General features: G+C 45.2%; 51 protein-coding genes (2 of these 51 running past the window's edge). 25 read left to right on the forward strand and 26 right to left on the reverse strand.

What is annotated here, in order from left to right:
* The 3 genes from ACYVD4_RS10995 to fmt form a co-directional block, all read right to left on the reverse strand.
* Positions 1–484, reverse strand: partial view of a dihydrofolate reductase gene (locus tag ACYVD4_RS10995; RefSeq protein WP_460945424.1) — the 5' portion only. It extends 11 nt beyond the left edge of the window; the window shows 484 of its 495 coding nt (coding positions 1–484); its start codon is at positions 482–484; its stop codon lies beyond the left edge, outside the window.
* 87 nt (positions 485–571) lie between these two features.
* Positions 572–1558, reverse strand: coding sequence for a polysaccharide deacetylase family protein (locus tag ACYVD4_RS11000; RefSeq protein ID WP_460945426.1), 987 nt, complete (start codon positions 1556–1558; stop codon positions 572–574).
* Between the two features lie 93 nt (positions 1559–1651).
* Positions 1652–2575 (reverse strand): methionyl-tRNA formyltransferase, encoded by a 924-nt coding sequence (gene fmt / locus ACYVD4_RS11005; RefSeq protein WP_460945428.1) that lies wholly within the window; start codon positions 2573–2575, stop codon positions 1652–1654.
* 311 nt (positions 2576–2886) lie between these two features.
* On the opposite strand from fmt, the gene greA reads away from it, so the two are divergent.
* Positions 2887–3360 (forward strand): transcription elongation factor GreA, encoded by a 474-nt coding sequence (greA, locus tag ACYVD4_RS11010; protein WP_460945430.1) that lies wholly within the window; start codon positions 2887–2889, stop codon positions 3358–3360.
* Positions 3361–3460: 100 nt separating this feature from the next.
* Positions 3461–3853, forward strand: coding sequence for an HIT family protein (locus ACYVD4_RS11015; RefSeq protein WP_460945431.1), 393 nt, complete (start codon positions 3461–3463; stop codon positions 3851–3853).
* Between the two features lie 75 nt (positions 3854–3928).
* On the opposite strand, the gene ACYVD4_RS11020 is transcribed toward ACYVD4_RS11015, so the two are convergent.
* The gene (locus ACYVD4_RS11020) at positions 3929–4948 is read right to left on the reverse strand and encodes a bestrophin family protein (RefSeq protein WP_460945433.1); all 1020 of its coding nucleotides are present in this window, start codon (positions 4946–4948) and stop codon (positions 3929–3931) included.
* 63 nt (positions 4949–5011) lie between these two features.
* A complete protein-coding gene (gene accC, locus ACYVD4_RS11025) occupies positions 5012–6505 on the reverse strand; it encodes an acetyl-CoA carboxylase biotin carboxylase subunit (protein ID WP_460945435.1) in 1494 nt (497 codons plus the stop codon).
* A 213-nt stretch (positions 6506–6718) separates the two neighbouring features.
* On the opposite strand from accC, the gene ACYVD4_RS11030 reads away from it, so the two are divergent.
* Positions 6719–8023, forward strand: coding sequence for an aminotransferase class I/II-fold pyridoxal phosphate-dependent enzyme (locus tag ACYVD4_RS11030; protein WP_460945437.1), 1305 nt, complete (start codon positions 6719–6721; stop codon positions 8021–8023).
* 145 nt (positions 8024–8168) lie between these two features.
* Positions 8169–8348, forward strand: a complete 180-nt coding sequence (locus ACYVD4_RS11035; protein ID WP_460945439.1) for a histone H1 — start codon at positions 8169–8171, stop codon at positions 8346–8348.
* A gap of 104 nt (positions 8349–8452) precedes the next feature.
* On the opposite strand, the gene ACYVD4_RS11040 is transcribed toward ACYVD4_RS11035, so the two are convergent.
* Positions 8453–8860 (reverse strand): MaoC family dehydratase, encoded by a 408-nt coding sequence (locus ACYVD4_RS11040; protein WP_460946209.1) that lies wholly within the window; start codon positions 8858–8860, stop codon positions 8453–8455.
* A gap of 152 nt (positions 8861–9012) precedes the next feature.
* Between ACYVD4_RS11040 and ACYVD4_RS11045 the strand changes: the two genes are divergently transcribed.
* Complete coding sequence (locus tag ACYVD4_RS11045) at positions 9013–10230, forward strand: acyltransferase family protein (RefSeq protein ID WP_460945441.1); 1218 nt, start codon at positions 9013–9015, stop codon at positions 10228–10230.
* Between the two features lie 60 nt (positions 10231–10290).
* Here ACYVD4_RS11045 and ACYVD4_RS11050 read toward each other — a convergent pair whose 3' ends face one another.
* The gene (locus ACYVD4_RS11050) at positions 10291–10743 is read right to left on the reverse strand and encodes a YybH family protein (protein WP_460945443.1); all 453 of its coding nucleotides are present in this window, start codon (positions 10741–10743) and stop codon (positions 10291–10293) included.
* Positions 10744–11160: 417 nt separating this feature from the next.
* On the opposite strand from ACYVD4_RS11050, the gene ACYVD4_RS11055 reads away from it, so the two are divergent.
* Both ACYVD4_RS11055 and ACYVD4_RS11060 read left to right on the forward strand, forming a co-directional pair.
* A complete protein-coding gene (locus tag ACYVD4_RS11055) occupies positions 11161–12039 on the forward strand; it encodes a diacylglycerol/lipid kinase family protein (RefSeq protein ID WP_460945445.1) in 879 nt (292 codons plus the stop codon).
* Positions 12040–12048: 9 nt separating this feature from the next.
* Positions 12049–12636, forward strand: coding sequence for a hypothetical protein (locus ACYVD4_RS11060; RefSeq protein ID WP_460945447.1), 588 nt, complete (start codon positions 12049–12051; stop codon positions 12634–12636).
* Positions 12637–12838: 202 nt separating this feature from the next.
* On the opposite strand, the gene ACYVD4_RS11065 is transcribed toward ACYVD4_RS11060, so the two are convergent.
* The 4 genes from ACYVD4_RS11065 to ACYVD4_RS11080 all read right to left on the reverse strand — a co-directional run bounded on the left by ACYVD4_RS11065 (position 12839) and on the right by ACYVD4_RS11080 (position 15406).
* A complete protein-coding gene (locus ACYVD4_RS11065; protein ID WP_460945449.1) occupies positions 12839–13270 on the reverse strand; it encodes a DUF6326 family protein in 432 nt (143 codons plus the stop codon).
* Between the two features lie 9 nt (positions 13271–13279).
* Positions 13280–13903 carry a hypothetical protein gene (locus ACYVD4_RS11070; protein WP_460945451.1) on the reverse strand — a complete coding sequence of 208 codons (624 nt, stop codon included), beginning with the start codon at positions 13901–13903 and terminating at the stop codon, positions 13280–13282.
* A gap of 217 nt (positions 13904–14120) precedes the next feature.
* The gene (locus ACYVD4_RS11075) at positions 14121–14744 is read right to left on the reverse strand and encodes a hypothetical protein (RefSeq protein WP_460945453.1); all 624 of its coding nucleotides are present in this window, start codon (positions 14742–14744) and stop codon (positions 14121–14123) included.
* An 80-nt stretch (positions 14745–14824) separates the two neighbouring features.
* Positions 14825–15406, reverse strand: coding sequence for a Crp/Fnr family transcriptional regulator (locus ACYVD4_RS11080; protein ID WP_460945455.1), 582 nt, complete (start codon positions 15404–15406; stop codon positions 14825–14827).
* A gap of 635 nt (positions 15407–16041) precedes the next feature.
* On the opposite strand from ACYVD4_RS11080, the gene argG reads away from it, so the two are divergent.
* The 5 genes from argG (at position 16042) to ACYVD4_RS11105 (ending at position 21059) form a co-directional block, all read left to right on the forward strand.
* Positions 16042–17232, forward strand: coding sequence for an argininosuccinate synthase (argG, locus tag ACYVD4_RS11085; protein ID WP_460945457.1), 1191 nt, complete (start codon positions 16042–16044; stop codon positions 17230–17232).
* Positions 17229–18425 (forward strand): glycosyltransferase family 9 protein, encoded by a 1197-nt coding sequence (locus ACYVD4_RS11090; protein WP_460945459.1) that lies wholly within the window; start codon positions 17229–17231, stop codon positions 18423–18425. The genes argG and ACYVD4_RS11090 overlap by 4 nt, the downstream gene beginning before the upstream one ends.
* Before the next feature lie 115 nt (positions 18426–18540).
* Positions 18541–19524 carry an N-acetyl-gamma-glutamyl-phosphate reductase gene (argC, locus tag ACYVD4_RS11095; protein WP_460945461.1) on the forward strand — a complete coding sequence of 328 codons (984 nt, stop codon included), beginning with the start codon at positions 18541–18543 and terminating at the stop codon, positions 19522–19524.
* A gap of 66 nt (positions 19525–19590) precedes the next feature.
* A complete protein-coding gene (locus tag ACYVD4_RS11100; RefSeq protein ID WP_460945463.1) occupies positions 19591–20100 on the forward strand; it encodes a GNAT family N-acetyltransferase in 510 nt (169 codons plus the stop codon).
* Between the two features lie 38 nt (positions 20101–20138).
* Complete coding sequence (locus ACYVD4_RS11105; protein ID WP_460945465.1) at positions 20139–21059, forward strand: hypothetical protein; 921 nt, start codon at positions 20139–20141, stop codon at positions 21057–21059.
* A 13-nt stretch (positions 21060–21072) separates the two neighbouring features.
* Here the strand turns inward: ACYVD4_RS11105 and ACYVD4_RS11110 are convergent, their stop codons facing one another.
* The 4 genes from ACYVD4_RS11110 to ACYVD4_RS11125 all read right to left on the reverse strand — a co-directional run bounded on the left by ACYVD4_RS11110 (position 21073) and on the right by ACYVD4_RS11125 (position 26110).
* Complete coding sequence (locus ACYVD4_RS11110) at positions 21073–22344, reverse strand: replication-associated recombination protein A (RefSeq protein ID WP_460945467.1); 1272 nt, start codon at positions 22342–22344, stop codon at positions 21073–21075.
* A 140-nt stretch (positions 22345–22484) separates the two neighbouring features.
* A complete protein-coding gene (locus ACYVD4_RS11115; protein ID WP_190885223.1) occupies positions 22485–23084 on the reverse strand; it encodes an RNA polymerase sigma factor in 600 nt (199 codons plus the stop codon).
* 103 nt (positions 23085–23187) lie between these two features.
* Positions 23188–24900 carry an adenine deaminase gene (gene ade / locus ACYVD4_RS11120; protein ID WP_460945470.1) on the reverse strand — a complete coding sequence of 571 codons (1713 nt, stop codon included), beginning with the start codon at positions 24898–24900 and terminating at the stop codon, positions 23188–23190.
* 4 nt (positions 24901–24904) lie between these two features.
* Positions 24905–26110 carry an acyltransferase family protein gene (locus ACYVD4_RS11125; protein WP_460945472.1) on the reverse strand — a complete coding sequence of 402 codons (1206 nt, stop codon included), beginning with the start codon at positions 26108–26110 and terminating at the stop codon, positions 24905–24907.
* Positions 26111–26241: 131 nt separating this feature from the next.
* Between ACYVD4_RS11125 and ACYVD4_RS11130 the strand changes: the two genes are divergently transcribed.
* Together ACYVD4_RS11130 and ACYVD4_RS11135 are read left to right on the forward strand one after the other, a co-directional pair.
* The gene (locus ACYVD4_RS11130) at positions 26242–27918 is read left to right on the forward strand and encodes a UxaA family hydrolase (protein ID WP_460945474.1); all 1677 of its coding nucleotides are present in this window, start codon (positions 26242–26244) and stop codon (positions 27916–27918) included.
* Positions 27919–27996: 78 nt separating this feature from the next.
* Positions 27997–28770, forward strand: a complete 774-nt coding sequence (locus ACYVD4_RS11135) for an SDR family NAD(P)-dependent oxidoreductase (protein WP_460945476.1) — start codon at positions 27997–27999, stop codon at positions 28768–28770.
* 75 nt (positions 28771–28845) lie between these two features.
* Here the strand turns inward: ACYVD4_RS11135 and ACYVD4_RS11140 are convergent, their stop codons facing one another.
* Positions 28846–31806: an Ig-like domain-containing protein gene (locus tag ACYVD4_RS11140; protein ID WP_460945478.1), complete on the reverse strand. Its 2961-nt coding sequence runs from the start codon at positions 31804–31806 to the stop codon at positions 28846–28848.
* Positions 31807–32078: 272 nt separating this feature from the next.
* Between ACYVD4_RS11140 and ACYVD4_RS11145 the strand changes: the two genes are divergently transcribed.
* From ACYVD4_RS11145 to ACYVD4_RS11155, 3 genes are all read left to right on the forward strand, one after another.
* Complete coding sequence (locus ACYVD4_RS11145; RefSeq protein WP_460945480.1) at positions 32079–32933, forward strand: fumarylacetoacetate hydrolase family protein; 855 nt, start codon at positions 32079–32081, stop codon at positions 32931–32933.
* Positions 32934–33089: 156 nt separating this feature from the next.
* A complete protein-coding gene (locus tag ACYVD4_RS11150) occupies positions 33090–33914 on the forward strand; it encodes an amidohydrolase family protein (protein ID WP_460945482.1) in 825 nt (274 codons plus the stop codon).
* A 99-nt stretch (positions 33915–34013) separates the two neighbouring features.
* Entirely contained in the window at positions 34014–35477 is a 1464-nt protein-coding gene (locus ACYVD4_RS11155; protein ID WP_460945484.1) for a gluconokinase, read from the forward strand.
* 168 nt (positions 35478–35645) lie between these two features.
* Here ACYVD4_RS11155 and ACYVD4_RS11160 read toward each other — a convergent pair whose 3' ends face one another.
* Genes ACYVD4_RS11160 through aat form a run of 3 tightly spaced genes read right to left on the reverse strand, consistent with a single transcriptional unit; the run spans position 35646 to position 38613 of the window.
* Positions 35646–36896, reverse strand: coding sequence for a glutamate-5-semialdehyde dehydrogenase (locus ACYVD4_RS11160; RefSeq protein WP_460945486.1), 1251 nt, complete (start codon positions 36894–36896; stop codon positions 35646–35648).
* Between the two features lie 2 nt (positions 36897–36898).
* Entirely contained in the window at positions 36899–37933 is a 1035-nt protein-coding gene (proB, locus tag ACYVD4_RS11165; protein WP_460945488.1) for a glutamate 5-kinase, read from the reverse strand.
* A 56-nt stretch (positions 37934–37989) separates the two neighbouring features.
* Complete coding sequence (gene aat, locus ACYVD4_RS11170; protein WP_460945490.1) at positions 37990–38613, reverse strand: leucyl/phenylalanyl-tRNA--protein transferase; 624 nt, start codon at positions 38611–38613, stop codon at positions 37990–37992.
* A gap of 238 nt (positions 38614–38851) precedes the next feature.
* Between aat and ACYVD4_RS11175 the strand changes: the two genes are divergently transcribed.
* The 5 genes from ACYVD4_RS11175 (at position 38852) to ACYVD4_RS11195 (ending at position 46526) form a co-directional block, all read left to right on the forward strand.
* Positions 38852–40840: a transglutaminase domain-containing protein gene (locus tag ACYVD4_RS11175; RefSeq protein ID WP_460945492.1), complete on the forward strand. Its 1989-nt coding sequence runs from the start codon at positions 38852–38854 to the stop codon at positions 40838–40840.
* Positions 40840–42750, forward strand: a complete 1911-nt coding sequence (locus ACYVD4_RS11180) for a DUF3857 domain-containing protein (protein WP_460945494.1) — start codon at positions 40840–40842, stop codon at positions 42748–42750. The genes ACYVD4_RS11175 and ACYVD4_RS11180 overlap by 1 nt, the downstream gene beginning before the upstream one ends.
* A 52-nt stretch (positions 42751–42802) precedes the next feature.
* A complete protein-coding gene (locus ACYVD4_RS11185; protein WP_460945495.1) occupies positions 42803–43420 on the forward strand; it encodes a hypothetical protein in 618 nt (205 codons plus the stop codon).
* A gap of 149 nt (positions 43421–43569) precedes the next feature.
* On the forward strand, positions 43570–44592 hold the full coding sequence (locus ACYVD4_RS11190) for a DUF6807 domain-containing protein (protein WP_460945497.1): 1023 nt from the start codon (positions 43570–43572) through the stop codon (positions 44590–44592).
* Between the two features lie 368 nt (positions 44593–44960).
* Positions 44961–46526 (forward strand): hypothetical protein, encoded by a 1566-nt coding sequence (locus ACYVD4_RS11195; RefSeq protein WP_460945499.1) that lies wholly within the window; start codon positions 44961–44963, stop codon positions 46524–46526.
* A 72-nt stretch (positions 46527–46598) separates the two neighbouring features.
* Here the strand turns inward: ACYVD4_RS11195 and ACYVD4_RS11200 are convergent, their stop codons facing one another.
* A complete protein-coding gene (locus ACYVD4_RS11200; protein ID WP_460945501.1) occupies positions 46599–46994 on the reverse strand; it encodes a hypothetical protein in 396 nt (131 codons plus the stop codon).
* Positions 46995–47278: 284 nt separating this feature from the next.
* Between ACYVD4_RS11200 and ACYVD4_RS11205 the strand changes: the two genes are divergently transcribed.
* Positions 47279–47971, forward strand: coding sequence for a type 1 glutamine amidotransferase domain-containing protein (locus tag ACYVD4_RS11205; protein WP_460945503.1), 693 nt, complete (start codon positions 47279–47281; stop codon positions 47969–47971).
* A 42-nt stretch (positions 47972–48013) separates the two neighbouring features.
* On the opposite strand, the gene rfbC is transcribed toward ACYVD4_RS11205, so the two are convergent.
* The gene (gene rfbC / locus ACYVD4_RS11210) at positions 48014–48559 is read right to left on the reverse strand and encodes a dTDP-4-dehydrorhamnose 3,5-epimerase (protein WP_460945505.1); all 546 of its coding nucleotides are present in this window, start codon (positions 48557–48559) and stop codon (positions 48014–48016) included.
* Between the two features lie 112 nt (positions 48560–48671).
* Between rfbC and pyrF the strand changes: the two genes are divergently transcribed.
* Together pyrF and ACYVD4_RS11220 are read left to right on the forward strand one after the other, a co-directional pair.
* On the forward strand, positions 48672–49568 hold the full coding sequence (gene pyrF / locus ACYVD4_RS11215) for an orotidine-5'-phosphate decarboxylase (protein WP_460946211.1): 897 nt from the start codon (positions 48672–48674) through the stop codon (positions 49566–49568).
* 74 nt (positions 49569–49642) lie between these two features.
* Complete coding sequence (locus tag ACYVD4_RS11220; RefSeq protein WP_460945507.1) at positions 49643–50947, forward strand: DUF2851 family protein; 1305 nt, start codon at positions 49643–49645, stop codon at positions 50945–50947.
* A gap of 51 nt (positions 50948–50998) precedes the next feature.
* Here the strand turns inward: ACYVD4_RS11220 and ACYVD4_RS11225 are convergent, their stop codons facing one another.
* The 5 genes from ACYVD4_RS11225 to ACYVD4_RS11245 form a co-directional block, all read right to left on the reverse strand.
* Complete coding sequence (locus ACYVD4_RS11225) at positions 50999–52324, reverse strand: Gfo/Idh/MocA family protein (RefSeq protein WP_460945509.1); 1326 nt, start codon at positions 52322–52324, stop codon at positions 50999–51001.
* A gap of 79 nt (positions 52325–52403) precedes the next feature.
* The gene (locus ACYVD4_RS11230) at positions 52404–53147 is read right to left on the reverse strand and encodes a 3-keto-disaccharide hydrolase (RefSeq protein ID WP_460945511.1); all 744 of its coding nucleotides are present in this window, start codon (positions 53145–53147) and stop codon (positions 52404–52406) included.
* A 90-nt stretch (positions 53148–53237) separates the two neighbouring features.
* Positions 53238–54173, reverse strand: coding sequence for a sugar phosphate isomerase/epimerase family protein (locus ACYVD4_RS11235; RefSeq protein WP_460945513.1), 936 nt, complete (start codon positions 54171–54173; stop codon positions 53238–53240).
* Positions 54174–54308: 135 nt separating this feature from the next.
* Positions 54309–56009, reverse strand: coding sequence for a RagB/SusD family nutrient uptake outer membrane protein (locus tag ACYVD4_RS11240; RefSeq protein WP_460945515.1), 1701 nt, complete (start codon positions 56007–56009; stop codon positions 54309–54311).
* A 96-nt stretch (positions 56010–56105) separates the two neighbouring features.
* A protein-coding gene (locus ACYVD4_RS11245; protein WP_460945517.1) for a SusC/RagA family TonB-linked outer membrane protein crosses the window boundary here: on the reverse strand, positions 56106–57671 show its 3' end. It continues 1587 nt past the right edge of the window; only the last 1566 of its 3153 coding nucleotides appear in the window; its start codon lies off the right edge, out of view; it ends in the stop codon at positions 56106–56108.

Consider the following 57671-nt stretch of genomic DNA (forward strand, 5'->3'; position numbering starts at 1 on the left):
GTTCATACTTAACAAAATCAAAGGAAACGGCATGCCGTTCGTCGGCTTCGTGAGAGATTCGCTCCACTTCCTTCCACTCATTTTTGTCGAATTTCGGAAAATACGCATCGCCTTCGTAAGCCTGATGAATTTCGGTCAGATATAACGTAGTGGCGATGGGCAGGGCCATCGCGTAGATTTCTGCGCCACCAATCACAAAAATCTCGTTTTGATTGATTTGCGTCGCTACGTCCAGCGCGTCATCCAGCGTATGCACAATAGTTACCCCCTCAGTCGTAAAATCTGAATTGCGGGTCAGAACGATGTTAGTACGATTCTTCAGAGGTTTGCCTAACGATTCCAGCGATTTACGACCCATAATAATCGGGTGATGGCTGGTTTTATGTTTGAAAAACGCGAAATCGTCGGGCAGGTGCCAGGGCAACTCGTTATTACGTCCGATAACGCCGTTTTCGGCTACCGCAGAAATGAGACTAATTTTCATAAATTAATTTTCAATGAGTGAATGACAGAATGAGTGAAAGAGCGGCTGCCGGATGGTATTTGCTCTTTCGCTCTTTCATTCTTTCACTCATTTATTTTTACGTCTTTCCATCAACTCGCGCCAGGTGGTGATGATGATGCCTTCTTTATCAATATACGCTTTGAGGGCGGGGTCCATCATACCAAGCATATCGCCTTTGCGGCTTTGGCCCGTACTGCTAACCAGATCGAACTGGGGCGTAGGTGCGGTGCAATGCATGATAATATAGGTTATACCCGGCTGTGTTGACTTTAACAGTTCGATGTACTTTTCTGTTTTGAATTTTTGCAAGGCTTCGTCCGATGCACCGGCGGGTAAATTTTGGCTGGTAATACTGCCGTCCAGATCGTCGAGTACGGGCAAACCGGCGTCCCACAACTGCTTACCAACTTGCTTAATCATATCCTGCATATTGGCCGCCAGCCGGTTGGTTTTCGTAATCAACGTAGCATGACCACCCGGAAACAGAATCGGGACCTTTTCTTGCATAGCCACTTTAACGTAGCGGGGCAAAAACTTCGGCTCAAACAACGTACCCATGTGCGAATCCATGTGCGTCGGTTGCAATCCAAATGCCCGATATTGAGCTAGTTGAGCACGTATTTCTGCTTCAATTTCGTCGGCCGATGCGTGTTCGACCACCTGTGCTACGGCTGGCCAGAAATTGCCCTGCTCGTCGTATAATCCGGGTGCTTTTTCCTTCCCGACAAGCGGATGCCAGCGGTAGTTTTTCCACTCCGATGTTAACGTCAGGTGAACGCCCACATCCAGCGTTGGTTTCTTCTTGAGATAATCGAAAAAATGAGGTACCCAGCCGCATGGCATCATTACGCTGGCCGAGCTGGCAATGCCTTTGTCGAACGCATTGATCGTGCCCATATTCGACTCATAGCTCATGCCCGCATCATCGACATGGAAAATGACAACTTTCCTGCCCTTCGGGAAACCTAATTTCTCGGCGTAGGTTTCGGTTTGCGCGTACGTATTAATGTAGGTTAAAGCGATAAATAATAAGCTGATAAAGAGTCGTTTCATAAGGTAAGGAGAGAGGATGGAATGAATAATGGACAATTGATAATGAATGCGCAAATTATGATTCGTTATACATTGTCCATTATTCATTATCAATTATAATTTATTCCCGCGCAAAAACTCTTCGGCAGTCATGCGACGTTTGCCTTCGGCCTGAAGCGAATCAATTTGGAGCCAACCATCGGCGCTACGTATCAGAATCAGTTTTTTGTTATCGGTGTATGCGCTGCCGGGGTCAGCGGCAAAAGGCGATTCGTTGGCCAACGTAGCACCGAATATTTTGAAGGGTTTACCATTGATCAGCGTCCAGGCGCTTGGATAGGGTGATAAGCCCCGCACGAAATTTCGGATCGATAAAGCCGGTTGATTCCAGTCAATTTCGGTGGTTTCGCGGCTCAGCTTAGGCGCTGATCGGATGTGTTCCGGATTGGTTTGGGGAGTGCGTGGGTAATCGCCATCTTCAATGGCACGTACCGTTTTTACCACCAGATTGGCTCCGCGTTCCATCAGCCGATCATGAAGTAAACCAGCGTTATCGTCGGGATAGATAGGTTCGGTATCCTGAAAAATCAGTTGACCCGTATCGATTTCTTTTTCGATGAAGAACGTAGTGACACCCGTTTCAGTCTCGCCGTTGATAATGGCCCAGTTAATGGGAGCGGCCCCCCGATAGTTCGGTAACAACGACGCATGAAGATTTAACGTACCAACAGTAGGCATCGACCAGACCAATTCGGGTAGCATCCGAAAGGCAACGACCACCTGCAAATCGGCCTTATAATTGGCCAATTGTTCCAGAAAAGCCGGGTCACGAAGTTTTTCGGGCTGGAGCACCGGTAAGTTAGCGGCTTCGGCTGCTTTTTTTACCGCCGAAGGAGTTAGCTGCAAACCCCGCCCCGAAGGACGATCGGGAGCCGTAACAACGGCTACTACGTTGCAGCCAGCTCCCAGCAAACGTTGCAGGCTGGTAACGGCAAAATCGGGGGTACCCATGAAGATAATACGAAGTGGCTGCTGCATGAACCGATAAATTAGATTTTAGCACGTAGATAAATTACGTATTGATATAGCCGGGAAGTCTTTCTATTTTTGTCGTACGAATACGCTCTGGTCCACGTATTCCGTTCAAAAAAGAACCGCCATTTGCTGGCTTTGCCTATGCGACGAGTTATTGATCATATACGAAAACCCCTCGCTTCGAGAATTCGACGGCAACACTGACGCAACTGCAAAGAAAATCAATTTGCTTGCAGAACGGTCGGTGTACCGTTCTTTTTGTTTTTAAGAGCGACCCCAATCATAGAGAATCACAGAGTTAAGTTAATGTAGTTATGGGAAAAATTTCATATTATACCGAAGAAGGCCTTAATCGACTAAAGGCTGAGCTGAATGAGCTAAAAACCAAAGGCCGGGCTAATATTGCTCACCAGATTGCTGAAGCCCGCGATAAAGGGGACTTGAGCGAAAATGCAGAATATGATGCAGCTAAAGATGCTCAGGGATTGCATGAGTTAAAAATATCGAAACTGGAAGACGTAGTGGCAAATGCGCGTATTCTGGACGAATCAACGATCGATGTATCACAAATATCCGTACTGTCGAAAGTAAAAATAAAGAATAAGAAAAACGGTGCTGAAATGAACTATACGCTCGTTTCGGAAGAAGAAGCGGATCTGAAAACAGGCCGGATTTCGGTTAGTTCGCCTATCGGAAAAGGTCTGCTAGGCAAACGCGTTGGCGAAACCGCCGAAATCAAAGTACCTGCGGGCGTGCTGGAATTTGAAGTAATCGAAATCTCCCGATAATTATTTAGTAGTAGGAGTGAGGTGCGAGTATTAGGAGAAAATGGACATTAACCACTTCTGGTACTCGCTTCTCACTCCTACTACTTTTAAAAACATAGTTATGGCTTCCATTTTCTCTCGCATTGTGGCTGGTGAAATTCCGGCGCATAAACTAGCTGAAACCGACGATTATCTGGCTTTTCTGGACGTAATGCCCACAACAATGGGACATACGCTCGTTATTCCGAAAAAAGAAGTCGATTATATTTTCGATCTCGATGATGAGCTATATGCTGGATTGATGGCATTTGCCAAAAAAATTGCACCCGCTATTGAAAAAGCAATTCCCTGTAAGCGTATCGGCGTAGCAGTTATTGGGCTGGAAGTGCCACATACACACATTCACCTGATTCCGCTCAACTCAATGGGCGATATGGATTTCAGTCACAAGATTAAGCCTACTCAGGAAGAACTGGCCGCAACAGCTGAGAAAATCCGTAATTTTTTACAGTAGCTGTTTGTTATACTACGTAGCAAAATGGGCATCGAAAAATAATTTCGATGCCCATTTTGCTACGTTAAAGATTATCTACGTCAGAATATTATTGACGGGTTGGATCGCTGATGGAATGTCTGATTGGTCGAGCATTTCGCGCAGATCGATTTCGATGCCACGACTCATGGCTGTAATAGGTACGTCATTTGCTCCGCCTTCAAACGGATTTTCAGTGCTTTCGCCCACACGTTCCATTGCATTGAACACCCACGATACCAATACGCTGAATGGAATGGTGAGCCAGATGAAATGTTCGCCCATTTTGGCAAATTCTTGCAAAAGCCCAAAAGGAACCAGTATCACAAATAAGCGGATAAAGAACAGATTGATACTGGCAAACTGGCGCGGATAGGGAAAGTTTTTAATACGTTCACATTTGCCCTGCTGGTCGTATAAATCTTTCAGTATGCCCGCCATTTCTACATACCGAAAATCGCTGAGTAAACCTTGTGCTGCCAATTCGCTCAACTGTTTCGATTGCAGACTGATCAGATGAACCGCGCGATTTTTCTTGCTTAATACGTATTCAGCTTCCAGTGACGATAAAAGTGGCTTCAGCTCTTCCGCTAAATCTCCTCCGTGTTCGGCCACCGTATAAAACTGACGATATTCTGCATTATAAGGTTTGGTCAGATTTTCCCAAGTACGTGCTTCCCGAAGTTGAAACCGCATGGCAGTTAGCCAGGCAACATGGCGTAAAATGAGTTGTTCGCTAATCTGATGCAATTCCTGCGAACTCACGGTTATATCGGCAGTACGGCTATTAATAAAATCCTTAGCCATAATACCCCAGGTTCGGCTAAGGTTTACAATGCCGCCATAAATCTGCCGAGCTTCCCAAAGGCGGCTATACGTAGCGTTGTTTTTGAAACCAACAATAAAAGCGGCTGCTGTGCCAATCATAGCAATGGGCACCCACGGAATACCCAGCCATTTCCAGCCAACAACCTGATAAAGAACGGTTGGAACAACGGCCAAGGCAAAAAGCCAATAAATATCCCGTCGGGTCCAGAGAATAAATTCTTTTAAACTGTACTTTCTTCCTGAATGCATATGTAATAGGTGAATGGTTACTTAAAACATAGGCAAAGTACAGTTAAATACGTTTGTGGCCAATTATGACAAACGGTTGGCTTTCCATTGACTCTTTCGTGCTGTTGACGTAGCAACTCCCGGCGATTTTGATTTGGCTGTATTAAGCAAATACGCTGCCAAAACTGTCGCTAATTCTTTTTCTGCCGCATCTGTTTCTGGAATGAGCCTATCAGGCGTAAAATACGTACCAACAAAACCCGTATCGAACTGGCCAGAGCGGAAAGCCTGATGCTCCATCACAAACCGACAGAATCCTAACGTAGTCTGTACGCCCGAAATCTGGTATTCGTCAATGGCACGTATCATTTTTTGAATCGCTTCTTCCCGACTGTCGCCATACGTAATGAGTTTGGCAATCATCGGATCGTAATAGATAGGAATGGCCATTCCCTGTTCGAAACCTTCATCAACACGTACGCCGTTGCCTTGCGGACGAACATACGTATCGAGTGTACCAACGTCGGGCAGGAAATTGTTGGCCGGATCTTCGGCATACACCCGAATTTCGACTGCGTGGCCTTTTATCTGTAAATCTTCCTGCTTAATGGTGAGTGGCTTGCCTTCGGCGATGTAAATCATCTGCTTCACCAGATCGACGCCCGTAATCTGTTCCGTAACAGGATGTTCGACCTGAAGCCGCGTATTCATTTCCAGAAAATAAAAGTCGAGTTTGTCATTCACGATGAACTCAACCGTACCAGCTCCGTAATAACCACAAGCGCGTGCTACGTCGACAGCGGCCCGGCCCATAGCTTCACGAATTTCGGGCGTTAAAATAGCCGATGGCGCTTCTTCGACTACTTTCTGATGCCGACGCTGTACTGAACATTCGCGCTCGAAAAGGTGAATGATATTGCCATGCTGATCGCCCAGAACCTGGATTTCGATATGTCGTGGTGATGTAACGTATTTCTCAATAAACACCGAACCATCGCCAAAAGCTGATACTGCTTCACTGACAGCCCGATCCATTTGCTCATCGAAATCGGTTTCCTGCTCCACAATTCGCATGCCTTTTCCGCCACCGCCCGCACTGGCTTTGATCAGAATTGGATAACCGATTTGGGCAGAAATTGCTTTAGCTTCAGTTCGGTCTGTAATGGCAGCGGGCGTACCGGGCACCATCGGAATATTGTAATTAGCAACAGCAGCTTTAGCGGCTAGTTTACTGCCCATTACCTCAATGCTTTCGGGCGATGGTCCGATGAAAATCAATCCGGCTTCGCGCACCTGTCGGGCAAAACTGGCATTTTCAGACAGAAAACCATAGCCGGGATGAATAGCATCGACTTGTAATTTTCGGCAAACATCGATTATTACATCGGCTTTCAGATATGATTCTGACGAAGGTGCCGGACCAACACAAACCGCTTCATCGGCGTAGCGAACGTGTAGAGCATTGCGGTCGGCTTCGGAATAAATGGCAACGGTACGTATGCCCATTTCGCGGGCGGTCCGCATTACACGTAAGGCAATTTCGCCCCGGTTGGCAACGAGAATTTTCTTTATGGTCATCGGGTAATTGTTGATAGTCAGGAATGGGCAGGGGTTATCAGAAACGGTTGATTATTTCTGTTTATGACATTCTCAGATCATTTAACACCAATAATACTAAATGATTATCGAATTGAATTTTAAGGGTTGTGTTTGCGCTACCAAAAGTTAACCGTATTTTTGCACTTAACGTGTAAAAAAACAAGGCTTTTGCCTGATAAACACCAATAAAAAGTGGATTTATTTGAGAAACTACGTAACAACCTAGGTCCTATCGGCTCGCCAGCGCGTGAATTCAACGGCCACCATTATTTCGCATTCCCAAAACTGGAAGGGGAGCTTGGTCCGCGTATGCGCTTCCGGGGGAAAGAAGTGTTGAACTGGAGTCTGAATAATTACCTTGGTTTGGGTAATCATCCCGAAATACGGAAGGCTGATGCCGATGCTGCTCAACAATGGGGACTGGCTTATCCGATGGGTGCCCGCATGATGTCGGGAAATAGTGACCTCCACGAAAAATTTGAAAAAGAACTGGCCGAGTTTGTTGGTAAAGAAGATTCGTTTCTGCTAAACTATGGTTATCAGGGCGTTATGTCGGCTATTGAAGCAGTAGTTGACCACCGCGATGTTATCGTTTATGACGCTGAGTGCCATGCCTGCCTCATCGACGGTATCCGTCTGCATAAGGCAAAAATGGGCGAATACTACAAATTCAACCACAACGACATTGCCAGTTTAGAAAAGAACCTGCAACGGGCAACCAAAAAAGCAGCCGAAAAAGGTGGTAGCATTCTGGTTATTACCGAAGGCGTTTTTGGTATGTCGGGAAAAGTCGGTAGCCTTGATGAGATTGTGGCGTTAAAAGAAAAGTACGAATTCCGGTTGCTGGTCGATGACGCACACGGTTTTGGTACGATGGGTGCTACAGGCGCTGGCGTTGGCGAAATGCTCGGTTGTCAGGACGGTATCGATCTGTATTTCTCTACGTTTGCCAAGTCGATGGCAGCTATCGGTGCATTTATTGCCGGTGACCACGATATTATTATGTACCTCAAGTACAATATGCGGTCGCAGACGTATGCGAAAGCCCTGCCAATGCCCTACGTAGTAGGTGGTCTGAAGCGGCTTGATATGATTCGCAACTCGTCGGCTTTCCGTGATAAGCTTTGGGAAAATGTTCGGGCTTTGCAAAGCGGTTTGCGGGAACGTGGTTTCGATATTGGCGATACGCAATCACCAGTAACGCCGGTTTTCCTTCACAATCTGGATGGCGGAGTAGCTGAAGTTGCTACGTTGACAAAAGATCTGCGCGAGAATATGGGGGTCTTCTGCTCAATTGTTGTATACCCCGTAGTACCGAAAGGAACCATCATGCTACGTATCATTCCTACGGCTGCCCACAACCTCGAAGACGTTGAGTATACACTCAATGCTTTTTCGTTAGTAGGCGAAAGATTGTCGAAAGGTTACTATCGTCAAAATATGGCTCCAGTAGCCGAAAAAGCGATAGAAATATCAGCCGAAGCATCCGCAGAATAGACTTTTAGTAGAAAAGTTGCATTTTTCTACTATTTTTTTGGCTTAGCTATTGCGCTGTATGAGAGAATGACTAAATTTCAGCCGAAAACCGCGTTTTTAGCGGAATTTGGGCATTTTTCACAAACTTAAACCCATACGTATCGCTATGGCACGCTTCGATGAAGTAAAGAATTTGGTTTTATCGCTGGAAGGTGATTTCGAGAAATTCTACGAAAAAAACAACCAGGCTGCTGGTACCCGCGTTCGGAAAGGAATGCAGGATCTAAAAACACTGGCACAGACGATTCGTTCGGAAGTTCAAAATTCCAAGAACACAAAAGAATAAGCCAAATCGTCAAGGCTAAATACTAAAACTCCCTCGCAGAAATTGCTGCTGAGGGAGTTTTTAGTTATGGGGTTGTAGAGACAAGGCATGCCTTGTCTCTACAACTATATCTTCTCCCGGTGCATTAACGTAGCAATACCTCGTGTTGTCACCTTGCCGGTTTGTACATCCCGTAATTCGCCCAGAATTTGTGCCGTATGTTTAGCCGCATCAATCGACTGAACAGTGAACGTAGCTTCGTAATCGGTATCGACAAACATGGGCCGAAGAAACTCCAGCGTCTGACCTAGATAGACAGAGCCATAGCCCGGAAATTCGGTGCCAAGAACTTTGGTGAATATACTAGCCCCAAGCATTCCGTGAATAATTGGCCGTTTAAAAGGTGTCTGAGCCGCAAATTCAGCGTCTAGATGAAGCGGATTGTTGTCGCCCGTAACTTGCGCAAAAGCTACTACGTCGGCCTGAGAAAACCGAAAAGCGTATTTGTGAACGGCATTAAGTCCAAATTCCATAAACCAACGAATAATGGATAATTTAAAAATGTATACTGAATAATAGTGCCGAAGTTCGATATAGAAATCCATTTCCCATTGTTTAAAAGGTATTATTCATTCGACATTCTGCATTATACATTTTTCATTACTCCGTACCTTCGTAACTGATTATGTTTAGAGAACTACTTTCGCTCGATACGTCGGCAACGAAACGTGTATTTGGTTTAGATGTAATGCGGGCTATTGCAATTTTGCTGGTTGTTGACTCGCACGCTACCATTGCCCTCAAAGAATATTACAGTGGTATGTTTATTCATCACCTGTTGCCCGATGGTGTCGAATTGTTTTTCGTACTTAGCGGCTTTCTGATTGGCGGAATCCTGATTCGTACGTATGAGAAAAAAGGCCATTTCGACGGTTCGATCCTGCTGAATTTCTGGACACGCCGATGGTTCCGAACGCTGCCCAACTATTATCTGGTGCTAACCGGGCTAATTATGTTTGCCGTACTACGTGCGCTACGTAGCGGTTTGCCCGTAGCATTACCCAGCAAAGGAACGTTGGTGAAATACTATTTTTTCGTACAGAATTTCGCTACGTACATTCCTGATTTTTTCCCCGAAACGTGGAGCCTTGCCATTGAAGAGTGGTCATACATTACATTGCCCTTGTTGTTGTGGCTCATACACGTAGCGCTGTCAAATCGTATGTCGCGGCAACGTATTATCCTGACCGCCATTCTGGTTATTGTTTTTGGTACGAATCTGTACCGGCTGATTCTTGCCATGCAAGTGCCGCTTTCGGAAGGCGAGTTAGGGTTTCGGGGTATCGTAGCTACGCGCCTTGATGCGATCTCGTACGGCGTTCTGGCAGCTTATGCGAAGCACTATTTTGGAACAACATGGGCAAATCCGGTGTTACGTCGCCGTTTGTTTTTTATGGGCTTGGCGCTGACTGTTCTGGCGGCTTTTACAGCGTCTATCTTTATTCTGTCGTTCTACTATCAAATTGGGATTGGGCAGGCTTACGTGTTCTATAAACGTACATTTTATTTCCCGTTTATTGGCCTGAGTATGGCGTTGATGGTTCCATATCTGGATGGCTGGCGAACCGCTACGGGTATATGGGCAAGATTTGGGATTGGAAAGGCCATAACCCACGTTAGCTTGATTTCGTATTCGATGTATCTGCTCAATTTAACGCCAGTTATGCAGCACATTGTCGAACGGATTCCTACCAGTTCTATAACGGTAGCCTGGCTGAAAGTAGGACTTTTCTGGGCACTGGTACTTTTCCTATCGACACTACTTTACAAATATTTCGAGAAACCAGCTACCGAACTTCGCGAACGAATGTCGGCCAAAGAACCGACGCAACTGGTGAGTTAATATTGAGTGATTGAATAAAAATGCTAGCGTAAGCCTATTCAATCACTCAATCATTCAATATTAACTAGAGTGGTCACTAACGATGACCCAGCGGTTTTTGATTTTGCGCCAGAGAAGCGTGAAATGACCTTCTGCATCACCGATTTTCGGGCGTGTGAGGTGAAACTTCCCAATTACGTATGCTACGTTAGGTGAGTGAAAATCTAATTGTAGAATGTCGAATTTGAGCGTTCCCATTGCGTCGCGGCTAGGGTACCTTTTTTTGTAGTTGGCTAACGTAGCCTGATAGCCATACGTAATACCGGCCTTGCCAACGAACGTCAGCGAATCGGAAGGCCAATAGCCAACCATAAACTTATCTACTTTACCCGCATTCCAGTCTTCGGTCTGGCGTTTCAGAATCTGAAGAATAGCCCGCCGGTCGCGATTGGCCTGCTCAACAGTAGTCGATGTTTGAGCGAAAGTTGGCTGAATCAACAGGCCCAGCAGTACAACAAAAAAATATCGATTCATAGGTGCTTTTTTTATAGAGCGAAAATACGGATTCGCCCGGCAAAACAAAGCTGAGAAGGCAACACTAGCTGGATTGTAGGGAGGGTAAATTTTTTTTTGACAGAATTAACAGGATCTATTGAGTATGATATTGGCAAAAATAATTCTGTTAATCCTGTCAAAAAAACAGTTTATCGTATCCTTGAATGAAACTGATCCTAAGCCTGATTGAGAGGACTTAAGGATGTGATTCTAGCGAAACACGTATCTTTACCGTATAAAAGCCGTAGCTGTACTATGAAAAAGATTCTAAAATTCTATAACGACTATAAGCCGTATATTTTCTCCGACGGCTGGTACTACGTCTTCATTGTCGTTTTTATTCTTCTAATGTTCATTTTTTTCTCCTGATCTCAAACAGGAATATCGTAAATCATAGTGGCGAATCGTTCGGCCGTTCTGGCCATCATCAATCCAAATTCCGGCACTACGTCGGCCGAGCAGAAAGAAGTGCTACGTGACGCTTTTCTACGACAGGCCGAAGCACTTTATTTCGATGCCGAAGTGATTCAGACGACGCACCCCGGCCATGCCACTGAAATTGCCAGACGGGCTGTGGAGCAAGGAGTAAATCGGGTGCTGGCTATTGGCGGAGACGGAACCATAAACGAAACTGCTCACGGACTGCGCAAGTCTGCTACGTCGTTGGGCATTGTGCCAATCGGTTCGGGTAATGGATTGGCTCGCCATCTGAAAGTACCCCTTAATCCGCTCAAAGCGGTTGAGCGAGCGCTGAAAGGTCAGCCTGTTGTGATTGATAGTGGCGAAATAAATGAGTATCCGTTTTTTTGTACGGCAGGTATGGGTTTCGAAGCCTACGTAGCACATGCTTTTGCCAAAGAACCCGTACGCGGTTTGCCCACCTACATACGTACCGCTTTTCGATCATTCTGGAGTTATAAGCCCCAGCGTTTCAGCATAGAAGAGCAGGAGAAAGAACTTTTCTCGATGACGTTTGCCAATGCCGGTCAGTTTGGAAATAATGCCTGGATGGCACCAACTGCCAATATTTCAGACGGGCGGCTCGACCAATGCGAGGTACGTCCATTTCCGGCCCAGGCTGCCGGAATGCTGGCCTGGCGTTTATTCAACAAAACGCTAAATCAATCGACGTACTGGCGCGGTCGTTCCATTACAAAAGCAACCGTTGAGGTAGAAGGGCCTTTACTGATTCATGCCGATGGTGAACCGCTAACCTTGCCTACCGGAAAAGCCGATATACGCATTTTGCCCGCAAGTTTGTTAGTACTACTATAGTTTATTGGTATGCCAGCTCGTAAAGAATCTGCTCGAAAAGTCATTATTTCACTTGATACGTATCTGAGTATTCTGGCTGTTATATCCAGTTTTTGCGCCATTGGTATTACGTTTTATCAGGCTTATCTACAGCGGACGCAACAATACGCGTCGGTAATGCCCATTATGGATAGTTTTCTAAACGAAGAAGGTGGGAAGGGTGGCTGGAAGTTAGCTTTTGTGTTTATCAATAATGGGGTAGGTCCAGCCATTATTCAGCGAACTCAAATTACGTACAATGGGAAAAACTATGATAATTTGAGAGAGATTGCTGAAAGTATTGTGAGTGAAAAACTAGTGGCTAAGGAAGTTAAACCTGAAGACGTTAGAAATTACATCTTGATCAAAAGCGACCTCTGGCCAAAACGAGTAATAGCACCCGGCCAAAGCGTAGAATTGTGCAATATTGATCATAAATACGTAGCACGCTGGCTTGATGAAGCTATTGGGCGAAAAGAAATTCGGGTGAAAATTATATACGAATCAATTTATGGCGAACAATGGCGGTTTGATACTACTCCAGAACGTATTGAATTGAGAAATGAAAAAATTGAGTAGATATTAGCCCATCAACAAGTAGCATTTTTACTTTTTAAATTAAAAAAATAAAAATGCTACTTGTTGAAATTTCAACTGAAAATTAAAAACTATGGAGAATTGAACTATTAAAATTGATGGATATAATAGAAAAAAATTCTGCCCCGTTTTTTCTCCAAACCGTGTTGATCGCTGGTGTCTTTTCTACTTGTTTAAGTCAATTTTATGTTTCAACACGAGGCCAATTCCATGCATAACGGATGATTATACAAAGAAGAACGACTTCTACAACAGCACCAAACGCCATGTGTATCCAATCCTCGCCGGCCAAATTAAACAATGTATAAGGAATATATACCGTGGCAATAATGATATTTGCCCAACGATTCACTTTAGCAGGCAGAGCAACAGAAAGGAAAATCATAAGTGCTGGAATTGTAATTGAAACAAGTGCCAACAGAAGAAATCCTTGCGTAATTTCGAATATAAAGACACGCCCTTTCAGAATATCTTCTATCTTTCCCGGCATGTATAAGGTAAAATAATCAACATAGATATAGAGAAACATAAAACTCGTCCACAGCGTAGTAAGCTTTAGCTTAAAATTGACTCTAGTGTCTTGAAGCAAATTTTGCGGTGTTTGTTGAGTAGTCATAATTACTAACTAAAAATTATACCCGAAATGTAAACCTGGTTCAGGCGTGTATTTTGACCATTTGTCATCTTTTACCTTAAAACCATCAGGCATTTTAGTGTGATAAGGGCGGCCAGCAATACCAAGTGATGGCTGTATAAAAAACTTATCTTTAAAGAGTTTAATGTGATAGCCAACTCGATAAGAGTTGAATATATGGAAACCATTATTCACCTCATTGCCAGTATTATTCACAAATCTTTGCCACATGGGCATTATGTGTACTGCTGCGTAAAGACCTTTCCAAAAAAAACGTTGATAAGCTAGACCGATACCATACTCTCTTATATAACCAGGAAATTTCTCTTCTGGATTTCCGTATGATTTGTTGAAAAATGGGTTAATACCAAGTGGCCAGGCATATTTCCAAGTTATTAGTTCAAGAGAAACTACATCTTTCCCTGTAATCCGATAGACTAAATTAAGTTGAGCGAAGTTGGGACTATTTGTAGTAGCTAAATTACCCAATAAAAACATAGTGCTCCCAACGAACCACCGTTTGTAAGTACTGTCTTGTTTGGAATATTGTGCTTTTAGCTGTAGACTGATTACCAACATTAAGGCAAATCCAATCCATAAAATTTTCTTTTGCATATCTCTTAAATTGATGTTAAACGATACTGCAAAGATTGATTGGCAATAGACTTAAAATCGTTCACTTAAGTTAAGAAATGAATTTGATGGAATTAGTAGCTATTTTGATAGGAAGTTGACTGCCTTATGGGATTGATATAGAAACTTCCTGAATTTATAATCCTTCAGGAAGTTCGTGATGAAAGCAGGTATTTACTTTCATTAAGCGATTCTATAACTAAAAATTAAATCCAAAATGAAGCCCAGGCTGAATAAAATAGTTAGGCCATTTTTTTTCTAATGCTTTAAAAGATTGTGGAACATTAGTTCTTACAGGCCAATAACTACATCCAATAGCTGGTTCAAAAAAGAACCGATTTTTAAAAAACTTAAACTGATAACCTAAATGGAAGTTTAGATATAACGTATATCCATTTCCAATCTTTTTTTCATTCTCGTCAATATATTTTTCAAAAGCATTCAATGCATGAAGGGATGTGTAGACTCCTTTCCACCAAAAACGCTGGTATCCTACTGTCGGTGCAAGTATGCGTACATGTCCAGGATAGTTTAGTCCCGGTGCATCAAACGATGGTCCAAAAGGGATACCTAATGGCCATGAATAAATGGATCTTTTAAATTCAAAGGAAACGACATCTTTAGGTGTGATCCTATAGCCAACATTTATCTGAATATACTCTGGCGGATTTTTATCATTAGGAATTAGATTTCCTAACATCAGGAGTGAACTGCCGACGAACCACCTTTTGTAAGTACTGTCTTGTTTGGTACTTTGAGCTTTTACTTGTAAACTGCTTGACATCATTAAAGTCAAAGCGAACAGTAAAATTTTCTTTTGCATATCAATTCGTTTTTAAATGATAATGCAAAGGTAGATTGGCGAGCTGCCGTCACTCGTTCACTTTAGTTAAGAAATAAATCTTATCCCTTATCTTTCTCCACAATTCTTGCTCTTAATCTACTTAAAGATTGGGGTTTAATACCTAAATAGCTCGCTAACTGGTGTTGCGGAACGCGTTGAATAAGATCTGGTCTTTTTTGTATTAAATTCAGATACCGTTGCTCAGGGGAAGACGTTTTAAACGCGTCAAAATCTATTCGTTGTTTCGCTAAAAGTTCTTCGGATAATATTCTGCATATGGTTTCAAACTTTGGAAATTTACTGTTTATTTCTACTTCCATATCAGAATTTGAAATTGTAAGTATAGAGTCTTCTACACAACTTATATAATATTCGGACGGTGTTTTATTTATTACACAGGGTGGTGTCAACACTTCCATTTCTGTATAGAAAGCAGTAGTTTTTTCATCGCTATCTAAAACATAATATGTTCGAATACAACCCTTTAGAACAAAGTAGCTGTCTTTCGATTTTTGTCCTTCTTTGAGTAAAATCGTTCCTTTCTTTACCGAGCGAAATATATCCAAAGAAACGATTGCGTCCTTCTCATCTTCTGTCAGAGAAACGTATTTTGATATAAAATCAAATAGTATATTTTCCATTGTCTTCTTGTTGTTACTGCTGTTTGTTACCATTGTCGCCAACAGGTCAAATGTGCGAAAGTTTTGTCGCAAGTTTTGTATTTATACTGTATTTTCCTTCTTTTTTAGTGGTTTACGTATCGTTGTTTTTACATTGCGGTCTACCAGTGAAGCAGTTTAGTCGCTATTATTTAGGCGTAATACGTCAAGCAGGGTTCTTATTTTTGCAAGCATTTTCGGCTATCGTGGGTATAACTGACGAGTATTTTTGATGCCATTATGCTTGCATAAGCTTTACATCTGTATCTGACTCATACTGTCTTCTTTAGGCTATGAGACGTTACGTCTTGTAGGATTTTAGCCTCGCTCTTGGCATGTTGGAGTCCCTTTTTAAACAACGTGTACTGTAATGCTCACCGATACAGTGTCTTTCTCTACGTTGTTATACAGTAGTTGATCCAAGATTACAAATTCATCTTATTTCATTCAGACTGTACAGCAGAGATGGTATGAACACGTGTTTGTTAGCCTATGATTTTTTGAAAAAACGAAACGACGCTACGTAATACCGGGGTTTTTCATAAACAAGACCGATATTTGCACCTCCAAAACTAGACTGACCCTCAGACACTACGTTGGCTGGGGCCTTTTATCCGATGTCTCAAAAAGTTGTTCTTGCGTTTAGCGGAGGGCTCGATACGTCCTTTTGCGTGAAATATTTATCTGAAGACCGGGGTATGGAAGTGTACTCGGTGCTGGTCGATACGGGTGGTTTCTCCGATGATGAACTCAAAGCCATTGAAGAACGGGCCTATTCGCTGGGCGTTAAATCGCACAAAACGATTGCCAAAACCGACGATTACTATCAGCAATGTCTGAAGTTTCTGGTATTTGGTAACGTATTGAAAAATAATACGTATCCACTGAGTGTCAGCGCCGAACGTATTTTTCAGGCCATTGCCGCTGCCGAATATGCTCGCGAAATCGGTGCTTCGGCGATTGCCCACGGTAGTACGGGAGCTGGTAATGATCAGGTTCGGTTCGACATGGCGTTTCGGATTATTGCGCCCGATGCCGAAGTCATTACGCCAATCCGAGATTTGCGCCTATCGCGCGAAGCCGAAATCGAATACCTTAAAGCAAAAGGTGTTGACCAGGAGTGGCACAAAGCGGCCTATTCAATCAACAAAGGTTTGTGGGGTACGTCGGTTGGTGGCAAAGAAACACTGACATCTGATCAGTATTTGCCCGAGTCCGCCTGGCCGACGCAAATCACCAAAACGGAGCCTGAAACCATTACGTTGACGTTCCAGCATGGTGAGATCAAGGGTATTGGCGATGAGAAATTTGCTAATCCAGTCGATGCAATTCGGAAACTGACCGAACTGGCCGGGCCATTTGGTATTGGTCGCGACATTCACGTGGGCGACACCATTATCGGTATCAAAGGCCGGGTTGGTTTTGAAGCACCCGCACCGTTAATCCTGATTAAATCGCACCATACGCTCGAAAAACACGTATTGGGCAAGTGGCAGCTTTACTGGAAAGAGCAATTGGCCAACTGGTACGGTACGATGCTGCACGAAGGGCAATTTATGGACCCGGTCATGCGGAATATCGAAACGTTCCTGGCCGATACACAGGCACACGTAACGGGTAAAGTACATGTATTACTGGCTCCGCATCGGTTTCAGGTGCTGGGTATTGAATCGGACCATGATCTGATGTCGTCGAAATTTGGCTCTTATGGCGAAATGAACAACGCCTGGACGGGCGACGACGTGCGCGGCTTCTCGAAAGTAGCGTCGAATCAGGTTATGATCTACGAGAAAATTAATAATCAGTGATTGGTAAATCGCGAAAATATTGTGCGCCCCGCAGTGTAGCATATCCGCTTCAACTGCTAGATATAGCCGTTGATCGATACGCTCGGGGCAACTACAGTCGTCGGAATTTTGGGTCTCTCAATTCGGAGAGCCCTGAAATTCTGTTGATGACCTCCGGTCATTTGGGGGATGCGCTGATTCTCTCATACGCCTTTCCGTTACTTCGGGAACGTTTCCCAAAGGCGCAAATCGACGTACTGGCAGGCGCGTGGTGTGATCCTATCTGGAAAAATAATCCATATATCCGGCGGGTTGTTCATCTGAACCACGTCACTACGAACCGGCGGCCATTGTCTAAATTTCGGAAATGGCGTGAATTTTTTCGCACCACCCGATCGGCTATTCAAACCTTACGGGATACGGTATACGATTATTCGATTGACGTTCGGTTTTCTGATTCGCCGATGCACTTTGTCTTGCCTTATTTAAAAGTCAAGCGAAAAGTTGGTTTTGGCACACGCGGTTTTGGCGGGTTGCTCGATCAGGAATTTTTCATGCCCGATGGCGAGGTGCACAATTTCGACCTGATTCTCGATGTGCTCAAACCGCTGGGTATCGATGCTGATTTGCGGTCGGTAAAACCTTATTTCGTTCACCCTGATCTATCGCCAGCGGATTTATGGCGTAAATTGGATCGACCAGTTCCTGCTGGAAAGCCTATTCTGATTTTTCCGGAATCGGGTAATCCGGTACGTATGCTACCTGTCGAATTCTGGAGCGAATTGGCTTCAAAACTACTTGCTGAAGGAAATTACTCACTAGTATTTGGTGGACAAACGCCGTTCACCACCGCCGTATACGAACGGGTTCGCTCAGAAAATCCGGCAGCAGCCGAACGACTGGCTCCCGCTGTTGGTAAGTTAAATCTTCAGGAAATAGCCAGTTTGAGCGAACAGTCGAAAGCGGCTTTTACGCTCGATTCCTTACCAATGCACTTGTGTTGTCTGGGCTGTCCGACGATTTCGTTTCAGAAAAATGGCATGGGCATTCAGTTTTTCCCGATAGCCAGCCAACCCACGCTGGTTCTGCACAACCATCAACTGAGTCAGAATTTGGTATTAGACCGACCGGGATTTACGAGCGAGTATGTAGCGACGTTTGAGACTCCTCAAATAGACCGCGCTATGGAATGGTTTCAGTCGTTGAATGGTTAAAAAGATATGTCACAGAGATGCACGAAGCCAAGAAGAGATTCACGGAGAAAGTCAATAAAGTCTCTGTGAATCTCTTCTTGGCTTCGTGCATCTCTGTGTTACAATTTTAAAAAGTATGGAAAAAATTAACGTTGGTATTATTGGTGGAGCAGGTTATACAGGTGGTGAACTGTTACGTATTCTGCTGAATCATCCATTTGCAAACATTGCCTTTACGCATAGCAATAGTCAGGCTGGTAAACCTGTTTGGGCAACGCATACCGATTTACTGGGCGATACCGATCTTACGTTTTCTGGCGGAGACATTGCTACGTTGCTGACGCAGGAAGGTTTAGATGCTATCTTTCTTTGCTCGGGTCATGGTGCTTCTGCTACGTTCATGGCCGAACATGAGGTATCGGACGACGTAATGGTGATTGACTTGAGCGCCGATTTCCGCGATGAGCACGACGACTTTGTATACGGTTTACCCGAACTCCAGCGCGAGCGCATTCAGGAAGCCACACGTATCGCCAATCCGGGTTGCTTTGCTACCAGCATTCAATTGGCTCTATTGCCATTGGCAAAAGCAGGTAAGCTGACCGATGCCGTTCAAATCAGCGCCATAACGGGCAGCACTGGAGCCGGACAGGCACTTGTACCGACAACTGGTTTTACGTGGCGTAATAATAACGTATCGATTTATAAAGCATTTACGCACCAGCATCTGGCCGAAATACGGCAGAGTCTGACTCAATTGGAGCCAGATTTTAATGCCGCTATCAATTTTGTACCGTATCGGGGCGATTTCACGCGGGGCATTATGGCCAATGTCTATACACCTTTTGCTGGTACACTGGAGGAAGCCAAGCAACTTTATAAAGACTTTTACGCGAACCATCCGTTCACGCACGTAAGCGATACGTCGATAGATGTAAAACAGGTGGTGAATACAAACAAATGTTTACTGCATCTGGAGGTTCACGACGGACAGTTGCTGATTACCAGTGTGATTGATAATCTTACGAAAGGTGCATCTGGGCAAGCCGTACAGAATATGAATCTGGTTTTCGGTTTGCCGGAAGATACGGGCCTGCGCCTGAAGTCAGTAGCATTTTAAGCTCATAACACGTATTATTGAAGCCACGCTGACACCATATCAGCGTGGCTTTATTGTTTATAAACTATGTTCGAAACCGACCGATTATTTATTCGCCACTTCACGGTTGACGATGCTCCGTTTATGCTTGAATTGCTCAATACGCCAGCATGGTTTCGGTTCATTGGCGACCGGGGTGTTCGAACGCTCAAGGAAGCTCGTCTTTATATTGAGAATGGGCCTTTAAAAAGCTATGAACAGTTTGGTTTTGGACCGTATCTGGTTGGTCAGAAATCTGATAATCAATCGGTTGGGCTTTGCGGTTTATTTAAGCGAGACGGCCTCGATGCTGTCGATATTGGCTTTGGTTTTTTGCCCGATTATGAAGGGAAAGGCTATGGTTATGAATCGGCTTCGGCAGTAATGAATTATGCGGATAACCAGTTGAAAATGAATCGGATTACCGGGCTTGTGCTTCCTACTAACCTGCCCTCTATTCGGTTGCTCGAAAAATTGGGATTACGGTATGAGAAGAACATTCTTTTTCGCTCCGATGGCGTAGAAAACATGCTGTTTGGTGTAACGTTGAGTAACTAGAATTTCTTTAGTATATGCCATTACTAGGTTTAAAAACTGTGGGTTGGTTAGTTGGCATACAACTACTGTTCTCCTGTGCGTCGTCTACTATTGGTCGTAAGCCTGTTATAATCGAAAATTATTGTGCGCCTACGCTGACCTACTCTTATGATAGTACGTTTAGGCCGATAGCTGACTTTGAGCGGTTTATCAGCGAGAATCAGGATTTGCGCAAACAGTATTCTGAGCATGACTTATTACTTGCCAATGCCGTAGGTGTCTTACCGCAACTAGAGGAATTGCGTCAATTAGAAAACAAAACACAGCTCCATATCGAGACAGAACGTACACGGGTTCGTCAGAAAATCCTGAGCCGTTTAGTATTAGCAACTATCGAAATTTCGAGTATTGCCGCCGAGCTGGATTGTGAAGGTGAGCGAGCTGACCAACTGGCCACTTATCTCGATCAGCGGGATAGTCGCCGGGTACGTAATTTAACTGTTTTGTCGGTGGTAATTGGAGCAATTACCACCGTAGCTACTACGTTGATTGATGCGAATACACCCAACAAAACAACGGCTATTGGAGGAGGATTACTTAGTGCTGGTTTGGGTGGGTTAGCTGCATTTTCATCGGGCAAGACGGTATCATTAGATCATAAACGTAATCTGTTAACCGATATCTGGAATCAGAAGCAAAGCTCTTCACAAATTTATCCGCCGTTTTTGTGGTATGTTTTAAATCAGAAGTTGTTTAGCAATACAGGGCAGTTTCCAATTCGGTATAATATTCGTAAACGTTGGGAGGCTTACGTAATAAAGGGAGTATCAACTGAAGAAAAACAGCTTTATTTTGGCGATGGAGGGCTTTATCAGGCAGACGACTTACATACTAGAGCCAATATGCTCAATCAACTCCAATCGTCAATACGTTCGATTAATCAGGATTTACAAAGCTTATTGCTCATACTTTCCAGATAATATCTTCAGCGAATCAGTAACCATACCAGTCGCCCCACCACTTTTGCAAGCTCCGGCGGATTTCGGCTTCGCGGGCGTTATGGCCGGGTTCATACAGCTTACGACCTTTCAAATCATCGGGCAGGAAATTCTGGGCCACAAAATTTCCTTCGTGAGAGTGAGCATACTGATAATCTTTGCCGTAGCCAATCTGCTTCATGAGTTTGGTTGGGGCGTTACGTAGATGCAGGGGAACGGGTAAATGTGCGGTTTGTTCGGCTAACGCTATGGCTTCATCAATGGCAACGTAGCTTGCATTGCTCTTGGGCGACGTAGCGAGATAAACCGCTACCTGACTCAAGATGATGCGTCCTTCGGGCATACCAATTGCTCTGATGGCCTGCACAGCTTCAGATGCCATAATCATGGCCGTTGGGTTCGCATTACCAATATCTTCCGACGCCATAATAAGCATGCGCCGAGCAATAAAAACCGGGTCTTCGCCAGCCACAATCATGCGGGCCATCCAGTAAAGTGCAGCATTTGGGTCGGAACCACGTAGTGATTTGATAAACGCCGAAATAATATCATAATGCTGCTCTCCCGATTTATCATAACGCGCGATGTTTTGCTGAACAACGGTAGTTACGCCTTCGTCGGTAATCACTAACGGATCTGCTGATACGTGAGCAGAAGCTACTAACTCCAGTAGATTGAGCAGCTTACGCCCGTCTCCCCCCGACAAACGTAGCAGCGCATCGTACGATTCGACTTGTATCTTTTTCGACTGTAAAAACGAATCCTGCGCAATGGCCCGGTCAATAACCTGAATCAGTTCATCGCGGTCGAGGGCTTCCAGAATATACACTTGGCAGCGGGACAATAGGGCACTATTTACTTCAAAGGAAGGATTCTCGGTTGTGGCTCCAATCAGCGTAATCTGTCCTTTTTCAACGGCCCCCAGTAGCGCGTCCTGCTGACTTTTGTTGAACCGATGAATCTCATCGATAAATACTACCGGTGGAAACATGCCGCTGGGTCGACTTAATACGTCCCGAATATCTTTTACGCCTGAGTTAATGGCACTGAGCGCAACAAACGGACGCTTCACGGCTTCGGCCAGCAACAGGGCGAGAGTTGTTTTACCAACACCCGGCGGTCCCCACAAAATCATGGAAGGCAACCGCCCGGCATTGACCGCCCGACGTATTGCGCCATTAGAGCCTATAAGTTTTTGTTGACCAATTACGTCATCGAGAGTGCGGGGACGAACCCGCTCGGGTAGGGGCGTTGAGTCTGTATTCATTTGGCGAAGTTAAGTAACGCGGGCATTCTGTCCGCATAGTCACACCAACTTCCCCGCGAACAATATATCCCTATTACAACAAAAAGCCCGGTAGCTGCGTCAGGGCTACCGGGCTAGGTTAGGTTTAGGAGTAGTCAGCGTCAAAGAGACACATTTTCTAACGTGACATAACGCTTCAGATTGCTCATGGCGCCGAAAATCAGGTTATAAACTGACTGGATATTGATTTGCATGAGGGCCGAAATTTCCTCATTGCTCATGTTCTGAAAATAACGGAGGTGAACCGCTTCACGCTGGCGACGTGGAAGCTTTTCGAGCGCCTGATGCAGACAGTCATTAATGAACGTGTCTTCCTCAAAGGCAATCATCAGATTCTCGTGCGATGGGTCGGCTCCGGGTAGCATGTCGCCTACGCGCCGGCCATTGCTCATATCATCCTGACTAATTAATTTCTGCTCAGCGGTTAAGTGCCTTACAAGTTTACGTTTGATGGAAGCCATCAGATAAAATCGTACCGAAGTAGTTGGGCCGATAGTAGTGCGATGTTTCCAGAGTTCTACAAATAAATCGTGTATACAATCTTTAATTAAAGCCCGGTCAGTAGCAAAGTGGGCGCAGTAATGGTAGAGTGTTTGAACATAATTTTGATACAATCGGGCAAACGCATTTTCATCACCACCGCGAAAAAGATTCCATAAGGTTTCATCGTCGGGGCCGGTTTGGGTACGAGAGCGAGCCATGCTAGATAGGATAAGTAAAGGTTAGGAATAGCCTTGAGGTGTGTAAACTTACCGATAAAAAATAGAATTAAAAAAGGTAGCTAAATAAAATTTTTTTTAATTCTTATTTCACTATTTGAAGAGAGGTGAAAGTAAACGTTTTTCCATCGAATAACCCCTTATCACTCAACTTGAGAGCCGGAATCACTAACAGCGCCATAAAGGATAGGGTCATGTAAGGGGCTGATAGCGTACTTCCTAGCTCCTGTTTAGCATACGTATCAAGCGCTGCATACTGCCCTGCTACGTCGAAACCGTCATCATCTGTCATCAGTCCGGCAACTGGTAACGGGAGTAACTGCGTATCGGGCGTAGTGGTCAGATGCAGAAATTCACGTCGGCTCATCACGTCATGTTCATGCTCGCTCGTGTTAGTTCCGCTTACTGCTGATAAGCCACCTTGCGCTTCTATGACCAGATTTATTGCCCGACAAATGCTTTCATCGTCGCAACCAACCGCCGTAATGTTGTGAGAATCATGCCCAACCGACGAGGCAAGGGCTCCGTGTTTAAGACCGAAGTTTTTGATAAAGGCAATCGCTGGCGGGGTGTCCTGATACCGATTTACGACAACCAGCTTCAGAATGTCGCGTGATACGTCAGAAACGATCTGGTCGCCGTCAACCAATGCTTCAAACTGAAGTTCGTTGGTGATAAGCTGCCCGTCGAGGGCTTCAATGACGCGGATTAGGGGTTTTTCCTCGCCAGCACTAGTAAGTTTGACCGCAAAATCAACTGATTGTTTCGCTGTACAGTTGAATTTGTTAATGTGTTCACTACGTATATCTGGAATGTGCGTCTGACCATTTTCGGCAACAAGTTCTCCATTGATGAAGGTTTGTTGCACCCGGAAATCCCGCAGATTCTTTACTACAATGTAATCAGCAGGATCGCCTTCCCGTAATAGGCCTACGGGTAATCGGTAGTGAAGTACCGGATTCATACAGGCCGCTCGTAGAATATTCCAGAGTGAATGTCCTTTCGCCAGCGCCCGCATCACCAGTTGATTAATGTGCCCGACGGCCAACGTATCAGGGTGTTTGTCGTCGGAACAAAACATGATTTGCGTCGGAAACTGATCAATCAGCGGAATCAGAGCCTCGAAATTTTTGGCTGCACTGCCTTCCCGAATGAGAATATCCATTCCCCGCTGGGCCTTATCAAGACCTTCTTCATACGTAAAGCATTCGTGGTCAGTAGTAATACCCGCATCAATATACGTCTGCGCATCATCGCCCATCAGGCCCGGAGCATGACCATCAACGGGTTTATTGAACGCCTTAGCCAGCGCAATTTTGGCCATTACGTCGGGGTCGGCATGTAGTACGCCCGGAAAGTTCATCATCTCGGCCAGATAGCCAATTTCTTTCATACCCAACAGCTTTCGTACATCGTTCACGTTGATGGTCGCACCGCCGGTCTCGAACGTAGTGGCTGGTACGCACGATGGCGCACCGAACATGAATTTGAACGGAACACGCTTAGCTTCTTCAAGCATATAATGCACACCATCCACACCCAATACGTTACCAATTTCGTGCGGGTCAGATACCGTTGCTACCGTGCCGTGCAGCACAGCCAGTCGGGCAAATTGAGGAGGTGTAAGCAACGAACTTTCAACGTGTACGTGCGCATCCACAAAGCCGGGTAATATGTAAGGGGCATCGGGCCGTTCGGGGCCAAGGTTCGTGATCTGAATAATTCGCCCATTTTCGATGGTAAGCGTACCGTAAAAAATGGTTTGGTCGAACAGGTTCAGCAGATTAGCTGTAAGCATACAATCAGATTCGGATAAAGAGTTTTCTCCGGTACATCCAGAGAAGAATCAGGTAAAAAACGCCCAGTGTGATCAGGCCAATCAAAAACGATTCGAAGGCGGTGCCAAAAATCTGAAAAATGCCATGTCCCAGATGGGTGTAAAGAGACGTAATGATAAAGTGGTCGATGAGATGAACCAGACAGTAAATAGTAATCGAATTCATACCAACCACCACCAGCGGGAACGCCCATTTCCGATATTGTGCTACGTCGATAACACCGAAAAAGAGAGCCAGCAACCAGCAACACCAGCCACCGCTAAACAACACCCAGGCGGGTGTCCAGATGCGCTTTACAATCGGGCATATACCCAAAAAATGGAGCAGTAAGCCACCCGCAATACTTATGGCTCCGGCTATGACTAATCGTTTAAGCAACTCGCGCGAACTAAGCCCTTCTCGCAGCCACCGACCCGCCTGTAGGCCCAGTATCATAGTGCCCAGCGTTGGTATGAAACTTAACGTAGCATAACCACCGCCATTAAATAAAAAGACTTTTGCGCGCGGGAATAGATTCAGAAACCACGTATCGAATGCCCAGGCCAGATTGCTGTTTTTGTTGAAATGAGCCATTAACCCCGTATAATGTTCGGACCAGTCGGGTGGAACATTAACGGCACTGTAATCAAAATTGGCCCCAGGCGCAGGATAGAGAACGAAAGCCAGCCAATACGCAAGCAGAATACCAGCAAAGGCAAACCAGGTTGTTCGCGGTTTTGTGTGACCTAACAGAAATAGAAATGGATAACCCAGCCCAATTTGTGTTAGCGTATCTTCAAAAGTGAAATTCGTTTGCTCAGCGTGGGTAGAACGTAGAAAGAAACCCAACAAAATTAGAATAAGCGAACGACGTAGTGCATGACCAAACTGATTACCGAACGACTGTGTTTGAGTGGCTCGGCTGGCGATAGAGTAGGGCAGGGCTACGCCTACCAGAAACGAAAACGACGGCTGAATTAAATCGTGCAGCGAGCAGCCTGCCCACGCTACGTGGCTCTGATGATGAGTCAGAAAGGCCCAGAAACTGCTATCGGGAAAAGATTCATGGAGATCGTGAAACCGGAGAATTTCGGCAGCCATCAATGTCATCACGAAGCCTCGATAGGCATCAATAGACATAAGACGGCCAGCCGGGAAGCCGGTTTTCTGAACAGGTAACGATGGGGGCATAGGTAAGGTCAGGATTTCGGCTTAAAACTTGCCAATGACACTCACATTCGCAATAGCATTGGCTAAAGTTTTTGGCGGAGGTGGTATATTTCGGGCTAATATGTCTCTTTACTATAAAAAAAGATTGCCTGATGACTGCTCGTGTCCTGAAAGTTCATTCTGCCGATAATGTAATCGTTGCGTTACGTAACCTGTCGGCGGGCGAACGGATTGAATTTGAAAATGAAACGTATGAGCTTCCGTATGCTGTGGGAGCCAAACATAAATTCGTGACCGAGGATCGTCAGATTGGCGAACCGATTACAATGTATGGCGTATTGGTGGGTAAAGCGACCCAGCCAATTCGGCGGGGCGAACCAATCACTACGTTCAACCTGAAGCACGATGCCGACAAATATAGTCTTGATAAAAAACAGCCGTTTTCCTGGCAAGCGCCCGACGTATCGGCCTGGCAGGGGCGGACATTTAAGGGCTATCATAGGGCCGACGGCAGCGTTGGTACGCGAAACTATTGGGTAATTGTGCCGCTGGTTTTCTGCGAAAATCGGAATGTGCTAATTCTTAAGGATGCATTTGAGCGTGAACTGGGTTATGCCCAGCCCGAAATGTATCGCGATCAGGTGCATGAGATGCTGAGTCTGTATAAAGCCGGTGAAATGGACGTAGTGAAAAAGATGCAGCCATTTGTCGACGCTGAACAGAATCATACACTTCAACATGTTCAGTCGACAGCGGCCAATCGCCCTTTCAAAAATGTGGATGGCATTAAGTTTCTGACGCACGAAATGGGTTGTGGTGGCACTCGTCAGGATTCGGCGTATCTCTGCTCATTACTGGCCGGATTCATTAATAATCCGAACGTAGCCGGTGCTACAGTATTGAGTCTGGGTTGTCAGCATTTACAGGTCGACATGATTTCGGAAGAAATTAAACGACAGAATCCAAAATTTGATAAACCCTTGTTGCTTTTCGAACAACAGGCTGGCACGGAATACGCGCTCATGTCGCAGGCTATTAAGGAAACATTTCTTGGGTTGGTCGAAATCAATAAAATTGAGCGGAAGCCCGCGCCACTCAGCGCTTTAACCGTAGGGTTGAAGTGTGGCGGTTCGGATGGTTTCTCGGGTATTTCAGCCAATCCGGTGCTCGGGCATTTGTCTGATAATCTGGTTGGTTTGGGGGGTAAAACCGTTCTGGCCGAATTTCCTGAGCTGAACGGCGTTGAGCAGGAACTCATCAACCGGACTCCTGACAATGCAAAAGCCCAGAAATTCATTACGCTCATGGGCGATTATTCTGCTCAGGCTGAGGCTGTTGGTTCGGGTTTCGATATGAATCCCTCGCCCGGAAATATTAAAGATGGCCTGATTACCGATGCTATCAAATCGGCAGGAGCAGCTAAAAAAGGCGGAACGGCTCCCGTTGCCGACGTACTGGATTATGCCGAACCTATTGTTACGCCCGGCCTGAATCTGCTCTGCACCCCCGGAAATGACGTAGAAGCAACAACCGGCATGGCGGGTTCGGGCGCAACCGTAATTTTATTTACAACAGGTTTGGGTACGCCTACGGGTAACCCGGTTTGCCCGGTTGTAAAAGTGTCGACGAATACTACGTTGAAAAATCGGATGCCCGACGTAATCGATTTCGATAGTGGCCCGGTTGTCGATGGCGAGCAGAGCATTGAGAAAAATGCCGACGAATTACTGGAATACATTATCCGGCTGGCTTCTGGCGAGGTCATAACGCAAGCTGAGCGACTCGGTCAGGACGATTTCATCCCCTGGAAACGCGGGGTTTCACTTTAATATGGCGAAAGAGTGAATGAGTGAAAGAGCGCATATCCGCAATCATCACTCTTTCGCTCTTTCATTCTTTCACTCTTTATGTTTTCTCTCAAAAATAAAACAGCCCTGATTACGGGCGGGGCCAGTGGAATTGGGCTGGCTATTTCGCAGGCGTTTGCACAGGCTGGCGCTACGGTTCATATTCTGGAAATCAATGATCAGCAGGCGCAACAGGTAGCGGCTGACATTAAAGCCGCTGGTGGACAAGCCGAAGCACACGCTGTCGACGTATCGAATCAGGAGCAGGTTGTCGACGTTATCGGGAAAATTGCGGCTGCTGGCCCGATTCATATTCTGGTCAATAACGCTGGCGTGTCGCACATCGGGAAAGCGGATACTACGTCGGAAGCTGATTTCGACCGGATCGTTCGGATTAATATTAAAGGTGTTTATAACTGTTTGCACGCCACCATTCCGCATCTGAAAGCCAACGGTGGCGGAGTTATTCTGAACATGGCATCGGTTGCTGCTACGTTGGGATTGTCTGATCGGTTTGCCTATTCGATGAGTAAAGGTGCTGTTTTGAGCATGACATTGTCGGTAGCGAAAGACTACCTGAGCGATAATATTCGGTGCAACTGCATTTCTCCAGCGCGGGTTCATACGCCGTTCGTCGATGGGTTTCTGGCCAAAAATTACCCCGGTCAGGAAGCGGAAATGTTCGCCAAACTATCGAAAACACAGCCCATTGGTCGTATGGCCAAACCCGAAGAAATTGGTGCGTTTGCACTCTATTTGTGTTCTGACGAAGCCGGTTTCGCTACCGGTTGCGACTATCCACTCGATGGTGGTTTCACGCGCCTGAATTCTTAAAACACGTAGTATTTTAAGAATTATTTAAAAACCCTCCCGAAAATCCTCAGTTTTCGGGAGGGTTTTATTAATGACTTATTTCCCCGATTTTAAAAGACGGATAGACCGATGTTCCTTATTGTCGTATTGAATATGGAACAGATAAGAACCGGCTGGTAACTGCTCTCCGAAACGAATTGTCTGACCTGCTTTAGCGGTGCCTAATTTCAATCGATTTCGTCCCATTTCATCCACTACGTTTATTGACTGAACATCGCGTTCAACTTCAAATGAAAAGGCATCTGTCGTTGGATTTGGAAAAACGAGATTATTGGCAACTTCTTCGATACTTACTCGCGCACCGGGTGCGCAAACTGTTACGTTCTTGCAAAACTGTGAATACCAAGGCGATGCCGAATAATTAATACCGACGCAAACCTGACCACCTGTAAACCAGGGACCGAAGCTATACGTCGCTTTTCCTGGCTGCGTAGCGGTTATACTGCTGGTTGAGCCCGTGCACCACCACGAAAAATTTGTTGCATTAGCCATTTTTGCTGGATTCACCTCAAATACCTGCACGGCATTAACCGCCACGCAATTTGGCCCAATCAGATCGGCGGTTGGGTTCGTTGGTGGGGTAGAAGCAATAACAGTAATCACAACACCCGCCGACGTAGCAGTTGCGCCCAGATTATCAATGGATTTGGCTGTGAGCGTATACGTACCAGCATTTACGCTGCTCCAACTGAACGTATAGGGCGACGTAGCATCTTCGCCGAGTTTGGTTGAACCGTTGTAGAATTCAACTTTACTGATTGTGCCATCCGTATCATTGGCATTTGCCGACAACGTAATGGTAGCCGGGGCCGCGAACGTAGCGTTTGTGGTAGGCGACGTGAGTGCAACTGTTGGTGCTTGATTGACCGGTGCCGGATTACTTACCTGAATGTTGATTGTACCCGACGTAGCAGTGGCACCACCGTTATCGGTAGCTTTCGCCGTGAGCGTATAATTGCCAGCGCCTACGCTGTTCCAGACAAACTGATAGGGTGAGCTGGTACTTTCGCCAAGCTTCGTTGAACCGCTAAAAAACTCAACTTTAGTCACGCTACCATCCGAATCACTGGCCGAAGCCGTTAACATAACGCTAGCTGGAGCTGTGAACGTAGCGTTCGCGCTGGGCGAAGTCAGAGCTACTGTTGGATTCTGATTGGTTGGGTTGGTAGGTGGCGTGCCGGGGCAAACTGTTACGTTCTTGCAAAACTGCGAATACCACGGAGCCGCTGAGTAGTTGATACCTACGCAAACCTGTCCGCCTGTGAAATTAGGGCCAAAGTTGATAGTGGCTTTGCCGGGCTGTGTGGGTGTAATGCTGTTGGTTGAACCCGTACACCACCACGAAAAACTCGTTGCGTTTGGCAGTTTATTGGCGTTGGCTTCGAAAAGCTGAACGGCATTTTTATACACGCAGTCAGGGCCAATCAGATCGGCGGTTGGATCGGGGCTGCCCTGATTATAAACATGTACGGTTATCGCCGATGATGTTGTGACGGCGTTCTGATTATCAAAAGCTTTGGCCGTGATTGTATACGTACCGACAGAGGCTCCTGTCCAGCTAAATTCATAAGGCGACGTAGCATCTTCGCCCAGTTTCGTTGCTCCATTGTAGAATTCGACCTTCGAAATTGTTCCGTCAGAATCATTTGCGGTAGCTGCTATCGGAATAGTGGCTGGTGTCTGAAATGCGGCATTATTGGCTGGTGAAGTCAGACTAACGGTTGGCGGTTGATTTGGTGCTGGTGTTGCCGTAACCTGTACAACCGATGACGTTAGATTCCCACTGCCAACGAAGGCTTTAGCCGAAAGCGAATACGAACCTTGCTGAATAGCTGCAATAGTCCACGAATAGGGCGACGTAGCGTCGGTGCCCAGTAACGTAGTGCCATTATAAAAGTCAACTCCTGTGGCCGTAGCGTTATTGACACTGGCGTTAATAACCAGATTCGCGCCGATGGCAATGGTCGAATTATTGGCTGGGCTAACAATAGAAATCGAAGGCGTGACAGGCCCGAAATCATCGGCAGGGTTGAGAATATGATCTTTCACCCACGTACCCGACGGACTCGTGTTATTCCACTGCTGACTGTTACAGGCTCCGCCGTTTAATGCCGCTGACGATTCGCCCGCATCGGAAAATGTCCAGTTGCTCCAGCTAATTTTTTGTCCACCCGGATTGTTGCCTGCCATCAAATCGACCCACGCTTGGCTGTTGTTTAAATCCAGATTTCCGCCACCCGTATACGTACAGGTTCCCCATTCGCTACAGAACAGGGGCAGTTGATTGGTTACCGACCGAATGTCGCTCTGGAAAAAGTGCGATGCCGCATAATAATGGAACGTATACATGATGTTATGCGCGTTGGCTCCACTCAACGGATTGCTCAGTACGTCTTGCGGTCGCTGGCACCACTGCGGTGTACCCACCAGAATTATGGCTTCGGGGTCGTATTGACGGATGGCCGGAATAACCTGATCGGCGTAGGATTTGATCGTATTCCAGTCGACACCGTTCGGTTCGTTACAGATTTCATAAATGACGTGCTTCTTGCCAGCGTGCGTCTGGGCCATCGTTTTGAAGAAATCGAGTGCATACGACAGACGGTCGTTCGGATTGCCGGGATTTAGAATGTGCCAGTCGATGATACAATAAACACCGGCTTGTGCAGTCCAGTCAACAATCTGGTTGATTTTAGTCCGAAGTCCACTCTGATTGTTCAAATAACCACCTTCATCGACATACATCGCAGCCCGAAACATGTCGGCTCCCCAATCCGTAGCCAGCGCATTTACGGAAGATTGGGTATAGCATTGGTCGAACCATTGCAGACCGTGGGAACTCATGCCCCGAAGCTGAATAGCTTTGCCCGATTCGTTTGTGAGCTGATTACCAACCACTTTCAGTCGGCCGTTGGCTGCGAGTGGGGTTACCGTTTGGGCAAAACCCCAGCTAGTGTAAAACAGAAAAGCGAGAATCAGTAAACCGTTTGCTTTCATAAGGTGCTAAGTTTTGGGAAAGTTTAGATATAATAAAGATTCAAAAACTAAAATAAGTAAACATATAGTATTCAAAATTATCTTTTTAAATCAATTTTTTGCCGATTTCTGACGTAACGTATTATTATTATTATTTCGCCATCCTGATTCGAGCCGGAATCGGTTGTTACGTGAGTCAGGAAAGCGAAATGGTTTTTGACCAAATACTTGCCGAATAATGGTTAAACTTGCACCCTCACAGGCTTTTTTCTGTCAACGTACAATCATTCCGCATGAAACTCTTCCGATTCGGCTCGCCCGACCACGAACATCCCGGTGTTGAATTACCCTCCGGTCAACGTATCGACGTAACGCATTTTGGTGAAGATTACGATGAATCTTTCTTCGCCAGCAACGGCCCCGAACGGCTCGCTCACTGGCTTACGGCGCACGCTCATAATTGCCCGGAAATAGCGGCCGATCAGCGTTTGGCGTCTTGTGTAAAACGTCCGTCAAAAATTGTATGCGTAGGCTTGAACTATGCCAAACACGCGGCCGAAACCGGTGCTGCTTCCCCTGCTGAACCAATTTTATTTTTCAAGTCGACCACGGCTCTTGTTGGTCCGAACGATAACGTAGTGATTCCGAAACGGTCTGAAAAAACCGACTGGGAAGTTGAATTGGCAATCATTATCGGTAAGCGCGCCAGCTACGTTGAACTCGATGAAGCAATGGAGTACGTAGCGGGCTATGCCGTGCATAACGACTATAGCGAACGTGCGTGGCAGTTGGAGCGCGGTGGTCAGTGGGTAAAAGGCAAAAGCGCCGATACGTACGCCCCACTCGGGCCCTATCTGGTTACGAAAGACGAAGTACCTAATCCGAATGCATTGAACCTGTGGCTCAAAATAAATGGTGAAGAATTGCAGAATTCAAACACCGACGATATGATTTTCAACGTACCAACGCTCGTGAGTTATATCAGCCAATTCATGACGTTACTACCCGGCGACGTTATCTCAACCGGAACACCTGCTGGTGTGGGCATGGGCCTAAAACCACAACGTTTCCTCAAACCCGGCGACGTAGTAGAATTAGGTATCGAAGGACTTGGCGAGCAAAAACAGACAGCTGTCGCATTTGTTTAAACCGAACTTCTGAACCGGGATTTAGCTGATTTAAGGATTTATTGGATTTTGTTTTCGCTTCTCTGAGGCACATATTTAATTAACAAAATCGTGTAATTCCTTCAGCTAAATCCCGGTTCAGAATCTATTTCAACTCTTTCAATCTCGGTTCATACAATGACAATCGACGCTCACCAGCATTTCTGGCATTTTGATCCTGTTCGTGATAGCTGGATTACAGACGACATGGCTGTGATTCAGCGTGATTTTTTACCTGCTGACTTAGAACCCGTCCTGACTCAAAATGGTATCGATGGTTGCGTAGCCGTGCAGGCTTCACAGTCGGAAGAAGAAACGCTGTTTCTAACGCAGATGGCCCAGAATTACGACTTCGTAAAAGGAGTGGTTGGCTGGGTTGATTTGCAATCGGCACAGCTTGTTGATCGGTTAGAATTTTTCGCTCAGCACAAAGAAATTAAAGGCTATCGGCACGTAGCACAAGCTGAACCCGACGATTTTCTTGCTCGTCCTTCAGTAATAGAAGGTATCCGAAAATTAGCCGATTTTGGTCTGACATACGATATTCTGATCTATCCAACGCAACTAAAAGCGGCTTTGCAACTGGTGAAAGCCGTGCCGGAAGTCAACTTTGTGATCGATCATCTGGCCAAGCCATATATCAAAAAGCAGGAGATCAATCGGTGGTCGAATTTTATGGCTGAGATTGCCAAATACAAGCATGTTTCCTGCAAACTGTCGGGGATGGTAACCGAAGCCGATTGGCAAAACTGGAGCAAAAAGGACTTTTTCCCTTATCTGGACATCGCCTTTGAGCACTTCGGCCCAGATAGGCTGTTGTTTGGCTCCGACTGGCCGGTATGTCTGGTTGCTGCTAATTATACACAGGTCAAAAATCTCGTAGAGGAATACGTAGCACCTTGGGGCGACGAAGCTCGGGCGAAGGTTTTTGGCGAAAACGCTACGTTATTTTATAAGTTGTAACTAAAAATTTAGCCACAGAGAAGCACTGAGAATAAAAGAGATACACAAAGTCTCTGGGAATCTCTTTTACGCTCGGTGCCTCTTTGTGGAAAATATCTTATGAACTGTTTTATTGGCGTTGATATCGGAACGACAAACGTAAAGGCTTTAGCCATGTCGCCAGACTTGAGTACGATTTTGGCACATGCATCGGCTCCCGTTACAACGCTAAATCCTGAACCGGGATACGCTGAACAGGACCCCGCTGAAATCTGGCTGGCGTTTGAACAGGTGATGGCTGAGGTAAATCAGGAGCTAAAAGCAACTGATCATATCGCCACGCACGTAGCGTTTTGTACGGCTATGCATAGCGTACTGCCTATGGATGATGACGGTCAAGCGTTGGGAAATGCAATCATCTGGTCCGACAATCGGGCCGAAGCACAGGCAACCGAACTTCGTACTACGGAGGCACGTCTTGGTAAGGCAATTCATAAAGAAACGGGAACGCCAATTCACCCGATGATTCCGCTGTGCAAACTGGCCTGGCTACGTCAGCACGACCCGCGCGCACTGCATCGAACTCCCCATTTTGGCTCCATTAAAGAATACTTGTGGCATAAGCTGACCGGAGAGTTTGCGATAGATTTTTCGATGGCAACGGCTACCGGTTTGTTCAACGAGCGCAAACGGCAATGGAGCGAAAAAGCGATGACGTTTGCTGGTGTTCGTGCCGACCAACTCTCAACGCCCGTGCCAACAACGTATCAGCGCCCTTATCAGGCGAATGCCCAAACCCAGAAAACCGGTCTTCCGGCTAACGTATCACTGCTTATTGGCGCATCGGATGGCTGTCTGGCAAATCTGGGTGCAGGTGCTATCAAACGCGGCACCGCTACGTTGACTATTGGTACAAGCGGGGCTATTCGGCAAACGGTTCGTAAACCGCTACGTGATGAGAAAGGTCGGCTGTTCTGTTATTATCTTGACGAAGGTTACTACGTAGTAGGTGGCCCAACCAACAATGGCGGTAACGTACTGGAATGGGTAACGGAAAAACTAACACTTCAGGAAACCGAAGCCGTACTTACTGAAGCGGCTACCATTTCGCCCGGCTCCGACGGACTGGTTTTTCTGCCTTATCTTCAGGGAGAACGCGCTCCACTTTGGGATGCCTCGGTACGTGGGGCCTACCTGAACGTCGACTGGCAGCATACGCGAGCGCATTTTGTTCGTGCAGCTTTAGAAGGAGTTTTGTTTAATCTGCTCAGTATTAACAAGCTACTTATTGAGCATACGGGTTCAGCGCAGGTAATTCATGCCAACGGCGGTTTCGCTCAATCGAAGTTCTGGGTGCAGATGCTGGCCGATATGGCCGGTGTTCCAGTGAGATTGAATGCCAGTAACGAAAGCGGTTCGATGGGGGCTATTCTGTTGACAATGAAAGCAGAAGGTATCCTGAAAACGCTGGACGCTGCCGCTGACCGTGTCGCTTTTGGTGATACGTTCAAACCCAATCTAAAAAATCATAAAAGTTATCTGGAAGCTTTCAAGCGATGGGAGGAGGGCATAAGTAAGTTGTAAAAACCAGCAGTTTTAATTCAATAGCTGGCTATTTTGCAACCCCCACATTACGCAATTGCCATAGGCTGACTACCTTCTGACAACTGCGTAATGCGGTAAGAGTTCAAGAAATCTCTATCATCAACCGTGGATAGGTTGTAACTGGACTGATTTTATTTTTAATGAGATTTACCAACGAACCTGACCGTCGCCTACCACAACCCATTTTTCGGTAACAAGCTTCTCTAGGGCGAATGGGCCACGGGCATGAAGTTTCTGAGTTGAAATGCCAATTTCAGCGCCAAGGCCAAATACGCCACCATCCGTAAACCGTGTTGATGCATTAGCATAAACGGCAGCCGCGTCCACTTCACCTAAAAACAGGTCAATCAATTCCTGATTTTGCGACAGAATCGCTTCTGAATGGCGCGACGAATAAGCTTGAATGTGAGACAATGCCTCTTCTAGCCCTGAAACGACTTTAACGGCAATTTTGTAATCCAGAAATTCACGGCCAAAGTCTTCAGATTGGGCGTGTTGTAGTTTTTCGTAACCCGATTTTTCGAAAATAGAATAGGCTGTTTCATCAGCGAAAACCTCTACGTTCCATTTCTTGAAATCGTCATTTAACATCGGCAAAAAATGCTCGGCAATCGCTTCGTCAACTAGCACACAATCCAGCGAATTACAGACCGATGGGCGAGACACACGGCCATTTACAACGATAGCTGCGGCTTTATCGAGATCGGCGGTTTGCTCTACGTATGCGTGACATACACCGGCACCCGTTTCGATAGTTGGTACCAGCGAGTTTTTACGGACGTATTGAATCAAAGATTCGGAACCGCGCGGAATAATAATATCGACGTAGCGTGTAGCTGTTAATAGTTCGTTTACAACAGCGCGATCGGGAGGAAGCAACGTAACGGCGGCTTTCGGTACGTTAAATTCTAGCAATACGTTCTGAATCAGGCCTACCAGATAACGGTTGGAGAAATCGGCTTCTTTTCCGCCCTTCAACACACAGGCATTACCCGAGCGCAGACACAACGACGCTACGTCGACCGTTACGTTTGGACGAGCTTCATAAATAACACCAACAACCCCGAGTGGTACAGCGATTTTTTTGAGTTGAAGTCTCTGTTCAATTGTTCGCTCCAGAATTACCTCGCCTGCCGGGTCGGGCAACACCGCTACGTCGCGTAAGCTTTTTGCCAGATCATTTACGCGTGCTTCGGTAAGTTTCAGACGGTCGTATTTTGGGTCGGATGTGGGCATCCTATCCAGATCTTTCTGATTTTCGAGCAGTACGTCGGCGCTATTGGCGATCAATACGTCGGCCAAGCGATTCAGAAGATCTGTTTTCTGGGCAGGCGTGAGCCGACGAACAACGGCTGCTGCCTGTTGAGCCGATTGAAGAAGAGGGGTAATAGGTGTCATAATTACAAAAGTACTATATCATTGGCATTTGCAACTTCAACGTTCTGCTGATTAAGCTGTTGGGTAAGTGTCTCTGATGAAATACGCGCTCTGGCGACGGCAATAGTCGTTTGATGATCATCAACAATTTCAACCATTTCACCTACCTCAAAGTCGCCCGGAATTGCTCTGACCCCAACGGCCAGTAAGCTTCGTCGCTGACGTAGTGCTTTTACGGCACCTGCATCGATCTGAACCTGCCCAACTGCCAGGCTACCACTACCCAGCCAGCGATTTCTAGCTGAGAGTGTATTGGTTTGCGGAGTGAATTCACTACCTGTTTCGCCACGTAACGCCTTGCTGATGCTGTCGGGTTCATTTAGCCCAAAAATAACAACTCGAATGCCCATACGGGTTGCCAGCTTGGCAAACGTTAACTTCGACGCCATTCCCCCCAAGCCCAACGATGATTTGTCGGTACGTACTACGCCAAATATGCTTTCATCGAACGTAGTGATCTGGCGTATAATCTGACCGTTATTGTCCAGTAAGCCCCCAACCGACGTGCAGAGCATAAGCACTTTAGCACCGAAACCTACAGCAATCAACGTAGCGAGTTCATCGTTATCGGAGAATTTCAGTTCGCGATTGCTTACTACATCGTTTTCGTTGGCAATTGGAATCAGACCGTTGGCCCACAACTCTTCGTAAGTTTGTTTGAGTTGCAAAAACTGGTCACGATTGGCGAAGTGATGCCGTTCGCAAAGACTTTGTGCGATGGAAACGCCGTAAATCGAAAAGAAACGCGAATACTGATTCAGCAGTAACAGATTACCAACGGCAGCGGCTGCTTTACGTTGGATGATGTCGCCCCGATAATCTTGGATCAACGCTTTCCCGGCACCTACCGCTCCTGATGATACCAGCACAATTCGGTAGTGTGGATGGAGAGCGGCTACCTGCCGGGCAATATCGACCATGACAGGCTCGTTCGGTTCGCCCGTTGATTTGGTAATGGAAGCTGTGCCGAATTTTAGAACAAGTACGGGTTTTGACATGCCCGCAAAGATAGGCGATTCTGGTTTTAGACCGCTTACTGAAACACTACAACAAGCTATGTCTGTTTACTGAGTAAAGGGCCAGTCGGCAACGTAACAAAGCGAGACTTGTGCTTTAGGGCGGTTCTTAACTGCTTTAGATAATCAGCTTTTGGAATTTCGATAGCCCCATACCGACGAACATTGTCATTGATAAATTGAGTATCGAGCAGGGTAAATTGTTGTTGTCGAAGAATTTCGATTAAATAATGAAAGGCTACTTTAGACGCGTTGGGCTCCCGATAAAACATAGATTCGCCAAAAAAAGCAGAACCTAACGCTACGCCATATAAACCACCAACCAGCCGATTATCCATATACGTTTCGATGCTATGAGCTAGCCCCATTTCGTGCAGTTCGGTGTAGGCATTAATAATTTCTTTCGAAATCCAGACACTATCAAATTCGTCGCGCGGAGCAGAGCAGGCATGCATTACGTCGGTAAATGCCTCATTGATACGTATTTCGAACTGGTTTCGGTTAAGAACCGGACGTAGTGATTTGGCTGGTTTATAGGTATGAAGTGGAATAATAGCCCTTGGGTCTGGGGCATACCAATAGAGCGTACCGTCGGCGTCGGCCATTGGAAAAATACCGTTGATGTACCCGTAAATCAGGTCGTCGGCGGTTAGCTTATTCATGAAAACGAGGCTTGTGTCTTTTAACAAATATAGAAGATTCTGAGGCTTCTTTTTAGCGCAAATGCAATCTGTATTAAAGGTAACTATAGAATTGCCTACGTAACGTTTTCCTGTTTTATGTAAAAGTAACCTGTCAATTTACTTAATTGTACAAATAAATATATATTGCCAAGTATTCTATTTTTTCATTTTTCTTCTATTCATGCCGACCGTTTACTCAATTTCCCGCTTTGCAGGAATGTTAATTTTTTGTTTCTGGCTTGCCAATACCTTCACTATCGCTCAGAAGTCAGATGTAAAATCGCCCGATATTAAACTAGGACAATTAACCCCCGATCAATTTAAAAAAACAGCTTCTGACTCTACTGCCGAAGCTACGGTTCTATATGATTATGGCGAGGTGTTTTTTGATATGAATAACAATGGGTTATGGATGAACTACAAACGGCATATTCGGATACAGATTCACAAAAAATCGGCCTATAAACGAGCTACTGTTGAAATTTTTAGCAGACGTGGTAAGGCTGGTCAGCATGAGTTTGTAAGTAATTTTGAAGGATATACGTATAACCTTTCAAATGGAATGGTTCTGGTTGATAAATTGGGTAAATCAGGCCATTTTATTGAAAAAGCATCAGATGCGCTTTGGTTGGAAAAATATACGCTACCTAATGTTCGGGAAGGCGCAATTATTGAATATAGCTATACTATTCAAACGCCGTTCAGTATTTCAGTAAACCCACGTACCTGGCGTTTTCAACAGGATATTCCTGTCAACTGGAGCGAATATCGGATTACTATACCCGATTATTTTTATTACAAAATGATCATGAATGGGTATCTGTCGTTGCTTGTTAATGAACAAAAGCCGATCAATGTTGATATTCTGGGCTATAGCGGAGTAGGTGCAACGGCCTATCGATTTGTATTGAAAGATGCGCCAGCGTTTCGTCAGGAGGCATATATGACAACGGAGGATGATTATCTGAATAAAATCGATTTTGAATTGGCTCGTTATCAGCTACCGACAGGCTTTGGTCAGGACTTTTCAGTGAGCTGGGAAACGTTAGGGAAAACGCTACTTGCCGATCCTGAATTTGGTGGGCAAATTAGACGAACCGGTTTTTTACGGGATAAAGCGAAGGAATTGTTAGCACAAAAAACGGATACGTTAGAACGGATTAAGGCTGCGTATAACTTTATCCGTCAGAACATCAAGTGGACCAGAGAAGCGGCTTTGTGGTCAGACGTAGGTATCAAAAAAGTGTTTGAGAACAAGAAAGGGGATGCCGCCGATATTAATCTAATGCTTATTGCGTTGCTTCGAGAAATGGATATTGATGCTAATCCAGTTATTCTAAGCACGCGTGCACATGGGCGGGTCAGTGAACAGTTTCCGCTGCTAAAGCGATTTAACTACGTTATTGCTCAAGTATCTGTAAAAGGAAAGGATATGCTGCTAGATGCAACAGATGCCTTGCTGGTGCCGGGAGTATTGCCAGTACATTGTTTGAATGGGATGGGCCGGCTGATTCATCCGACCAAATCTCGCTTTGTCTCGCTGGAGCCTGTAGAACGCGACATTGATTCTTACATTGGTAGCTTTGACATTAAGGAGGATGGCGAAGTAGCCGGTTTGTTGAAACATTCACATGCAGGTTATAGTGCTTTAGATGCTCGGACACGATTTGCTGATAATGGCAAAACGAAGTATCTGGAAGCTGTTCAGAAAAAACGCCCAGTATGGCAAATTGAAAGTGCTGATTTTACAGGAATTGACACAGATGCTAACGCATTCAATGCCAATTTTACCTTATCTATTCCTGATGCCTGTGGCCGGGCTGGCGACCGACTTTATCTTCGGCCCATGCTAACCGAGGGGCAGGGAAGTAATCCGTTTAAAGAAGCCAACCGCATCTATCCGGTCGATTTCGGTTTTCAGAAAGAAGAAACATTTGTGGCAACCTATACGCTTCCCAAAGGCTATCAGGTCGAAGAAATGCCTAAACCAGTTTCGATGGTTTTACCCGAAAATGGTGGTCGATTTGTGTTTCAGGTGGGGCTCAACGTCGACAATAAACTTCAAGTGATGAGCCGCATTTTGCTACGTAAGCCAATGTATTACGCCGAAGAATATGGCGCGCTACGTGAATTATTTAATCAGGTAATTGCCAAACACGCCGAACCGATTGTATTAAAACGAGGTGAGTTAGTTGAGAAAAAATAATGAAACTACTTTTTTTACTAATGCTGCTTACCATGCAGGTTGCGTGGGCGCAAACAGACTATAAAGCTTCTACAATACCGGCTTCGCTCAAAGAAAATGCACATAGCGTAGTACGTCTTTATGAAAAAGTATTTACGGTGAAATCGCCGGGCGAAGCTACTGAGCGTACAAGAAGTGTTGTAACTGTGCTGGATAAAGAGGCTGATGATGAAGCTACAGAAGTTATACCTTACGACAAATTTTCCAGAATAAACTCCTTTGAGGGGGCGCTTTACGATGCTGAGGGAAAGTTGATCAAACGCCTGAAAAAGTCTGATATAGAAGACTACAGTACGTTTGGTGACTATAATTTGTTCGATGATCAGCGAATAAAACGAGCTACGTTTCCCCGGCAGCCGTCTTATCCCTATACTGTAGAGTTTGTAGTTGAGACTACCGAACGCAATTTGATGTTCTATCCAACCTGGATGCCGCAAACAGAGCAACACGTAGCAGTTGAACAATCGAGCTATACAGTGAATATGCCACCGGGCTTGGCACTTCGTTATAAAGAACAAAATCTAGCTAATTCTTTGGAAACAAGAGCATTGCCCGATGGTGGAAAAACATATATCTGGAAATTGACCAATCTGCCAGCCATTGAATTTGAGCCACTTTCATCACCACCATCTGAGCAACTGTCTATTGTATACACAGCTCCATCCGAATTTGATGTTCAGAACCGTAAAGGAAAAATAACTAGCTGGAGCGACGTGAGTCGATTCTATTACCAATTGAACGATGGGCGAGATATGATTCCGGATGAGCTAAAACAACGTGTTTTAGAGCTGATTAAGCAGGAAACTACAACGAAAGGTAAGGTGAAGAAGCTTTATCGGTATTTGCAGGAGCAAACTCGCTACGTTAGTATTCAGTTAGGGCTAGGTGGCTGGCAGACCATTGAGGCCGAGAAAGTTGCAATCAATAAATATGGCGATTGTAAAGCATTGACCAATTATGCACAGGCCTTATTAAAAGCTGCTGGTATCAAATCGATTCCTGCATTGGTTCGTGCTGGCGACGATGAACCCGATTTACTTATCGATTTTCCGAGCTTTCAATTTAATCACGTAATCTTGTGCGTGCCTGATGAGCGTGACACGTTATTTCTGGAATGTACGAGCGAACATGGTCATGCCGGATATATGAGCGATTTTACTGGTAATAGACACGTTTTGCTGGTACTACCTGATGGTGGTCGTTTGGTTAAAACGCCAACGTATCACTCTGCGTATAACCGTCAGCAGCGGCATATTAACATTAAACTGACAGATCAGGGAGATGCCAAAGCAACTGCTTTGACAAACTATACAGGTCTACAGCAGGATGCATACAAGCTGGTGATGCATAGTCTTAATCAGGACGACCAACGAAGCTGGCTTCTGAAACGTATTCGAATTCCTACGTTTGAGCTGGAACAATTTTCATTTCGAGAGCAAACGGGAGATATTCCTGCTGTTACAGAAACATTATTGCTAACCGCTCGAAACTGGGCAACAGTAAGCGGAACGCGGCTTTTTCTGCCGCTAAATCTAATGTCAGCTTTATCGTTGGCAACACCATTAACGCAACCTCGAAAAACAGGAATGTATTTAGACGCAAGTTATGCTTTTGAAGATAACGATACGATTGTTTATCAACTCCCAAAAGGGTATGTGCCAGAATTTCGTCTGGAACCTGTTACGTTAGAATCGAAATTTGGCAGATACAACTCCAAACTAACGATAGAGGGTGACCGGGTTATGTATATTCGTCATATAGAGATGCAGGGAGGTCGTTTCCTACCAGCAGCTTATTCTGAATGGATTGATTTTCGAAAAAAGATTGCCAAAGCCGACCGAGCCCAACTGGTCTTTGTTAAAACCAATTAAACCAAACACTTTTCTCCCTGTCGAACGTTTATAACGAAAGAGTTAAACTGATATGAAAAAGATACTTTTTGTTACCCTATTTGCATTGCCATTTCTTTTTAGCCGTTGTAGTGTAAATCAGCAACTTGCACAGGCAAAAGCACTGGGCGATTGTCGGTATGCCATAGCTTCGGCCGATAGTGTATATCTGGCTGGAATTGATATTCGGGAGTTCCGGAAACTGGAAGATTTGAATTTTGCTCGTTTTCCCCGGCTGGCAACGGGTCTGTTGACACGTAACGTACCGCTGGATGCGCGTGTTAATCTGGAAATTACAAACCCAACCAATAAGCTGGCAGGGATTAATCAGTTGGAATACCGGGTGTTATTAGCTGGCCAGGAATTGTTTAATGGATTTCTGAACCAACGTATCGAAGTGCAACCGGGTGGCGGCAAAACACGTGTACCAATTCGCTTGAACACCAATGCGTATCAACTGATTACGGATGCCAAAACACGGGATGCTTTCACGCAACTAGTTCAAAATCTGGCAGGCGCGTCAAATTCACAGCCTTCTAAACTAACCATTAAAATCAAACCAACGCTGGCTCTTGGTAATAAAGCGATTAATTATCCGGGTTATATCACAATTGATCAGGATATTACTAATAAAATATTATTAGGAAATTAATCCGTAATAATCGGACTTATAAAGTGCGTTAGAATACAAATTGCCCATTTTTGTGGGGTTTATGTCAGTAGCATTTTATTGGCCCCGGCTTTTTTAGGTCGGGGCAATTTTATTGTTCCAAAATCATCGTTTGTTTAACCAACCTCCCGATGCGCCAACTATTGTTTGCCTGTTTATTAACCGCTTCTGCCGGACTCAGTCAGGCTCAGAATCGTATTCAGATTACGCCAAATGAAGCTCAGAAAAGCGTTGCCGTTACGGTAGACGGAAAACCGTTTACCGCTTATATTTATCCAGGCCCTTCGGTGCTGAAAAAGCCAGTTTTATATCCGATCCATTCGGCTGGTGGAAATATTATAACACGAGGGTGGCCATTTGAACCCCGTGCTGGTGAACGAGTTGACCATCCGCACCACGTTGGTATGTGGTTCAACTATGGCGACGTGAACGGGCATGACTTCTGGAATAATTCAAATGAAGTTGGCCCACAACATAAAGGCCCATTCGGTACAATTGTTCATACAGGAATTAAGTCGGTAAAAAGTGGGAAAGATGCAGGTCAGTTAGTGGTAACCGCCGACTGGCTCGATAAAGATGGAAAAGTGATGTTGCAGGAAACGACCACCTTTGAGTTTCGTGCTAGCGCAAATAACCGGACTATTGATCGGACCACTACGTTGAAAGCTGTTGATAAAACGGTGGAGTTTAAAGACAATAAAGAAGGAATGATTGCCCTCCGGCTGGCTCGTCAGCTCGAACAACCGTCCAATAAACCAGAAGTGTTTACCGATGCACAGGGCGTAGCAACCAAAGTGCCTGTGCTTGATAACGCTGGCGTAACTGGCCATTATAAGAGCAGTGAAGGCGTTGAAGGTGATGCCGTTTGGGGAACGCGCGCTCCGTGGGTTAAGCTTACCGGAACAATCAATGGGGAAGCCCTTACACTGGTTTTATCGGATAATCCGAAAAATATTGGCTATCCAACCTATTGGCATGCAAGAGGTTACGGTTTATTCGCGGCAAATCCGATGGCACCTTCTGTATTTAGCGATGGTAAAGAAAAACCAATGAATTACACGCTGGCGGCAGGAAAGGAAGTAACGTTCCGTTATCGGTTTCTGGTGCAATCGGGTAACGTATCTGATGCTAATCTCACTACGTTGATAAAGTAACTTATTGATATATAGATTGTTATTTACTTATAAAGCGCGTACTATTTTTTATAGCTACGCGCTTTTTTGTGTCTAATATGGTAGATATATAGTAAATTAGCTGCTTCGTGAATAGATGTAACGACATTTTTAACAGAACATTACGTCTTTTTTTATTGACCAGAAGTGAAAAAATACGTCAAAAGAGAGTCTATTATATAGCTGAATAGCTATTAAATACAGCCTTGAAAGATCTTTCTTGACGATATTGGTTAAAGCCCATTTTTGATAATAGCACTACATTGAAAATTAGTAACATTAAGCAACTAGTTGTTTGGCATAGTATTTGTGACCCGGCTTTTCTAGTACACATAATCGTACTAGTACTTATGCCTTACTACCCATATCATAAACGGCTTCGTTGGCTTGGGATCGCTCTGCTGGTCATTAGCATCGCACAGGGAATAGCTATTGCTCAGCCCAGAGTATCAACGAATCCTGTCTCTAACCGTGGAGGCTCGCCTTCAGCGCGGCAGGGTGCTCCAACTGATGAATATACAATTGAAAATGATCAGATTCGGGTTGGCGTTAGTACAGCTTACGGGGGCTCAATTACGTACATGGCCTTTCGTGATAGTAAAGGTGGAAAGGTCAGCACTGCCAACATGGTAAATAATCCGGATCTTGGCCGTCAGGTACAGATCGCTGTGTATGGAGGGCCGAGAGACTACTCCAAAAATGGCGAACCGGGCTGGATTGGTTTGGGCTGGAACCCTATTCAGGCTGGTGATGTATATGGAAATTCGTCGCAGGTTCTTAGCATACAAAGACAGTCGAACCTGATTTATGTAAAAACAATTCCAAAGCAGTTTGCCTACAACAATGAACCCGGTGAAGGCACAATTGAACACTGGCTTCGTCTGGAAGGCAACGTAGTGAAAGTGCACGCCCGAGTGGTACTGGCTCGAACCGATAAAACGCAATATGCTGCCCGTCAGCAGGAAATGCCCTGTGTGTATTTGAACTCTGATTACAAAACTTCGTGGTATTATAAAGGCAACTCACCCTTCACAAATGCTCCGCTTGATGCTTTGAAACCAACATTTCCGAATACATATACATACGGGGATGCCTATCCTACCGAACCCTGGATGGCATCTGTGAATGATAATGGATATGGTGTTGGTCTCTACGTTCCTAATAACTACGACTGGAAATGGGGCTATTTTGGCGACGAAGGCAATGGTTCCGAATTCAGTACGTCATCATCATACATAGCAGCGGTTAATTTTGTTTTGCTCGATCACAATATTGTGCATGAATGGGATTATGAGCTTGTTCTGGGGCACTATAACGAAATTCGGTCATACGTTTATAATCAGAAACGTCCATTTGCCGGGCCAAATTATCGCTTTAAGTCTACTCGCAGTGGCTGGTATTATTATACGGCAAAGGACAGCGGCTGGCCAATTGTTGATAAGCTCCACATTCTTCTAGATGATCCTGAAAATGACCATATTAAATCACCATATGTTTTCTGGAAAGGCCGGAATACGCCCAAAATGTATATACGTGGTGCCTTCAAGAGCCAAAGTGATAAATTTAGGCTAAGCTGGCGCCGGGTTGAGGACAAGGTGTTGAGTCGGGACCCGAATCGATACACTGAATTCTCCGTAATTAACGACGGACAGATGCGGACTTATGAAGTAGATTTAAGTCGAAACATCGATTGGCTGGATCATGATATTGGTCAGATTGAGTTGCGAACAGTTTCGACAGCTTCTAAGCCTGGTGATTATATGGAGCTGGAATGGATTGCCCAAAGTCCAAACGGACCTAGCGATGACGTGGTTACGACTCCCGTTGATCCCGACCCCGGTATTGTTTGTACACCAGGTTGCATACCAATTGTAGTTAAGAAAACACGATATATCATGGCAAACCGGAAACGGTGATATACTTCCAAAACAGAAAGAGGAATGCAACCGCATTCCTCTTTCTGTTTTGGAGAAAAAACTGTTGCCTGATTAATTTAAATGGAGTAACCCTGACCGATAAACGCGCCCCTGAAGTGACCCCATCCAGGTACGTAGCGAATCACTTTCATTGGTTGCCTTTCCAAGCTCTGTATCGATTTGACGTAGCAAAAAGAATAACTGATGCACATGCATCCACTGATTTGTTAATCGATTGCTAGTCTGAATTAGCTGATTCTGTTGCCGGGCTTCCTGGGTAAGCTGGCGCAAACTCATTTTAAGATGGTAACGTAACATAATAAGACGACCTGCCATTGGTAAGTTACTTGGCTTACGTTCCATCTGCGAAATACTCTTCGCCAGTATATTATTACGTTGCTGGAGCTGATCCGACACAATCATCCAGGCATGTTCTGCCTGTAGCGATTCGTAAGAGAGAGTTTGCATAATAGTTTAGTACAGTACGGTTAACAAACAAATATACCCAAAATAACAACATATAAAAGTGGTAAACAGGCTAATTTGGGAAATTATGATTGGAGTATTACTTGTTTCATAAGTGAAAAAGTAAGTAATTGGTCATTCGGCAGATTTGTTGATAATGTTTAAAATGGTTGTGGTGAGACTATTCATAGAATCAGTCCGATAGCTATTTGTACTTCATTAAGAATTGAAGGTTTGAACTTTAAAAATTTACATCGAACTTCAGCCGTCGAACTCAATTCCGGCTCATGGATCCTATCTATCGTGCGTTAATCGTTTGCACTAATCATTCAGACTATCCGGGTAAAGCACAGAAAACGGGCATATGGCTAAGTGAGGTAACTCATTTTTATGACGAACTAGCCGATCGGAATTTACCCTATGATATCGCCAGCCCATTAGGTGGTCTGATTCCGATCGACGAACGTAGTATAGATCGGCGTGATACGATCAATGAAAAGTGGTATAACAATCCTGCTTTTCGTTCGAAACTGGAAAACTCCCTTAGCTTAGCCGAAATTGATCCTAAAAAATATCAGATTCTTTACCTTGCCGGAGGGCATGGTACTATGTGGGATTTCCCTGATAATCAGTCGTTACAGTCAGTTGTTCGGCAGGTCTACGAAAACGGGGGTATGGTATCCGCAATTGGGCATGGCGTAAGCGGCCTGCTGAACGTTACGTTATCAGACGGAGATTCTCTTGTGGCAGATCGACAATTGGCTGGATTTTCGAATATGGAAGAAAAACTGATTCGGCTGGATAGCGAACTGCCGTTTTTGCTTGAAGATGCGTTACGTCAGAAAAATGCGCTGTATAGTAAAAACCTTATTCCGTTTCTGCCCTATATCGAGGTCGATGAGCGGATGGTAACGGGGCAAAATCCCTTGTCGGCGCGGAAAGTAGCCCGAAAAATTCTTGAAGAAATGTATGAAAAGTAACGTAGCACAGCCAATTGATTTGCTGTGCTACGTTACTTTTAACTAGACAACTGCCTGTGGAAACACTTCCCGCAAAGGCTTTAGTTGCTGATCTTTACCCGATACAATCGGATTCTGAACGCCCCAGTCGATGTTTAGATCAGGGTCGTTCCAGATGATGCCCGATTCCGAAGCTTTGTTATAGACGTTTGTGCATTTATAGCTAAAAACGCTGTCTTCCAATGCTACAAAGCCATGCGCAAATCCTTCCGGAATATAAGCCATGTTCGCAATTTTAGCATCCAGCAAAAATGCTTCATATTGACCGAAGGTAGGCGAATCAGGCCGTAAATCCACAGCAATATCTAATACCTGTCCGGTAATTACCCGTACGAGTTTCCCTTGCGCGAATGGTTCATTCTGCATATGTAATCCCCGCAGGACACCCTTTACAGAAAACGACTGATTGTCCTGAACAAAGTCCATGGTCAAACCTAATGATGCAAAGAGGGATTTGTTATAGGACTCGAAAAAATGACCACGCTCGTCTTCGAAAACGGTAGGAATCAGTTCAATCAGACCTTCAATTGCTGTCTGCCGGACTTGCATAATAGTGTAGGCTACAATACGTAGAGTTGGTTTTACACACAAATTTATGAAACCGGCATCGTAAGTTGTAATTTTGACCCGCATCATTTTAGTTTATGGTGCTAATCAGGGCATGACGTATTCCGAATTAAGTAAACAGATAGCGCAGAAACAGTCTTATTTATGTGTCGGTCTTGATACCGATCCGCGCAAACTACCCCATCATTTACTAACCGAACCTGACCCGGTTTTCGCTTTTAACAAAGCAATTATTGATGCTACGGCTGATTTAGCGGTTGCCTACAAACCTAACATTGCGTTTTATGAAGCACAAGGTCCTCGTGGTTGGGAAAGCCTTCAGCGCACACTTGATTACATTCCAGCCGACTGCTTCACCATTGCTGATGCTAAGCGGGGAGATATTGGTAATACCTCTGATTTATACGCCCGAACTTTTTTTGATCCTGAAGCTGCCGGTCTAAACTTCGATTCGGTTACTGTGGCTCCTTACATGGGTAGAGATTCGGTTATGCCATTTTTGGCCTATCCGAATAAATGGGTCATTTTACTCGCACTAACTTCGAACGTGGGTAGCGCTGATTTTCAGCAACTCATTACAAGTGATGAGTTATCTTATAATCCAGCTATTGATATGGTAATGGCTGGGGGGAATTACGTATTAGAAAACATGACCGCTAAAGTTTACGAACGTGTAATTCAAACGTCACAAACGTGGGCCGGGTCTGATCAACTAATGTTTGTAGTTGGGGCAACGCAGGCCGATGAATTGAGTCGAATCCGAGAGTTGGCTCCCGATAATTTTCTTCTCGTACCGGGCGTTGGCGCCCAGGGAGGAAGTCTGGAAGACGTATCACGGCGCGGTTTAAATGCACATGGAGGGTTGCTGGTCAATGCGTCACGTAGCATTTTGTATGCTTCAGACGGAACTGATTTTGCCGATAAAGCCAGACTAGAGGCAAAAACACTACAGCTTGACATGGCTCGGTATCTGGCTGAGTTTCGGGGTTAGTAATTAATTGGAAGATTTTTGTATATATTGGCGAGTGTCTAAAATGTTTGCCAATATATACTACTAGTCTTACTGTGCCCGAATCTTTACTTTATTTCATCTGGCAATTCCAATATTTCACGAAAACGGAGCTTATCACTACAGATGGTGAATGGGTACACGTAGTACATCCGGGATTTAGGAACTCTAATGCGGGGCCAGATTTTACTAATGCGCGACTGCTAATTAATGACGTGGAGTGGGTAGGCAACGTAGAGATGCACACACTTACATCGGATTGGTTGGCGCATGGACACCAACATGACCGGGCTTACGATAACGTAATTCTGCATGTAGTGTGGGAGGATGACTCCGCAGCGGGTAAAACTGTAAGACGTACGAACGGTACGTTGTTGCCTACGTTAGAACTTTCCCAACGTACTGACTCGTTGTTATTATCCCGTTATCAGACCTTTATTGATAACCAAGACTCAATTCCCTGTGCTGGTTTATTTCGTTCGGTATCGCCATTACGTGTTACGTCGATGCTGGATAAAGCCATGTTGCAGCGGCTTGAACGTAAAGCGGCTGATGTAAAGCAACTGGTTGAACAAACCAAAGGCGATTGGGAGGAGGCAACGTATCGACTATTGGCAATCAATATGGGTTTCCGGATAAATGCCGAGCCAATGGCGCAGCTAAGTAGAGCGGTACCGTTAAAAGCAATTCGGAAACATCGCGACGTTTTGTTGCAGGTTGAATCGATGCTATTTGGTGCCGCAGGCTTGTTGGAGACAGATGAATCGGACGAATATCTGGACATACTTCAACGGGAGTATCGTTTTCTGGCCACAAAATATGAGTTGACCAACCAGCAGTTAGAAGCACATTTCTGGAAATGGGGCAGATTAAGACCTGCTAATTTCCCGACACTACGTATTGCGCAGCTTGCCAGTCTGCTAACGAAGCATACGAGTTTGTTTTCGCTATTTATTGAAGCTGATGAGGTTGCTACGTTACTAACATCATTACAGATAACTCCGTCAACCTACTGGCAATCGCATTATCGTTTTGGGAAAACGACAGAAAGGGCGGCTTCTATTCTAGGCCCAAGTTCTGCAATATTGATTGTTGTTAACACAGTAGTGCCGTTATTGGCGGCTTATGCCCATCATCGCGGACAACCCGCTTATATTGATCGAGCTATTCGGTTGCTGGAGCAGCTTCCCGCCGAAAAAAATCAGTTGACTGATAATTGGAATACTTTCGGACTAAGTGTACGTACTGCTTTTGATTCACAAGCAGCTATTGAGCTTTACAATGAATTCTGCTCTGTAAAAAAATGCCTCAACTGCCAGATTGGGGCCGGAATTTTAAAATCAATGGTCGATAATCAATAGCTGCCGTTTCGGACTCAGCAACTACTGACTATCGACCATCAATATCGTTTACTAGCTAACCGTAATATCCTGTTTGGTGGAATCCCAGGTTACGCGTTTGCCGGTATGTAGGGCGGTTGTCGCCATAATGTTGGCAACGGAGTGATTAAAACCAACACGCGCAGGCGCATTCGTTTCTTTGCGGCTACGTACGCATTCCATCCAGTTCAGCATGTGCAACGACGTCATTGGATCGCCACCAGTGTTAGCCGATGTTTCCATTTTAGCAGCTTCACCTAATGACATTGTCGGCAGGAGGTTTGCTTTCATACCCATATCTTTGGCATACTTTTCTTCAAGGCCGCCCTCGGGTGAAATTTTATTCGTGTCGAGGTTAATCATACCACCGTTCGAGTAGTAGTATTCTTTAACGCCACCCGCTTCATTATTCATCCGCGACGAATAAAGAACCTGGAAACCTTTAGTCTTATCGTTATCTGGGCCGTAATCGAACACGGCTGTGAACGTATCAGCGTTAGTACGTCCATCTTTCCACACGTAGATACCTCCGTTGGCAACTACCGAACGAGGATGATCTAAACCGCTGAACCAGTGTACGGTATCAATCTGGTGCGACATCCATTGCCCCGGAATACCCGATGAATAAGGATAGAACAGACGGAATTCCAAATACTTACGAGGGTCCCATTCAACCTTTGGCCGGTTCAACTGATAGCGGACCCAGTCGGTGTCTTCTTTCTTGATTTCATTGACGAGCTTGGCCCGGCGCCAGCGACCTGGCTGGTTTACGTTCCAGGTCATTTCAACCATCGTAATGTCGCCGAATTTGCCTGATCTGATAAAGTCGTTCGCCTGATGGTAGTTAGGGGCCGACCGGCGTTGTGAACCAACCTGAACGATTTTTTTTGTTTTTTCAACGGCTTTTACGGCCTTACGGGCATCGTCCAGCGCTTCTGCGAAAGGTTTTTCCACATAAGCGTCGCGTCCCGATTCAACAGCATCGACAAGGTGCAGCGCGTGCTGGAAGTCGGCAGTGCTGATAATTACGGCGTCAACGTCCTTACGATCGAGCAGTTCGTCGTTGTTACGTGCTTTGAAAAACGAACTATCATTTAACCCTTTGGCTTTCAAAAAAGCATCGGCCTCATCGCGACGGCGATTCCAGATGTCTGATACGCCAACAAAGGCGAAGTTCTGCGCTTTGGCATGTTCGCCAAAAGCTGGAGCCAGCGATTGACGGAACCGGTCTGAGAAGCCGATAATACCAACCCGAACCCGTTCATTGGCACCAATGATACGAGCGTAACTGCTGGCTGAAAAACTCATTCCGAGTCCGGCCAAAGCAGATTTTTTTATGAATTCGCGACGATTTTCCATAAGGATTATAGCGTTAATAAGCTGATATAGAGAGAAAGACTTTTTTGTTGAAAGTCTAACGACTGGTTGTCAATAGGATTTAGAGTACTTTGATTTTCATGTTCCGAAAATAGACACGATTTCCGTGATCCTGCAGCAGAATATGACCTTTTGGAGCTTCGCCAAAACGTCCGTTCGAATTATAGCTGGGGGCTTTATATTTGCTCATCGCTACTAATTCCCGGAATTTTTCGCTACCACGTTCGTATTCAACCACTTTAGTGCCGTTCAGCCAGTGCTCTACGTGGTTACCTTTCGATATAACCCGGCCCGTATTCCATTGGCCAATCGGATTTGCTTTTTTGTTGCTGGCCGGAATCAGATCGTAAAGCGATCCAACCGTGCGATTGCCATTACGTCCCATTTTAGCATCGGGGTGTTTATCGTCGTCAAGGACTTGAAACTCAAGGCCAAACGCTGATCCTTTGGGTTTCGGGCTTTCTTCTGCTACGAAATATTTCAAACCACTATTGGCGCCTTCGGTCAGTTTGAAGTCGAACATTAGGTCGAAATTGCTGAATTCCTCGTTCGTAACGATATCGCCAAAGTTTTCAGATTCGCTGCCATCCGACTGTTGAATGGTTAATGAACCATCCGTAACAGTCCAGCCTTTCTCTGGGAATTTATCTTTATAAGCTCCTCGCCAACCGTTGGTTGTCTTGCCATCGAAAAGCAATTTCCATCCTGCTTTTTTTTCCTGCGGACTCAGCGTATTTGGTGCTTGCGGGCCTTCAGCAGCCATGAGACTCAGCAGCAGAAACCCAGAAATAACCAGTTGTTTCATAATGAACATCTCTATGAATCTCTGTGCTTCCTCCTTGCATCTCTGTGACTTACAAAATGACACAAAAATTTACGGAGAACACTCACAGATTTACAGAGGAATTTTTAGTGTTTTGGTAATATAATCTTTATTGATTGCGGCACACTGAGCTGGTGTTTTGTCGGTTTCGGGCACACCGTCTAATTCAATAACGCCCCAGCCTTTAAATTTAATCTCTTCCAGTGCTTTCATCACAGCTGGTACGTTCACATTTCCACGACCTAACTCAACAAATTTATACGCTTTAGGATCATTAGGCTTGTCGGGGCGGGGCGACATAGTGTCTTTCAGATGCAGCGCATGAATAATGTCTTTGTATTGTTTAACTGCCTTTTCGGGTTCACCACCGCCCTGCTTGTAGTGCGCGATGTCGAGGAGGAGTTTGCAATACTTGGGATTCATTGTCTGAACAATCACATCTACTTCTTCGGGTGTTTCGCCGAGCTGATGCATGTGATTATGGTACGTTGCTTGTACGCCCATATCGGCGGTTTGTCTGCCAATTTCATTCATTACTGCCGCCAGCCGTTTCAGTTCTTCGGTGGTTGGGAGTCGATCTTTTGGCCGGAGACTATTGGTCATTTGAAAGGCCGATCCGCCAAGCGCTTTTACGAAACTGGCATGCGCTACGTGCATATCAATCGTACTTTGCTCTTTTGCCGGGTCAATCTCTACGTTACCACTCGAAAACATTGCCAGCGTTAGCTTGTGTTGATCGAGTATGGCTTTGAGTTCTGACGGTTTGGCTTTGTAGGGGCCAAACGTATTGGCACGTAGCTGAATACCCCGGTAACCCAGAGCCGATACGTCGGTAATTGCCTGAACGGTTTGGGCGTCAGTATTTCCCCACGTAATAGCTGAGTAGCCAATCTTTAAGCCAGTAGGTATAGAAGTTCCGGCGAATAGTTGTTTTGAACTTGCTAGTAAGGCCAATGTCGATAGGCCCGTTGTTGCGAGAAATTGCCGTCGATTTACAGTTTCCTGCATGATTTAGAACTGGTGAAACAGGTAGTTTACGTTAAAAGAAGTGGGATTTTCCTAATTCTACTGTTCTAAAAAGTAAACGAGCGAAAAGTCCTGACGGATTATTTTCACTCGTTTACTTTTTCGCTCGTTCATTCTTTAGAACCCAGTATTCTGTGGGAAGCTTGCGCTACCACCTTCGGTACGGTCAATCTGCGTTTGAGGAATCGGGCGCAGGTTATGGTAGTCTCTTATATTCGCGGCACCGTCGGGGTTGTATAGTTTAACCCGTTCTACCAGATTTCCCCAGCGTTTCAAATCAGCCCACCGCAATTGCTCACCAGCTAATTCGCGAGCACGTTCCTGCATAAGCATCTCCATATCCATTTGGGCAGTCGTTATCTCCATTGCAGTCTCTTTACCAGGATTGGCAGCCCTGCGACGTACCATATTTATAGCGGTCACAGCTTCGGCTGTTTTGCCCTGCTTCAGTTGGGCTTCGGCTAGGATAAGATATGTTTCTGCCAGACGGAAGACTAAGAAATCGCGGCTACCTGGTTCGTAAGTACGGTCGGGACGTTGCGGATCCATAAATTTAGTTAATGGAGGAAATAAGTCTCCGTTATAAGCACTTGGCACCAGCACCTGATACGGTTTGGCCGCACGTTCGGCTAAAGGCATTTCGTAACCAGGAATGAAGATGGTTGTATCATTCATTTTAAAAGTTACTTTGGCCTTCGAATTATCAAAACTGGTGTTGTAGGTACCAGGTGCGTTAGCCAGCCATGTGCTTTGGAACGATTTTTTATAGCGAGAGTCATTAACCCGATCTTTGAAAACCGTTTCCATCAAGAACGTCGTTGGACGTAATCGTCTGAAAGGACGACCATAAGTGACATCACGTACCATACCCGCCTGAATGTCGTACCGCATCGTAAAAAACAAGTGCAGGTTATTACCATTGCCGTTTAGCGTATTAGCCGAGTTGATGTTGGTTAGTGGGTCAGATGTATATTGGACCGAAAAAATGACCTCATCATTGATTTCTCCACCTCCCTGCGCAAATACACTGGCAAAATCGGGCAACAGTTTATACCCATAATTGGCAATTACATTTTGAGCATACGTAGCAGCTTTGGCATAATCATCGGTTGCTTTAGCCGATGAGGTAGCTTTGGTCAGATATACACGGGCCAGCATATGTTCGGCTGCCGATTTAGTTGCCCGACCGTAATCACCTGAAGCTTGAGCAGAGGCTTTAGTTGCTGGTAAGTCTGCTACTGCTCCCTCAAGATCAGCTATAATCGCTTTATAAATATCCGCTTCTGTTGCTCGCTTGGTTACTTTAGTTGGCCCCAACGTTTCGGTCAGCCGAAGGTCAACGCCACCCCACTGCTGCATTAGAATAAAGTAGTAGTGAGCCCGAAGAAATTTCATTTCTGCTACACGTTGTTTCTTCAAAGCATCGGAAACGGCAGCAGTCGGAGCACGGCCAATTACGGTATTACAGGTGTTGATACCCTTATACAGCTCTTCCCAAACCTGCTGAAGATAATCAACGAAGCTGTTCATTTGGGTATCGTAAAAGTGAAATCCTTTATAGCTCCCATCAGCTCCGACCCGATAAATATCTGTACCGTATTCGGTCAGGGTCAGGCCACGCTCGGTACCATAAAAATTCCGAAGTGACGAATAGGCAGCTTTACTGGCATCTTCGAAGCCTTTGGCTGTATTGACGTAATCATTGCCAATACTGGATATTACTTTTTCATCCAGTATATCCTTACAGGCCTGCCCGGTGAACAGGAGAGCTGCAAGGCCCAGATAACGGAATGATTTTGCTGAAAATATAGATTTCATGATTTTTTGAAACTAAAGTTTGAGTTCGAGATACGTAATGGTTACTAATATGTGATTCTGAAATTTTCGCAGACATAGCAACCACTACTCACGAATTTAGAATTTTACGTTCAGGCCAAAAGTGGTTACACGAGTAGCGGGCGTAACATCATTATTGATAGTGCCATTGGCGGTTTCAGGATCAACACCGTTATATTTCGACCGATACGTTGAAAAGATAAATGGTTGCTGAATACTGGTAAACAGACGTAGCGACTCCATGCCCAGCTTTTGAACTAACTTAGACGAGAACGTATAACCAAAATTGATGTTGCGAACTTTCACGAATGTACCGTCGAAGTAGAACAACGCCGAGTTATACACCGGGAACTCCTGAGTCGACTTAGGTTGTGGGAATTCGTTGGTTGGGTTGTTAGGTGTCCAGTAATCTACTTTGATTTGCTGATAACGGCCAGCTAGCTGGTTGTTGTCGCGGTGGAAACCACTCAGGATTGTCTGACCAAACCGACCGTATACGAAAAATGACAGGTCAAACCCTTTGTAACTAAAGCGGTTTGTGATACCGGCACTGAAGTTAGGTATGTCCGATCCCAGAAATACGCGGTCATCAGCTGTCGTTTTGCCATCTTTATTTGTATCCTGTACCTTAATTTGACCAACAGAACTCTGAAATGATTTAGCCAGATCAGCTTCGTTTGTTTGCCAGATTCCCGCTTTCTTATAGTCGAAAAAAGCCGTTAATGGTTTGCCAATGAACCATTTGTTACCTACGTCATCAATAGGGCCATTATAAAGCGAGACAATAGCTTCGTTGTTTTTCGTGAAGGCGAAATCGGAAGTCCATTTAAATCCACCAGCAGTATTAACGTTCACAGTCGATAAGCTAATCTCAACACCTCGGTTACGGGTTTCACCAATGTTTTTGGTTACGGCGTTAAAGCCAATAGATGTTGGTAACTGATCAGACAGCAACAAGTCTGTTGTATTGGTCTGGTAGAACTCAATAGAACCAGCTACACGACCTCTCCATAGGCTAAAGTCAATACCGATATTTGACGATGTTGATGTTTCCCATTTCAAATCAGGGTTGCCAATTGTATTCGGGCGATAGCCGAAAGCACCGGTAGTACCAAAAGCATATACTGTGCGTCCTAACAGACCTTGTGTTTGATAAGGCACAACCCCTTGGTTACCAACCGATCCACGGCTAACACGCAGTTTCAACTGATCGAGCCAGGAAACGCCTTTCAGAAACTCTTCATTGTTAATATTCCAGGCTAAAGCAATACCGGGAAAGTTACCATACTTTGTGTTTTCACCAAAACGGCTTGAGCCATCGCGCCGAATTGTCGCAGTTACCAGATATTTATCTTTGTAGTCATAATTGACACGACCCATGAACGAGTTGATTGTCCACTGAATCAGGTTACTGCCTACTCCTAGCACCAGACTTGCGTTGCCTACATTCGTATATTGTTGCGATTCAGCCGGAACACCCTGTACAGAAACGTTGCTGTATTCGAAATTATCGCGCTGAATAGACTGTAAAGCGGTAACTCCCAGATTGTGGTCACCAAACGTCTTATTATAAGTCAGGATGTTTTCGAGCGTATAGTTGAAACCAACCTGATTATAGGTCGAAGCCAATGGGTCGCCACCTTT

It is taken from the genome of Spirosoma daeguense (genome assembly GCF_054776875.1).

Bases quoted from the DNA above. Each gene is read 5' to 3' on its own strand.
- ACYVD4_RS11230 (WP_460945511.1), bottom strand. From the start codon at position 53,147: ATGAAACAACTGGTTATTTCTGGGTTTCTGCTGCTGAGTCTCATGGCT.
- ACYVD4_RS11155 (WP_460945484.1), top strand. From the start codon at position 34,014: ATGAACTGTTTTATTGGCGTTGATATCGGAACGACAAACGTAAAGGCT.
- ACYVD4_RS11065 (WP_460945449.1), bottom strand. From the start codon at position 13,270: ATGACTACTCAACAAACACCGCAAAATTTGCTTCAAGACACTAGAGTC.
- ACYVD4_RS11150 (WP_460945482.1), top strand. From the start codon at position 33,090: ATGACAATCGACGCTCACCAGCATTTCTGGCATTTTGATCCTGTTCGT.
- ACYVD4_RS11035 (WP_460945439.1), top strand. From the start codon at position 8,169: ATGGCACGCTTCGATGAAGTAAAGAATTTGGTTTTATCGCTGGAAGGT.
- ACYVD4_RS11040 (WP_460946209.1), bottom strand. From the start codon at position 8,860: ATGGAATTTGGACTTAATGCCGTTCACAAATACGCTTTTCGGTTTTCT.
- ACYVD4_RS11225 (WP_460945509.1), bottom strand. From the start codon at position 52,324: ATGGAAAATCGTCGCGAATTCATAAAAAAATCTGCTTTGGCCGGACTC.
- ACYVD4_RS11110 (WP_460945467.1), bottom strand. From the start codon at position 22,344: ATGAATACAGACTCAACGCCCCTACCCGAGCGGGTTCGTCCCCGCACT.
- pyrF (WP_460946211.1), top strand. From the start codon at position 48,672: ATGACGTATTCCGAATTAAGTAAACAGATAGCGCAGAAACAGTCTTAT.
- ACYVD4_RS11180 (WP_460945494.1), top strand. From the start codon at position 40,840: ATGAAACTACTTTTTTTACTAATGCTGCTTACCATGCAGGTTGCGTGG.
- ACYVD4_RS11145 (WP_460945480.1), top strand. From the start codon at position 32,079: ATGAAACTCTTCCGATTCGGCTCGCCCGACCACGAACATCCCGGTGTT.
- ACYVD4_RS11060 (WP_460945447.1), top strand. From the start codon at position 12,049: ATGCCAGCTCGTAAAGAATCTGCTCGAAAAGTCATTATTTCACTTGAT.
- argG (WP_460945457.1), top strand. From the start codon at position 16,042: ATGTCTCAAAAAGTTGTTCTTGCGTTTAGCGGAGGGCTCGATACGTCC.
- ACYVD4_RS11240 (WP_460945515.1), bottom strand. From the start codon at position 56,009: ATGAAATCTATATTTTCAGCAAAATCATTCCGTTATCTGGGCCTTGCA.
- ACYVD4_RS11020 (WP_460945433.1), bottom strand. From the start codon at position 4,948: ATGCATTCAGGAAGAAAGTACAGTTTAAAAGAATTTATTCTCTGGACC.
- argC (WP_460945461.1), top strand. From the start codon at position 18,541: ATGGAAAAAATTAACGTTGGTATTATTGGTGGAGCAGGTTATACAGGT.
- rfbC (WP_460945505.1), bottom strand. From the start codon at position 48,559: ATGCAAGTCCGGCAGACAGCAATTGAAGGTCTGATTGAACTGATTCCT.
- ACYVD4_RS11080 (WP_460945455.1), bottom strand. From the start codon at position 15,406: ATGGAAAATATACTATTTGATTTTATATCAAAATACGTTTCTCTGACA.
- accC (WP_460945435.1), bottom strand. From the start codon at position 6,505: ATGACCATAAAGAAAATTCTCGTTGCCAACCGGGGCGAAATTGCCTTA.
- ACYVD4_RS11205 (WP_460945503.1), top strand. From the start codon at position 47,279: ATGGATCCTATCTATCGTGCGTTAATCGTTTGCACTAATCATTCAGAC.
- ACYVD4_RS11175 (WP_460945492.1), top strand. From the start codon at position 38,852: ATGTTAATTTTTTGTTTCTGGCTTGCCAATACCTTCACTATCGCTCAG.
- ACYVD4_RS11015 (WP_460945431.1), top strand. From the start codon at position 3,461: ATGGCTTCCATTTTCTCTCGCATTGTGGCTGGTGAAATTCCGGCGCAT.
- ACYVD4_RS11130 (WP_460945474.1), top strand. From the start codon at position 26,242: ATGACTGCTCGTGTCCTGAAAGTTCATTCTGCCGATAATGTAATCGTT.
- ade (WP_460945470.1), bottom strand. From the start codon at position 24,900: ATGCTTACAGCTAATCTGCTGAACCTGTTCGACCAAACCATTTTTTAC.
- ACYVD4_RS11115 (WP_190885223.1), bottom strand. From the start codon at position 23,084: ATGGCTCGCTCTCGTACCCAAACCGGCCCCGACGATGAAACCTTATGG.
- greA (WP_460945430.1), top strand. From the start codon at position 2,887: ATGGGAAAAATTTCATATTATACCGAAGAAGGCCTTAATCGACTAAAG.
- ACYVD4_RS11185 (WP_460945495.1), top strand. From the start codon at position 42,803: ATGAAAAAGATACTTTTTGTTACCCTATTTGCATTGCCATTTCTTTTT.
- ACYVD4_RS11100 (WP_460945463.1), top strand. From the start codon at position 19,591: ATGTTCGAAACCGACCGATTATTTATTCGCCACTTCACGGTTGACGAT.
- fmt (WP_460945428.1), bottom strand. From the start codon at position 2,575: ATGCAGCAGCCACTTCGTATTATCTTCATGGGTACCCCCGATTTTGCC.
- ACYVD4_RS11070 (WP_460945451.1), bottom strand. From the start codon at position 13,903: ATGCAAAAGAAAATTTTATGGATTGGATTTGCCTTAATGTTGGTAATC.
- ACYVD4_RS11045 (WP_460945441.1), top strand. From the start codon at position 9,013: ATGTTTAGAGAACTACTTTCGCTCGATACGTCGGCAACGAAACGTGTA.
- ACYVD4_RS11235 (WP_460945513.1), bottom strand. From the start codon at position 54,173: ATGCAGGAAACTGTAAATCGACGGCAATTTCTCGCAACAACGGGCCTA.
- ACYVD4_RS11190 (WP_460945497.1), top strand. From the start codon at position 43,570: ATGCGCCAACTATTGTTTGCCTGTTTATTAACCGCTTCTGCCGGACTC.
- aat (WP_460945490.1), bottom strand. From the start codon at position 38,613: ATGAATAAGCTAACCGCCGACGACCTGATTTACGGGTACATCAACGGT.
- ACYVD4_RS11195 (WP_460945499.1), top strand. From the start codon at position 44,961: ATGCCTTACTACCCATATCATAAACGGCTTCGTTGGCTTGGGATCGCT.
- proB (WP_460945488.1), bottom strand. From the start codon at position 37,933: ATGTCAAAACCCGTACTTGTTCTAAAATTCGGCACAGCTTCCATTACC.
- ACYVD4_RS11135 (WP_460945476.1), top strand. From the start codon at position 27,997: ATGTTTTCTCTCAAAAATAAAACAGCCCTGATTACGGGCGGGGCCAGT.
- ACYVD4_RS11075 (WP_460945453.1), bottom strand. From the start codon at position 14,744: ATGCAAAAGAAAATTTTACTGTTCGCTTTGACTTTAATGATGTCAAGC.
- ACYVD4_RS11000 (WP_460945426.1), bottom strand. From the start codon at position 1,558: ATGAAACGACTCTTTATCAGCTTATTATTTATCGCTTTAACCTACATT.
- ACYVD4_RS11160 (WP_460945486.1), bottom strand. From the start codon at position 36,896: ATGACACCTATTACCCCTCTTCTTCAATCGGCTCAACAGGCAGCAGCC.
- ACYVD4_RS11125 (WP_460945472.1), bottom strand. From the start codon at position 26,110: ATGCCCCCATCGTTACCTGTTCAGAAAACCGGCTTCCCGGCTGGCCGT.
- ACYVD4_RS11140 (WP_460945478.1), bottom strand. From the start codon at position 31,806: ATGAAAGCAAACGGTTTACTGATTCTCGCTTTTCTGTTTTACACTAGC.
- ACYVD4_RS11050 (WP_460945443.1), bottom strand. From the start codon at position 10,743: ATGAATCGATATTTTTTTGTTGTACTGCTGGGCCTGTTGATTCAGCCA.
- ACYVD4_RS11200 (WP_460945501.1), bottom strand. From the start codon at position 46,994: ATGCAAACTCTCTCTTACGAATCGCTACAGGCAGAACATGCCTGGATG.